The organism is Salibacterium aidingense DSM 18341 (assembly GCF_000429685.1).
Lineage (GTDB): Bacteria > Bacillota > Bacilli > Bacillales > Marinococcaceae > Salibacterium > Salibacterium aidingense.
This window is the reverse complement of the sequence record NZ_AUCI01000013.1, coordinates 1-57,671: the sequence shown is the minus strand read 5'-3', so window position 1 is coordinate 57,671 and position 57,671 is coordinate 1. Positions and strand designations below refer to the sequence as shown.

The following is a 57,671-nucleotide window of genomic DNA, read 5'->3' as shown; positions in this document are numbered from 1 at the left end:
GGCTGCCGCGGTGGACAACGGTATTTCCAAAGCTTCCCCTAATTCATGAATATTCATCGTCCGCTGATTTAATAGATGAATCATTTTAAGACGGATTTCAGAAGATAAAGCGTGAGATACTGATTTTAATTGATCCAGATTATTGATGGAAAGCTCGAGCACAAGGGATCACCTCTATTATGTTATCTGTAAAAACTATCAACAATTGTCCCTATTATAACAGTTTTTCTTGGAGATTCTGTTATTAAAACAAAAAACCTGCAGTAAAATACAAATCATCCATACTAAGGACCCAAGTGTTCTCCTATGTTTGTACAAGTGATACTCAAACCATACATAAATTTGGCTGCAGACGTAAAGAATATTGTTGATAACAAGGTCGGCAAAAGATAGATCTTGGAGTAAATAATAAAGGAGAATGACTAATGAATGCACAACGAGCACAAGAAATTTCATCTTCCCCGGAAATGGCTAACGTAGTATATGACGGGGAGCCTGTTTATATTGAACATGTGGATCAACAAGTTGGGGTAGCTACTATACATTCCCTTGATAATCCCGACAGCATTAAAAGTGTTTCCGTGACCAGCTTGGAAGAACAATAGAACAAAGAGAGCTTCTTCGCTGCGGCTTTGCCGAAAGAAGCTTTCCAAAAGGGAAGGGGCTAACTTAATTACTTCCTGCACGATCGAGTAAGTGCCAGACCGCTTCGACCACTTCGTCTGGACTATCTGTGTGGATCGTGGTATGCCCGGCGCTGGGGAGAATACGATGCTCCCCGTGCGGAACGGAGTCTGCTAATTTTGTGTAAGTTGCGTTTTTAGCAGTATTAAATGGGTTCATCGTGTCACGCAGGAATGATTTACTTGTCATCGGAGTCATGAATGGGTCCACCCCCATCGCTGTGAACACGATCAAAGGAATATCGGGCATATCTCCTCCTTCACGTACTTCGTTATAAAGCTCACTGTTTAAATTTTTCCTTTCCTTCATCGTTTTCATTAATGTCCGGAGATGATATTCAATCAGCGGTTCCCGGATCGAATCCGGCCACTCGGCAAGCATCTGTTCGAATAAATTTCGAAAGGTCCGCTTGTAAGTCAGGAGTGTCCGCAGGATAGGATAAACCTGCTGAAACACGTAGCGTTTCTTTAATTTTGGCATATTGGTGAGCAAGTCTTCGTGGGCCGGTTCCAAAAGAACCATCCCGGCCGCCTCGTCTGGAAATCGCTGGGCGTACCGGCGTGCGTATATTCCACCTAACGAGTGGCCGACGAACAGATAGGGAGCCGGCACCCCGGCGGTTTGCAAGAGATTGCGTAATTCATCCGTAACCTCTGAGGCCCTTCGAGGCAGGTTAACCGGTTCGCTCCAGCCCGTTCCCGCTCGATCATAAATCACTGATGTTGTACGCTGTCTAATTTTATTGTGAATATTCAGATAGTCAAGTCCGACCATACCGGCAGCCGGTAAAAACACTACAGAGGGACTTCCCGAACCAGAACAGTCAAGGAACAAGCGTCGCTCTTCCACGTCGTAGTAACGTCCAATCGGCGGTCCACTGAGCTTATCAGCTTGGTGTTTCTTTGTATTTTCTTTCATTGCGGTATCGATACCTCCCATAACTTTATTTGTAAAAGATTTTCCGGAGTTCATTAAGATAATCATCAAGTTCTGCCACCATCTTGTCCTCATCCAATTCCGTGAATTCTGACGTTCTAATATCGTCTAGTATTTGATTTGAAAAACCGATATTCGACCAAAAAATAATTTGTTTGCTTCTTTCCACGTCCAGCCCTTCTTTAAATTTAGATTCATCCACGAGATCAAACAGTGCCGCATGGCATAGTGGTTGTTTTTCGTTTACTCTTCCTTCCAGTTCTTTATTTATCTCCGTTGACTTAGTGCCAGCCGTCATCTGAATAAATTCAAAAATCCAGGGATGCTTTTGCAATAATTCAATCTGGAGAAGATAGGATTGGCGCATTTTTTCAAAAATATCTTTTTCGTTAAAATTCATGACCTCAAGATATTCTTTATTCATCATCTCCGTACAGTAATCATACAGGAATAGAAAGAGATCTTTTTTACTGTGTACATAGTGGAACATTAACGCCTTTGAATTCCCGGACGCTTTGGCAATCGCATTAGTCGAAGCATCGTCAAATCCCTTTTGGGCAAATTCCTTTAATGCAGCATTTAAAATAGCATCCCTTCTTTTAGGTTCCAGATTCAATATTTTTGGAAGCATGATACCACCCTTATACATATGCACTGTTTACCTGATAGGTTAATTTTATCATACCTTTATTTACCTAAAAGGTCAATTTTCTATAAGTTCGTTTTTTCCCAATAAATCTTACTTTTCTCTCCCCCCTATTACATTCTCCCAAATCAATAAGGCTTTCTCCTGCAAAAAACCGGCTGAATGGAAGCATCCAGCCGGTTTTTTACGTCTCGCTTATTTACTGTTGTTCGTCGACGATACGTCCCTCTATTTCTGGATCCACCGTTCCAAGTTCTGCAACGTGGTCACGCAGGTTCTCCCAGTCGGCGAGTCCTAAATCCGTGACCCGCCCTTCGTCATAGGCTTTGGCGAAGACATCGTAACCATCGCCGCCTTTGGCCGTAAACGCATTTGTCGCGATCACATACTCTTCATTCTCATCAAGAGGGGTATAGTCCCCGTCCTGTTCTATTTCCACCGTCTCTACCCGGTTACCAGGTTCCTTGGAGCTGTCGTATGTGAACTGGATGCCGCTCACATGAAGGAAGCCGCCGTGTTCTTCAGGAGCCTGGCTCACACTGTGCTCGAGAGCCTCTTTCAGTTCCGCTCCCGTTAACTCCATGGTAGCCAGCGTATTTCCAAACGGAAGAACCGTTAAAATTTCTCCAATAGTAATGGGCCCTTCGTCAATGGATGTACGGATGCCTCCCCCGTTTTGGAGCGCAGCCGTCGTTTCTTCATTAAATTCTTTGGCTTTTGCCAGCATACCGTCTGTAATCAGGTTGCCAAGCGCCGTTTCACTGTTTCTTACACTGGTGTCATCCCCGTTGCCGAGGCGCGGATTAGGGAGCGCTTCTGCTGCAGTACCGCCGCTTTCCTGATTTTTCACTTCCTCCACCTGGGAAGCATATTCATCAAGAAGGGCCGCTGCCTTTTCATCCGCTTCCTGTTCCCCGATTTCAATTAATTCACCATGATGTTCTGTTACTATCCCTTCTTCATTAAAGGTTACATTCAAGGTGCCGAGGAATTCGCCATATTGGGAAGCCTGCACAATAACCGTCGGCTCACCGCTCTCGCCTTCCACAACATCCGGTTCTGAAAGGGCCGTGTGGGTGTGACTGCCAACAATGACATCAATGCCCTCTACCTGTTCGGCCAGCTGCAGGTCGTTATCATAATCAGGGTTATCGTCGTAACCGATGTGGGTCAGTGTCACAATTTTGTCAATTCCCTGTGCTTCAAACTGCTCCACCGCTTCCCGCGAGGCTTCAATATAATCTTCAAACACCACATCTGCAGGACTGGAAATCTCGGCGGTCTCCGCTGTTGTCAGACCGAAAATGCCGACCTTTTCTCCGTTCACTTCTTTCACAATGCTATTGTAGATTTCCCCATTTTCCGGCTCTTCTGCCATTTCATCATGAAACAGGCCGCTGAGATTTCCATCATTGGTAACGTCTACGTTGGAGCTGACCAAAGGAAATTCAGCCCCGGTGATGAAATCAGCCAGTGCCTGATGGCCTTCTTCTCTGGAGCCGAGGTCAAATTCATGATTGCCGAAGGTCATCATATCATAATTCATGAGATTCATAAATTCCAAGTCGGCCTGCCCTTCGAACTCGTTGAAATACAACGTCCCGGAAAACACGTCACCCGCACTCAATAATAAGGAATCAGGGTGTTCTTCCCGGAAATTTTCCACCGCTGTCGTTAGTTGAGCGACGTTATCCAGGTGGGCGTGGGTATCATTGGTGTGCATTATCGATAATTCCACGTCTTCTGTGTCCTCGCCCCCCGTGTCCTCATCCTGTTCGTCCAGCTGCTGGGAACGATGCAGAAATGTCGAGAACGCGCCGCGTGCCAGCGATTCCTTCGGCCGGAAATCATCCAGCTGCGTGGTCAGTTCGAGATCGGCCAGGGTTTGTACGTTTTCCTGATGAGAGGCATGCACATTGCTCAGCTGAATGTCAACGTCTTCTTCCGATGTATCATAGTCTTCCAGATTTAACGCTGGTACGAGCACGGAAGCGGTCTGCTCCCGGGTAATAGATTTCCCTGGTTGAAATTCCCCGTTGTTTCCTTTAAAGATTTCGGCCTCTGTCACTGCTGCGATTTCGTCGGCATACATGTGATCCGGACCGACGTCTTCATACCGTTCGAGCACCTCATCTATATGTTCCGGTGTTTCCAAATCAGCCGCTTCTGTCAGCATTACCGCTGCATGCTGACGTTTCACGTCGTCCCAGGGGCGGAATGTGCCATCTTCATACCCCCGAATCACTCCCTGCTCCGTTAGTGAAAGAATAGATTCATAGTGAGTGTCCCCTTCTTCCACATCGGTATACCCATCTGCCGCTGCTGTATTTGCTTCCGGTATTATAATAAAAACTGCTGCGGCAAGAGCAGTAACGGAAAATCCTTTTTGCCAAAAGCTTTTCGTTGAATACATGAATATAAATCCTCCCCATCGATTCATTCTCTGCAGCTGCCTATGTACCATGACCCTTCTCGTTTGTACCGGCATTGTAATAGTATTATTTACTGCCTTCCTAACACCCCCCTGCCTATGGTGAGAGAGCATAAAAGCGATACTATCCTCATTTTACGAAGAGAAATTAAAATAAACAAGAATTTTCTTACAATTTAAACAACCTTTATCTTTTTTACAAAATATCAATAGAATAAATTGTCCCGGCCCCTCTCGACATGAGACAAAGGGGGATCAGGAGATACGAATCTTCCGAAAATAAGTGCTTTTCTGGAGCAGGGAATGTGCTATGTTATCATGATGGGGATAGAATAATCTAAAGGGGTTTTATCAGCGATGACCGTTCCTATTCTTTATGAGGATAATCATTTACTTTTTGTAGAAAAACCGGTGAACATGCCGGTCCAAGAAGACAATTCCAGGGATAAGGACTTACTGAGTTTCCTGAAAGAAGATCTAAAGATTCGCTACCAGAAGCCGGGTAACGTTTACCTGGCCCTTGTCCATCGGCTGGACCGCCCCGTCGGCGGGGTGATGGTGTTTGCAAAAACGTCAAAAGCCGCATCTCGGTTATCTGATGCCATCCGCAGGAATGCCATGCAAAAACATTATTTGGCTGTGGTACGAGGCAAGCCGCCGAAATATCATGATACGCTGGAAGATTACCTGGTCAAGGACCGGCACAAAAATAAAGTGAGTATTGCAGGCTCGACCCATAAACAGGCGAAAAAAGCAGTATTGGAATATGAAACAATTGCCAGCAGCAACAATGTAAGCCTTCTTTCCATCCGGCTTCATACAGGCAGACCTCACCAAATACGCGTCCAGTTTGCTTCACGCGGCTGTCCGCTGTACGGGGATCAAAAGTATGGAACCGACGTTAATCAGCCGGGGCAGCAAATTGCTTTATGGTCTCATACCCTCGCAATCGAGCATCCAACAAAAAAAGAAGAAATAAAAATACATTCCAATCCCCCAAACGACTATCCGTGGAATCTCTGGAAGGGATAGAAGGAATAAAAGAAATCTATAGTACCACGGCCTGCGGGTATGACTGTGCTGCGGTATTCGTTTTTTGACGATAAAAAGAAGATGGAACCCGTGCGCCCTGCCGGGGTTATCTGCAACTTTTTTACGGCTTATGAAGCGCAACCCCCTTCACAAGCAAAGAGAAAATAGCTTAGTATGTGAAGAGCATTTATCATACATAGAAAGGAGTATAACGATGAACGCCGTACAAAAAATCGGTTCGTTTATGAGTAAGTATTTTGCTTTTATTGTTATTCTCGTATCGCTGATAGCTTACGCGGCGCCGGGTGCATTTGTATGGCTGGGAGCCTATGTGACGATTCTTCTCGGCATTGTGATGTTCGGCATGGGCATGACGATGAAACTTCGTGATTTTCGCGTGGTTGCCCAGCAGCCCGCCCCAGTATTCATCGGTCTGCTGGCCCAGTTTCTCATCATGCCGCTGGCCGCTTTTGTCATTGCTACGATAATGGGGCTTCCGCCGGAGCTCGCAGCGGGGCTCGTGCTCGTAGGCGCATGCCCGGGCGGGACCGCCTCCAATGTCATGGTCTACCTGTCAAAAGGGGATGTCCCAGTGTCGGTCGCAATGACGTCAGTGTCCACTATGCTCGCGCCGCTTTTGACACCGCTGATCGTTTACCTGCTTGCCAACCAGTGGCTTCCGGTCGGCGCAGGTGATATGTTCCTCTCAATCGTGCAGGTGATTATTATTCCGATCGCCCTCGGCTTGCTCGCAGCGAAATTTCTCCCTGATTTTACCGAAAAGGGACAGGCTGCTCTGCCGCTCGTTTCTGTTACTGCCATTATTTTAATTGTGGCCGCTGTCGTTGCCGGAAACGTAGAAAATATCGCAACGTCTGGACTCGCTGTGTTTGCTGCGGTTGTATTGCATAACGGCATCGGGCTCGCTCTCGGTTATCTGGCAGCCAGGGTCACCGGTCTCGATGAAACAAAACGCCGCGCCGTGTCGATTGAAACGGGCATGCAGAACTCCGGCCTTGGCGCCGCTCTCGCTACTGCCCATTTCAGCCCGCTCGCTGCTCTGCCAAGCGCCATTTTCTCCGTCTGGCATAACGTTTCCGGCCCGGCGCTTGTATCCTACTGGAGTACACGCGGCGCAAAAAAGGAGAAAGAATAACAATTATCATTCTCCCGGCTCTGCCAGAAGGCGGGGGATGCAATTTTATTTATTACGGAAATGGACAGGGGACGCTATACGAAGAGAGATCTTTTAGGTTTAACGTCACGCTGTCCCACATATCAAAAGCTGGAGATGCCTTTTTTAGAAAGGAAATCCCCAGCTTTTACCCTCATTATTTCAAATTTTTTTTAATATAAGAGGCTGTTTTCCGCATGTCCTTCGCGTCCGGTCGTCCAAACGGACCTGTCTGCTTTTGCTGATAAAGCAGTTTTCCGCTCTCGTCCAGGAGAAATACAGCTGGATCTCCATGTTTTCCTTCGTCTTCATATGGTGCTGTTTCATCGTCGTGCAAATAAACGCCGTATTCTTCCAGCATGGCAAAGTTTTCATCGGAAAGAATGGGAAACGGGAATTTATTTTCTTCCTGCCATTCCTTCAAATTACTAAGTGTATCCGAAGCCACTGCTGTTACGTGTATATCATGGTTGAGAAAATAACTTTCATTCTCTGCAAGATCATCCAGATCTTGTTTGCAGGCTGGTCACCAGGATCCTCGGAAGTAAACAATGAATCTCCAGCCCGGCCTTTGCTGCTGATCCTCGGACAAACGGTACATGTCACCGGAAGCGGAAGCGAGCGCTATTTCCGGAGCTTTTTCCCCTAATGACAGTTCCGGCATGAACAATCACCTCATTTCATAGAATGTTCTTTTTCCTCCTACCCGTTTTTGAATGAAAAAAATCCACTTTTTAACTATCCTGCACTCCACAAGATGCCCATTGTTATTTTAAAAACTGAAACCTTCTTGTTATGCCGATGACTTATTTTCACACCACTATCGTTTATGAAGATTGAAATTAAATTTCATACACTAATTCTTGCAGGTAGAGTATCTAATATAATTGTTGTTTTTAAGTGGATCTTTATTATGGAGACCTATTTTTTCAGCAACTCTCATAGACCCTTTATTTAATTGGTGAATATCCGCCACAACCTCCGTTATTTCAAGGATATCAAAAGCATAACGCAAAATTGCATGTGCAGCTTCAGTGGCATAACCTTTTCCCCAGTATTTACGTTTTAACCTCCACCCGATCTCTATTTTAGGTCCAACCGTATCTATAGGAATCAACATTATCCACCCAATGAAATCTTTATTTTCCCCTTTTGCTTCTATGATCCAGTATCCCATCCCTTTTGGATATTCTGTTTCTATTCTTTCTTTAACAAACTTCCTATGCTCTTCTTGGTTAGCTGATGGTTCGGTTACAAGGTTTGCTATCTCAGGGACATATTTCACAACCTCTGGATCACGATCCATCTCAATACAAGACTCCATGTCTTCCATGGTACGCTCTCGTAAACGCAGCCTATTCGTTTCCACTGTTTTCAACATCCCGAACCCCCGCTATCTAAAGAAATTACAATACGACGAAACAATTCTCTTATTTAAACCTATGCCCAAGCTGAATATAAGAGCTATACAGTTGGATAAAAGGAGATCTTTGTGGGAAATGGAATAAGTATTCATTACATGAATGTGAAAAGCTATCCTAAATAAGGCTAATGGCAGGGAAAAAGACGACGATAAGATTTCAGAACGCAGTTCTTCGAAGCAAATAGAGCCTGAGGAAAATGAACATGCTGTGTTGATTGATGTATAGGAAAGCTTTCTCAGCTTATAATTTATTCGGTAATAGACTCTCAAAATTGTAGATCTAATCGTGAGCGTCAAATAGTAAAATTAGGCTTTAGTTAATTACAATGCACACCATAAAAATCATACTTTAAAAGGCATTGATCCACCTCCACGTACAACAGGGCCCTTAGGTGACTACCTAAACCCAGGTAAGCTTATCCGGGTTCCGTACGACGTAGATTCTGGCAAACTTTCCACGTCGGAATTGTATAAAGATGGCGGCCGCCGTTTCATCCCCCGAACGGAGTACTATACCGGTCTCACCGTTCAGAGGGGCAGGCTCGAGGTGAAGTTTTTCCTGATAAAAGGGCTGCAGCCCCTTTAATGCTCCGGTGATGAATTGGGCCACATGTTCGCGCGTTTGTATCGGACGCGCGGCCGCGATGACTTTTCCGCCTCCGTCGGAAACGAGCACGACGTCTTTGGTCAGCAGGGACAACACATCATCCACGTTCCCATGCTCGAGGGATGTGAGGAACCGGCTGACCCATTCCCATTCGACCTCTTCAGCCGCGACAGTCTCATTCTCTGATAGTTCCATCTTGCTTCTTGCCCGGCTTATCAGCTTTCGGCAATTCGTTTCCCGCCTGTCGAGCAGTTCGGCTATCTCGGAATAACCGAAGGCAAGCGCCTCACGCAGGACGAAAACTGCCCGTTCCGCCGGCGTCAGCCGCTCCAGCAGCACGAGCATGGCATAAGACAGCAGCTCGCGCTGGACAACCGTCTCCTGCGTATCCGTCTCCTGCGTCCGAATCGGTTCGGGAAGCCACGGACCGACGTACACTTCCATCCTTTTCTGCGCCGACTTCTGCAGATCGATGCAGCGGTTGGTTACCATTTTACACAAATACGCTTTCGGCTTATCCAAACGTTCGGGTGGGACATGGTATACCTTAAGAAAAACGTCCTGTACCACATCTTCCGCATCTGACGCAGAGCCTGTCAATTGATAAGCCAGCGTGAACAGCAGCGCTTTATATTGATCGTACAGTTCTTCCATCGCCGTTTCTCCTTTTGTGGAAATATTGCAATCTTCATCTCTTGGTTTTTATCGAAGCATACTGGCGCCATCCCAGGCCAGCTTCTTGAGTTTCCATGCAATCTTTCCTGTTATGATCATATCAAGTCCCCATTTGCGTGACCACAACAATCCTCGGTTTTGCCCCAAACCGATGCTGAAGACGTCTATCAACGATCTGCTGGATTTGTGAATCGGCGCAGGATAGCCCTCCAGATCGGCCATCACGATTTTCCCCAATCGTCCCCCTTGCATGCCACCTTCAAAACACGTCATCTGATCCACCTTTCCGGTTCTCGGATCGACGATTCTTGTACAATCGCCAATGCTGTATACACCCGGCGCCCCTTGAACGCGATAACACTCATCCACCAGTACCTGGCCATCAGAAGTAAGTGGCAAGTCCATACCACCAAGAACCGGATTAGGTATCAGACCAATTGTCCAAATACATAGGCCAACCGTCAGACAATCATCATTGTTCAACGTCACCACCCCTGCTTCTTCCCGCATCACCTTACGATTGTGAAGCACTGTCACTCCACATTCGCTGAGCGCTTGCTCTAACTTCCGTCCAACTTTTTCCGGCCCTTCAGGAAACAGCCGTTCCTTTTCATTCAGCAAATAAACGGAAACGTCGGACGAATCGATCCCCAGCGCCGCTGCTTCCTTCCGCATGGCTAATACCAGCTCGGCGGAGGTCTCGATGCCACTGATGCCTGCTCCCGCCACCGCGATTGTCATCAGCCGCTTCCGTTCTTCAGGATTCGTATCGCCAACAGACTGCCGCATATTAGCACGCCAGCGCTCCCGGATGTCTGCTGCGGCTTGCGGATCGGTCAAGGCGATGCCGCCCTGATCGGAATTCGGCCGCCGAACAATACTGCCAACTGCCACGACTAAAAGATCGTAATGAATTCGGGCATCCTTTCCTTGCGCATCCGTATACCGGATTCGTTTTTCGCTGCTGTCCACAGACTGAACCATACCTTGCACGAATTCGAAATCTTCTAAAGACAAATCCGTCCAGGGAATCTTAATGTCTTCTTCATTCGCGGCCGGCCGAAACAACATCACTTTACGAACATGCCAGGGCTGTCTGTCGAACAGAACAAACCGAATCCGCCGTCCGCCCGCCTTACCCCGGGTCTTTTCCTGTATTGCTTTAAGTGCTGCAAGGCCTGCATGACCGCCTCCGATGATGATGCATGTCAAGTCGTTCATCATGCTTCAGCTCCTTTTTACGTTTTACCCATATAACGATGTAAGGCTCTGATTTGTGACATCGGAAACGAACGAATGAGAAACCGTTTTTGTTACACTACCTACTTTCTTTTTTAACTGATTGTATTCCATTATTCAGGAACATTTCGCCTGGTGTTACTCTTTCTGATCCTACCCCTTCTTTAAAAAAATTAATAGTAATGAACCAGGAATTCCTCAACAATCGCGCCTGATTGTAGATTTTTAAATGTATAACATAACTGTATACACCTCAGCTGAAGAATGGTTTATTTCTTGAGGAAATCTCTTATGCAAAATATATATCCCGTGGAGGCAGACTTCTGAAAATGGGGCGGTCCCTTCAAAATCCAGCCCCTTTTCTTGAAAACCTTTAAAGGACTTTTTATTTTTGGTACAACTTTATTATAAATTTACTAACAATGAGATGATAATAAAAGTTTTGTAGATGAAGTTAATATAAACCTAATGCCAAAGAACCGATTTCCCGGGACCAGGAAATCGGTTCTGATTATCGTTCTGTAACCAGCCAATAGAACCCGCCTTTTTTCCAGCCTAAATATATCTTCTATTGAAAACTCTATACAACATCATCAAATGAAGCATCACACTCTTTCAATGGTATATCACATCCTGTTTCACGCATCTTATCCTTCCTTTCTATAGGTACGCCATTGTACCATGCCATTCCCCTTTTAAATTAGAAAAACAATCGCACCCGATCGTATTGCGGAATAACATGGTTCATGGCCAGACAGATTATTTAGCCCTGTTTTTAAAAAACTCATACAGTTCTTCAACCTTATTAGTTTTAAAGACAAGTTCTTCCCTGTTAAAAACAAGAATAACAGGAAACTTTTCAACATTTAATTCTTCTTTATAATCTACAACATAATCTTTTTGATATGGTCTCCACGTCATAACCGTTTCCTGCTCTACCTTCTCCATTAACTGCTCATCCATTTGGGACGGAGGCGTTTCCCCTTCTTCATACATAACAGCAATATTTAATGTATCCTCTAAATGCGATAGAAGCCCTTTATATTTTTCTTCATACGTCATGTCTAACAGGATAAATGATCCGGTTAAATATGTTTATTGTGAATACTACACTTAGTTGGACAGATTCGTTAAGTTTATATAGACTTAAATTAAATAAACGCTGAGGACCAAACGAACAAGAAGAAGCTTTACGAAAGAATTAAAGAACAAATCGTCCAGCTACACACTTCAGACAAACCCAGAGCCGAAGTTATCAAAGAATACGAGCTGACGCCTTCTGCCTTTGATAAATGGGTTAGCCCATCCCGGACCAGTAAGTCCTTTGAAGGGAAAGGACAACCGCACTCCTGAGCAGGAAGAAATACGAACTTGACCTTGAACTATTTGATGACGTTCATTGGTTCAATCATATTCGTATTCATGGCCCACTAGAGTACTTAACACCGGCTGAATACAAGTCTAAGCACCTTTAAATATTTGTCGAGTTGAGTGTTGACATGCCAATATACTGAAATTGTATGGAGAAGAAAGAAGTCTACAAAACAAAGGAAGGAAGGAAGGAGGAGTTTAAGTGACATTGCAGCAATTGAGATATGTGATTGAAGTGGCGAAGCAACGATCGATTAGTAAAGCTGCGCATCGATTGTTTATTAGTCAGCCGAGTCTGTCGAATGCGATTAAAGAATTGGAGAATGAACTGGGGATTGCGATTTTTTCTCGTACGAATAAGGGGATTATTCTTACGTCAGAGGGTTCGGAGTTTTTAGGTTACGCCAGGCAGGTAATGGAACAGACAGACTTGCTTGAAAACCGCTATGCCAATGCTGCTCAACCCCCGCAGCAGCATTTCTCTGTATCCGGCCAGCATTATGCCTTTGCGGTCAGTGCGTTTGTGAAGCTGTTGAAAAATTATAATCGGGATGAATATGAGTTTACGTTACGAGAGACGAGGACGTATGAAATCATTGATGATGTAAAAAACCTTCGTAGTGAAATTGGGATTTTGTATGTAAATGATTTTAACGAACAGGTCATTCGGAAGTTTCTGAGAGAAGGAAATTTAACGTTTCATGAGCTGTTTCAGGCTAGACCGCATGTGTTCATCAGTTCAACGAACCCACTCGCGGCCCAGAAGTATGTTACCTTAGCTGATTTGGATCCTTATCCGTATTTGTCATTTGAACAAGGGGACTATAATTCGTTTCATTTCTCCGAGGAGATATTAAGCACCATCTCAAGGCGCAAAAATATTCGTGTCAGTGACCGGGCCACGTTGTTTAACTTGCTGATAGGATTGAATGGATACACAATTTCCACAGGGATAATCAGTTATGACATCAACGACGATGATATTGTGGCGGTGCCGCTTAAGGTGGATGAGAGCATTACAGTCGGGTATATTCAACATAAGAATGTGGCGAACAGCCCGCTGGCAACGATTTATATCAATTTCTTAAAGGAAACGATTGCCGAAGTTGCTATAGGTTGAAGTTATGACAAAGCATAGAATTTACGTGTTATACTATACCATTATTCAATGCTACACTGACCCTAAATTACTAAAGGAGAGGGTTAGCAGTGGGGAAAAGAAGTTTAGAACAAAGATTAAACGAAGGCACAGTCGTTGTAGCCGAAGGATATTTATTTGAAATGGAGCGCAGAGGTTATTTACAGGCAGGATCATTTGTACCAAAAGTAGCGCTGGAGCATCCGGAGGTTTTAAAGCAAGTATATCGAGATTACATGAATGCCGGTTCAGATGTGGTTTTAGCTTTCACCTATAATGCCCACCGTGAAAAAATGAGAATTATAGGTGAAGAACATTTACATGAGCCGTTAAACCGGAGTGCGATTCGTTTGGCGAAGGAAGTGGCGAAAGAACATCCTACAGAAGAAGCGTTAGTTGCAGGCAACATTTCGAATACAAATATTTTTGATCCGGAAGAGGCTGATTCCAGGGAAGAAGTAAGAAGTATATTTGCAGAAATGGCCACGTGGTGCAAAGAAGAAGGCGTCGATTTTATAAACGGAGAAACTTTTTATTACCATGAAGAGGCCGTCATTGCGCTGGAGGAAATTCAAAAGCAGGGTCTGCCGGCAGTCGTTACATTAGGGCTGATGGGCGAAAATATACTGCGGGATGGTTATACCGTTGAAGAATCCTGTAAAATTCTTTCTGAAAAAGGTGCGTTAGTGGTTGGGATGAACTGTTTCCGCGGACCAACTACGATGCAGCCATACCTGAAGGGAATTAGAAATGAGGTAGAAGGATATGTCGGTGGATTGCCCATTCCATATCGCACGACAGAAGAACACCCGACGTTCTTCAACTTGCCCGATGGAGGATGCAGTTGTTCCCTGCCGACCGAAACCACGTTCCCGACATCCTTAGACCCGCTTTATCACAATCGGTACGAAATAGCGGAGTGGGCGAAAGAAGCAAAAGATATTGGTATTAATTATATTGGTCTTTGCTGCGGGGCTTCACCTGCGATGATCAGAGCAATAGCAGAAGCGATAGGATACGAAACCATTAATTCCAAATATTCACCGGATATGGAGAAACACTTCTTATTCGGGAAAGATGAAACGCTGAAGGGTCATAATCTAAACTACAGTAAAAAAGCATAAGCCATAACGTGATCATTGAAAGAGGGGAAGCAGGAAAGCGAGTTGCCTTTATTGATTTCTAACATACTTTCTCCCTTATCATTACTGTTGTCAATTAGAATTCATATAGGTGTTTTAACGAAGTTTTTTCTCTTTAATATATTCTTTCACCGATTTGATGACTTCTTTTTCCGCAGCATTTATTTAGAAAAAAGATCTGTGATCGCAGGTCTTTTTTTTCCTTCTTTTTGCCATTTATCTAAACAGGAGTGATAAACAATGACATGAAAAGTTTTCTTATTCAGGTACGTACATTTTTTTCAGAGGTAATAACGCCTTTGTTTCATGCGGCATATTTTCATACCATTCTACAATGAGTTTTACCAGCTGCTCGAGATTAATTAGTTTAACTGAATATTGGTTAGCGACCTTGAGGGCACTGGATGAAAAACCTCCTGTAGAGATAAAAAGACAGTTTGCATCCATTGGATGCGCTCCTAATAATTGTTGAACCTCTTTTGAACCTGCTTTGTCTTTACGGTGCTTTACTTGAGTCTTTATGATTGGCTTTTGAAAACCAAATGCATCTTTATAGGCAAGCACGTCTATACCTCCATCCGGTCCTTTCCCACTTTCTTCAGCATAATACCCCATTGCAACTAATAATCCCGCTATTAGTTTTTGCATTTCCCATGGATCCAAATGATCAATTTTGTCTTCAATCATTCCCAAGGCAATTCCCATAATATCTTTAATTGCATCCTCTTCCGCTGTTTCTTCGTCACTGTCACTTTGAGAAGATGCTGCAGGATTGTTTAACAACTGTTCAAATGTTTCACCCCATTCATCCACTCTAAAAACCGTCAGGGTAGATCCCAGGCTGTTCTTTGCACCTTGAGGCAATATATCTCTTGCTATTCTATTATCTTCCCAATTTACACGGATGTGATTGGGATAATGAAAGTCACCCACTGTTTTGTCATAAAAATGATCCTCTGATACCGTTCCTATCATATATTCTCTTTTTTCCTTTGAATATGTAATTACTCGATCCCCTTGTCCTATTTTATGACTAAAACGCCATACCTGATTTACCCAGCTAGAACGAGAACGTGGATTCTTTTCTTCAAATACTTCATCAGCTTTTTTCTTTAAATCATCAACAGACCGATATTCCTTAGGATTACCGAGTGACGGCCAGCCTATCGACGCTATACCTTCCTTCTCCCAAACAGGCAGCAACTCATTATTATCACCAGCCCGAATCATCCACCATTTCGTTATAAGATCATCTCCTTTAAATCTTTGCAATTTGTTAATAGCTATTCAAGTATATTGTTTCACTGTTTCCACCTTTAAGTATTATCTCTATTATATATAACAATTAGCAGGAAGAAGAAGGGGTTAAAGAAATTAGTTACTCTTGTTCTTGGAAAGTACAATCATCAAAAAAAATTTCAAGTATACACATAAGAAATCTCCGATAGAATGAAAAAGAGGGTAAACCAACTTAAAGAAAAAATATTTCTAAGAAAGTAGTGTTCTAAACATGTGTGGTCGTTTTACATTAACGTTACCTCTGCAACACATTGAGCAGCGGTTCCATATCGATTCGACGGCAATTCAGGATTACCACCCTGGTTACAATATCGCCCCTGGTCAGGATATTGCTGTTGTTATTTCAGATGGCCGGCGTCGGCGGCTTGGTAAACTAAAATGGGGACTGGTGCCATTTTGGGCGGACGATCCCAAGATTGGCTACAAGATGATCAACGCCCGGTCCGAAACCGCTCCAACAAAAAACAGTTTTAAGCGTCCGCTCCAGCGGCAGCGTTGTATCATCCCGGCTGACAGCTTTTATGAATGGGCCAAAGAGGATGGAAAAAAGCAACCGTACCGCATTTACCTGCAGGATCAAAACGTGATGGGGTTAGCAGGACTGTGGGAGAAATAAGAAAACGACAGCACCACCTTATATACCTGCACCATTTTAACCACCGCTGCCAATACCTTTATGAAAGATCTGCATGACCGCATGCCGGTGGTCCTGACAGAAGAACAGGAATCGGTTTGGCTGGACCCGGCTATCCAGGACACCGAACGCATTCAGTCCTGTATGACGGTTGTTGATGGGGAGCGGATGACAGCCTATCCGGTCAGCACGGACGTGAACAGTCCAAAAAATCAAGGAGCGGCGTTGATTGAACCGCTTCCATAATGTCTTGCCGGTACTGCTATCTATTCATTATTATAACTTAACGATTAACAAACGATTGCTTCCCGAATTTGGCGACAAAAAGCTAAGTAATATAAAAACCATTCACGTTGTTAACTATCTAAATGAACTTAGAGAACCAGGAAATTACCGATGGAAACTCACACCCCTTTCAATCCGTACCCAAAACCCCTATACTACTAAAAAGCCTTAAACTGTACCAATTTAAGACATAATAAAAACCCCTCTATATCAAGGAGTGTCGCATTTCTATTATGGAGCTTCCTACCGGACTCGAACCGGTGACCTCATCCTTACCATGGATGCGCTCTACCAACTGAGCTAAGGAAGCTTATGTATCTGCGTCATGACTATATGTTTCGCCTATAGTTGAAGCCGTACCCATCTTCTTTCACGGTATTTACATCTAATAGTAATGCAGTCGCAGAAAACAATCAAGTGGTTGCCTAAAATTCCACCTTCAGTTTTATAAAACTGAAGCAGAGCCATGTATAAGGCCCTGCCCTGTTGTTAAACTATTATTCCGAGTCTCTAAGATCAAACCAAGCTTCATTGTATTTAGCTAAAGGCTTGTTATCATCTTTATCAACGACAAATGCTACCCATCCTTCTGTTTCTCCACCGTTATACAAGTCAGATCCAAAGTTTGGTTCTAAACCAGCTACAGATACAAAATCTTCATAGGAAGAGCCACCTTCACTAATTACATCAAACTGTTGACCGTTTACATTAAAAGGCGCATCAGTTACTTCATGAAGTTTGACTTTGAATTTAGCCAATATATATTCTTTATTTGCTTCGGTAGTACTGTTGTAAGGATTAGCTTCCATTACCATATCTTCTGCGTCTTCTCCACTAACAGATTCAATCAATGTCATACTATAGTGAACTTTTCCACTTAAAAGATCAGTATCTTGTATCTCAGCTGTCTGTCCATGTGATAAAGGATTGTTACGTGTGCCTATATCTTCATTGTTGTTATTCTCGTCATTATTTTCAGTTTCATTTGTTTCTTCTGCCATTTCCTCTTGAACATTTTCTTCATCAGTTGTTGACTCATCTTCCGTTCCTTCATCTCTTATTACCGTCAATCCGCTATCTTCTAGGTTAGAGAAAAACACAGCTGCCTGCGCACGAGTCAATGTTTCACTTACTCCATAGGCTTCATATGTTTGTTCTCCGTCTCTACCGCTAGAAATGTTATTTTCGTACATAAAATCTACTGCTGAATGAATATCATCATCATGATCTTGTGTTGCAGCAATCACTCTCGCTAATGTACCCCTATTAATAGCACTGTTTTTCTCTGAATCATTAGTATATCCCTGCAACGGTAAATCATGATTACCCAAAGAATCATAGATACCTTGCGCCCAGTGATTTCCATCTGATGGTGTTTCTTCACTCATATCAAAGTATTCCATTAAAATGGATGCAAATTGAGCTTCTGTGAAAGTTTCATTTGGCTCAAACGTTCCATCCTCATAACCATTTATAATACCTTCACTATTGGCCCATTCAATGCTCTCATAAGCCCAAAAGTCTTCTTCAACATCTGAAAAAACCTGTGCATTAGCAACTCCAACAGGCAGTGATAGTATAAAAACTAAAACTACTAAAAAATTAATTCTTTTTCCTGACATGATAATCCTCCTATTATATAATATAATACAAGTTTACCATTTTTAGGATTATATGCGAGTTAAAAGACTTAGTTTTGCAGACATTATTGACTCAATAAGCTTCTGCTCGACTTCCTTCGTGTCTTCTTTCTTTTGATCTCAGCAGTTCTTCGCCACATACGTGAAGTTACTTATTTTAACACTAGAATAATTTAACTTATCTATTCATATCATGTACAAATAATATGAATGGAGTGAGTAAGCTAATGGAAAAATTGACTACAATACTAGCAAATATTGAGGGGTTTTACGAAAAGATAGAACATATTATTTATGAGAATAGTTATGATCAAAATACAATTACAAGTGATTGCGTCAATGAAGCCATAAATGAATTGGTAGACCTTTATTCCTCAAACGCAATTAACGATTACATCATTACTAAAACAATAGATATAGTTCAATGTGAAGAAATTCAATCACTTGCTACTTTTAAAGAAATCGAGTTGGAGGAAATTGAAAGTGAGTATATAATTGCACCAGAATTTGATGTTGGTAGTTTAATTGTAGACAGAACACAGGAGGAATATAGCCAATTACTTCTTGCAGGACGTCCACATCTTTTAGAACTAAAGAATAGATTACAACAAATTCTATTTCTGTAATAAACTCCATCATTTGGATTGGACAAGCTCAAATACTAATATAATATTCTGTCTTAAGGGTTAAGTTGAAAAATTAATTTTCTCAGCTACCATTGCTTGCAGTCCTGTTGTATCAAATGGCTGTATTACATTATCAGCCATATCTCTTTTCTCCTCTAACATCTGATGCATTATTTCTTCAACTGTGCCATTGGGAAATAGTTTCTTATCTTGCGTGATAACATAATAGACATAAACATCTTTAGATTGTCCGATACGATAGCATCTATCAGTCGCTTGATTTTCTACTGCTGGATTCCACCATCTTGTATAATGGATAACATGGTTAGCGCTTGTAATTGTCAATCCTACACCCGCTGCTTTTGGTGAGAGAATCATCACACCGAACCCATCACACTCATTAAAATGATTCACTACTGCTGTCCTGTTTTTTGTACTGCCATCTATAATTGGTGCAGAAATACCGAACGTTTTCATGATTTCTTTTTTTAGGATCGAGTGAATTTTTTTAAACTCTGTAAAGATGAGTACTTTCTCGTCTTTCTCCTTAATGTTTTTCAGCAATCTGATTACTTCTAATAGTTTCGGAGCCTCTTCATGAGATATTTCCATTAAGGTATCATTGACGGCCCCAGGGTGTCCATACAACTGTCTCAGTTTCATCAGCATATTGAGTACACCTACTTGGCCACCTTCTTTCGCGGATAACATAGGACGAACAAGGTTTTGTTGGGTTTCGCTGGCGTTAACATAAATAGGGCCTTGTTGATCATATTTTTTAGGTAAACGATTATCTAATATTTCTTTTTTCGTTCGTCTTAAATAATATGGCTGGATAAGTTCTAATAACCTATCACCCTTTTCTTGATCCATAAATGTCTCTCGGAATTGCTTCAAAGATCCCAATTCCCCTGGCTGGACAAAATCCATAATTGCCCACAATTCTTCGAGTGAATTCTCAACAGGAGTACCTGTTAATGCAAGACGGAAGTTGGTCTTTAAAGCACGTAATGCTATCGATCGTTGCGATTGATGACTTTTTACATTTTGAGCTTCATCGCATAACACATGTTTGAAATCTACTTGAGCAAATATTATTTGATCAATTCTTAATGTATCGTAAGTAGTCAGAATGATTGACACTTTTTGGAGACCGTCAGTCGTACTTATACGATTTGACCCTTGATGTATGTATACTAACTCTTTTAGTTCTGGAGCAAAAGATTTCATTTCTTTCACCCAGTTCTCTATGAGTGCTAGAGGCAGGACGATTAACGTAGGTGAAATTCTGTTCTTTTCTTTTTGCCTTTGTAGAAAAGCCAGAACTTGTATCGTTTTTCCTAAGCCCATATCATCTGCTAAAAGTCCACCGCTGCCTTTCTCATACAAGTAACACATCCAATCAAAGCCCTCTTTTTGATGTTCAAATAAATCAGCATAGAAGGACTCCGGCAAAGAAAAGTGTTGAAAAGTTGCCTTTCCTTTTCCTTCCGTGTGGTACTCTAATTCTTCCTCATTTTTTTGAATGTCAAGCTGATAAGGTTTTTGAGATTCATTTTTGTCTGAATTCCGTCCAAGTACTTCATTTCGTAATTGAGGATCCAGGTAAACCCATTTGTCCTTGTCAAATACATATTGTTCATCAGGATGTTTGTTGATTAAATCCTTCAAATAATCTAAATCAGGCATTTCTATGTTGTCATCCGACTCACTAAACCATTCAAATTTACCATCTTCTGTCTTATATTTTTTAACATGCTGTATTGGGATTAGACCTTTCACTCGTTCAGAAAACAATTCTAAATCGAAAATATAATCATGTTCTGGCAAAATAGCCGATGGATTTTCCAATAATAAAGGTACTTCTTCCCCCACTATATGTTGTTTTTGTAACAGTTTATTAGTATCTTCATTAACTTCATTTGATTTTACGTAACGATCACGTTCCATGCCTTTTTGAAAAGAAGTTACCTCTGAAGATCTATTCAATGAAGTCGTCTCCTCTTCATTTTTTCCTTGTAAGGTTAACTCTAAATGTTCAGGGTTATGGACTTTCACATCTACTTCATAGGAGTCCATTACGTGATAATATTCGTTTTCTAAAAATGAATCAAACTGAATCCCCGCTTCTATTGCTAGCTGCTGACAAATCCCTATTTTCTGATAGCCAGAATCATATGTTTCTTCAAGAGCAGTTTTTAACGCCCACACATTTTGTGGTAAGAGTATCCAGTCACCTTGAACATCATGAATGGCACCTGCATCCTTAGACATTCGACTTAAATTACGACCTGATTGGTCATAAAGTTCCACATTCATTTCCGCTTGATCTGGTAGAGAATCAAGGATAAGTTTACCGGAAACATTTTCCGGTTGAATAGGTAAATTTAATTGCTGAAGTATTTCTGCATCTTCTGCGTTTTCTAGTAATTTATAGAACTCAGAATAAGGTAGAACTTGATCAGTTATACAACCGCGATCGTAAAGTTCCTCCCAGGCAACGTATTGGGAGAACCCTTTCAATCGATAATATTCCGTAATTTCCTGTTGAGAAAAAGGCAAAGAAGTAGCTTGTTCCTCCTTACCTTTTTGCAATTTGATTTCAAATTGAATTCCGTGCTTCAACAGGGTCATTCTCCAATTTAAACTGTTCTCTCTCTTTTTTGGCCAAAACATCTTCATTCACCTCCCAGTTTAAGGTCAACATGAAGTAAGAATCAAAGCGTGATTGCCAGGCACCTGAGTGAATAAGTCTTCCCTCTCTTGTGTGCATATCACCATTAGACTGCTTAATTATACCGTCTTGAATAATTAAATCTTTATTCATAAATTTTCTTCTTTCAAGATAATAATAGTTCTGAACATTTTGCAATAATGGCCAGAAATGTTCATCAAAAATATGCCTTGAGTAAATATACACTGCCCCAGTTCCTAGAACTTCCATAACCACTACATCTTTAAAAAACATAAGCATAGTCTTCTTCTCATCAATTATTATTAAATCTTCTAAATTGACCACGAACTTTTTCCAGTAATGGAAGCGCTCATGACTAGTGTTTATTTCTTCAAAGAAATTTTTAATTTCTAATCTTAGTATCCATCGGGCAAACTCTTCTTTTTCCTTTTCTTTTATATCTTTCCAAAGCATTGGATGACGTCGATGTGTTCTTCTATCCGGATAAATAACGTTCCTAGCAAGCTGATATACATTTGATAAGCGACAATTCTGAATTAGAGCTTGAGTCATGAGTTGTTTTGTTTGGTCTGTACTATTTGTATAGAAATCCTCAAATAAACTTTCATTCTCAATGAAAAACGATTCTTCTGCTGACAAAAACATTTTAATTAACACAATATGCCCGACTTTTGTACTTTCTGTTAACCAGTGACGTTTAAAAATAGTTGCATAATCATTATTTTCATTTTTTATAGCATTTACTAACCATGCATTCGGATCACTTGCCTCTAAAAAACTATTCCACTTTTCAACATCTGTATTAATAGTGAACTTTTCATGGAACTCCTGGTGGGAAACGTAACAAGTCTGCACAGCTTCCCATATCCATCTTGTATTATTCGTGTGATAGTAAGCGTTTAACAAATGTCTAAACATTCGTTTATATTTTTTGGCTTGATCTACAATAAAATTTCCTAAATGATGTTTCCACTTTTCCAACATATTTTCTTCGAATAAGGAAGGAAGTACATAAATTTCTCTTCTTTTTAAACCTTGGGCCCATTGCAAAAAAGCAATAAAGTCATCCTTATTAACAAACTCGTGAAATGCTTTTTTTAATCGTTCTATTATTAACATCGTTCTATATCTCTCCGATGGTTGTTGAAAGGTAATAGAATTCTGTTTATTCTGCACGGTTTGTTTAAGTTGAAAAGGCTGATATTCAAATTTCATCGTCGATCAGTTCTCCAATTTGTTCAATTTGATCTTCATCTTTCAACCGAAATAAAAATTCAACTCGTCTAGACCGTTCAGCATCATATTCACCCTCATCGTCGTTTAAAGGTACACTAAAGCTGCGACCATTTCCGGTTACATATTCCTTAGACATTTCTTTTTCTTTGAATTCTATTTCATCATCTGAATAAATAAAATCAACTACTCCAAACGCTCGCTCTTGTGATAAATTCATATTATATAAATATGAACCTTTGCGATCGGTATGCCCTTCAATAATTACCGTCGAAATGTCGTCTCTAAATTTTTCTTGAAGTAATACGGAAAGATACTTAGGAATAAACTCCCGTAAAAATTCTTCACCTTCGTTAGAAATATTTGCTGAATCAGTTTCAAATAAAATATTACCTGGAAAACGTATGGCACCGGTCTGTTCATCAATTTCAATTTCCATTCCTGACTCTTCAAAAGCTTCCATTAGTTCTGTAATTATATTTGTTTTCACATCTACAATTTCTTCAATTTCTTGTTCTTTAGTCTCAAGGACTTGGCGGTAATCTAAAATAATAAATGTTAATAAAAGTGCAAAAATCATTAACATGGCACTCATTAAATCTGCATAAGGCATCCAGTAGTTTACTTCTTGTTTTCTTCTATACCGCCTCATACTATACCCGACCGCCTTCAGTACCAACCTTATCGCTTAGCTCTTCTATACCTTCCACTAAATGATTACTAACCTCTGCAAAACGATTGTAATCATTTTCTAATTGCTGAACAGCAAGGCTTAAAGTTTTATCAAATTGTTCGTATGTTTTCCCTAATCCACTTTCAACATTTTCTTCAAATTCTCCAAGCGCGGAACGAAGACTCTCTTGTAATTGACGGAAATTTTGTTCTGTACTTTCCCATTGATTTTTCATCGTTTGAAGCTGTTCATCCATGGAAGTCATATATTTATTTGCCAGTTGCATTGTTTCCATTGTTTGATCATTTGTTTGATCTTTTAGTTGCTTAAGTTCTGGTAAAATATCTTTTTGCAAAGTTTGTGTTTCTCTTAAAGAGTCTTGAAGAGATTTCGTTTTCATGGCCACATCGTTTAATTCTGGAGCTATAGGGCCAATTTTATCTATCATTTCACCGGTTTTATTCATTAATTCGTTACTATTATTTAATGTTTGAACTTGTGTAGATAATTGTTCTTTAAATTGCTTAGAGAGTGATTCATAGTCTTTCATTATAGCATTTGAAGCTTCCGTTATTTGAGACAATAAAACGTTCTGTTTTTCATCAATTTCTTTACTGTAATTTTGCAAACCATCAGCTAAGTGAGCATATTCTTTTGCGAGTTCCTGATTCGTTTCCTGTACAGCTTTCTGTTGGGGAATTTGTTCTTCCGCATTTTGACGAATAAAATTGATATGTTCCGTTAACTCATTCATCGACTCATGATTTCTTTGGTACCGGGTTTCCATATCAGACATCTGTCCGTTTATGTTTTCAAAATTTTGTACTAACGTGTTTAATGCTTGACTCGATTCATTCTGAAATTGCTTTGACTCCTGAAAACCTTCCATCATTTTTTCCATTGATTGCATCATTTCTGATTGAAGATCTTTTGTTTCTCCAACCATTGTGCTGAATTGAGAAAGCGATTCTTGAGTACCACCAGTTACTTCATTCACTAAACGATCTGCCATGTTAGCCCCTGAAGATTTTTGCATGTCTAATTGCTCATTCATCACGTCTGTTTGACTTTGTATTCTGTCATTCAAAGAAGTTATATTTTGGACAACCGGTTTCATGGCTTGCTCCATTGCATCAGTCAGTAAAGTTTTCAAGTGATCCGCTTGTGTACGCTGAATTTTTTCCATTCTGTTTAAAAATATTTCTTCGTCATCTGTATTTAATAAATAATCCATTCGTTCTGAATGCCAATCAATATTACTCTCAAGTGCAGAGCTTATAATGCGGTCAAAAATAATCCAAGTTATCGACAGTAATACACCGGCAACTGAAGTATAAAAAGCTATCGACATCCCTTCAATAAGACCACCAATTCCACTACGCATTACCTCTGTTCCACTCAGAATATCAATACTTGAAAGGCCAACAGATAGCCCTATAAAAGTACCTAATACACCAATACTAACAAAAAGCCCTGCCCCAATATCCATCCATGAACGATATCCCATTAAATGGTACATTACATCATAACCAAAGAAAGGTTCTACTTGAATTCTTTCGTCTTCTTTCTTCTCCTGTACTCTTTCAAAATATCTCTCCCATAAAACTTTGTACCGAGGCTTGGCAATCCATTTACCTTTTAAACTTGTAAAAGCCTCATTTATTAATATATCAATGCTTCCTGGATCTTTACTATTAGGTGTGACTTGTAACAGTTGTTTTTTCACAGTACGCATTGCTTTCATTTCTCTCATATAAAAAAAGAATAATAATATAAACAAAAAAGCAAAAAATAACAGTTGTATAATTAAATAAACACTTGTGAAAAACTCAAGTCCTCTTCCTTGAATATCCTGAAATCTATCATCAAAAAATCTAAACATACCTTCCACCCTCTAATTCAACGTTGAATATAAATATAAAAAAATTTATAAAATAGTATTTTCAATTTTAAGTATAACAAAAGAAATAGTCTAATAGTTCCATACTTGTAAATTTTGTATTATGTAATCTGATAAACTAAAGTAGTCAGCTATTACTCAATAAGATTGAACCCTTTTATCCAAAGCACCAAAATATAGCGCACCATCCATCATTATGTGCCATCACCTTTATTCTCACTGGCTATATACAAACATTGGTAAACGCCTGTTCATACTTTTATCTTTCTTGACAGAATTGATAAACCTTTTTAACCTTCTGCCCTCAGTTTTAATAACAAACAGTATTTCAGGAAGATCCTATTAGTCTTATTCTTGTTGTACTTTCAAGATGTAACCAGTTATGTTAGAATCTCTCTTATAATAAAATTGGTTACTTTTTACTGTGAAATGGTTATTTAATATATGGAGGTGCTTTATGATAAAGATTGGTGACCGTGTTAGACATTTTGACTATGGAGAAGGTGAAGTAATAACAGAACCAAATGATGCCGGGGAATTAACAGTATTTTTCGAAAAAGAGTTCCAGGTAACTTCAGGAAATATTATAGATACAGGGAATCACTTTGAAGATAACACACGTTTGGAATCAATTAATGCTATTCAAGTAAATGAATCAGAATTAAGCAAGTAACAAGTTTCATTTCAGATCGTAATCCTAATTGTCATTCATGTAAAAAGGGCATATCGTCACGAACACATCAAAAATGTAATATATGCAATGGAATAATCTGCGACTGTGGTTCGTGTTTTTGCAATTTGTGATTATAATCTTAAAAATATTAAAAAAACCGTGCACTACAAAATGATTTTTAAGAAAAGCTTTCTAACCCAGGGACATAATAGTTAGGGGAGACGTGTGATTTCCCCTATATTATGCAAGGAATAAAGTACCTTTCATATTTTCTCCTCACAACTTTTGCTTTTCACTTTAGAATGTAGTCTCGTGCCCACAATGACCTACAGTTCATTTATAGTTCCTTCAATTGATTGTCTTCTCATGAGATAGATGTATACAAGGTCTTTTAAAATGCCAAATGTTTCTAGTAAGTCGTCTGCTTCAAAATCACCGTTCCATCCGCTTTTAAAAGGATGAGCGTAATTATTTCTATGCTCATGACACATTATTGTGTAATCTTTATAACCATCTGGCACATTAAAAGTCTCAATAAGATAGTCAATGACATCAGTGACTTTTATATCTGGACGCTCTTTTTTCAACTCAGCATGGAATAGTTTCAGTATTCCCTCCATTGCAAAAAACAATAACGCAGCCGCTTCTTCTCTAAACTGCCTATGTTGCGATAACATGCACGCCTTTAGCCAGTAGTTCAATGATTTAATCAACGAATCGTTTGTATTATCAATAGCTTTGATCATGACTTGAGGCGGACAAAGATAGTTTTCGTGATTGACCTTTCCTGTTTTATCAAGAGAATTGGGTATACTCCACTCATTATTAGCAAAGGACAGTAATTTTGTAACAGTGTCAGAATCTTTTAAGTCCACCGAGTAAAGATTTGAATCTGATATGTATACAGGTTCATGCCCAGGATAGAAGGAATACCAACCTATACTTGGAGCACAAATACTTAAAGTAGCCAATACACTTATTTCTTCTCTGTGAAGCCAACTTAAATCGTTGTACTCATTGAAGTCAAAAAGCTTCGTTATTAAAACAGGAGTGTCTCCTACTAATATGTACGCATAATTTCTGCTTATAAAATGTTCGTTTGGGTAATTACTTGATAATGGATTTACACTTCGCACACAAATTAACGAGTCATGTTTTCCATACCAAGGCGCTCCATGTTCAACTTTCAAATATACACCTCCTTTAAAAGACCATACTCGTCGTTTACTTATGGCATCTATACCATCAGTCTATTTCTTTCTCCAGTACTCGTACTCACGATATTTATTTTAACCGCCAATGTTCGATTAATTTTTCTATCAATTTGGTTTGTCTTGTATTCAAAGTGTTTTCTGTCCATTCGGTTTCCCTTAGCACTTGGGATGTTAATACAAAGGAGCTTACACCTTTTTTTGAGGTGAAATATTTTTCTTTTTTTCGGTCAAAATCGAAATTTTTCGCTTGACTGTTCTTTTGACTTGATAGTAATACGAGATTACCTAATTTGTGCACATACTTATCTCTTGTTTCTTGTTCGGGGAACCACTTCGTCCATTGACTGTTTTCCTTGGGGTTTTGTGGTAAGACATGTTCAACTGTAATCCTATTATAATTATAGGTAGCCTGACCGTCGGACAATATTGAATCCACTTTTAACAAAACAGGGATGCGTACTTTCTTTTGAAGATATAAATCACCATTTAATTGTTCTATTATTAATCGTTTTTCTTCTTCGGTTAATTGTAAGGCTGATTCTTTTTGCAATAGGTCATTATTGTCCTCGATGTCTATTAGTAGTTGACGATATCGTTCCATACGCTGATTGATATTATATCTTAATATCATCATTCCCATCGCAAGACGCTCTAGGTCTTTAAAAAAGTTTAATAGGTTCAACGAATCATCATCATTATTAGATAAGTAAAGAATTGCAGCGGGCAGCCAATCACGATTATCAACTTTTAATAACCAGAAAAATTTATTATTTATTTCATCTGCATAGTTTGCACTTTTATAATCCATTTCAATAATACTACTGAAAGCATTCGAAAAAGGAACTAGTTTCTTCTCAATAAAATCTCTAGGCTTCTCTGCAGGCTTAACATACTCACGAAACTCTTTTATAATGGTATATCGTAATTTGTATTTCCGATAAATCATTCGGATGTGAGAAAACAATTCATTAAATGATTCACGACCTAAATATTCTTCTGCTTCCTCCCACATATCGTTATATTGATCTTGCTCGTTTTTAGGTAGTTTACCAATAGTTTCAGCTTTTAATATGTCTGATTGAGCTAAATCAAGCCCTCGATCATTCAATACGGAAAAGATTCGATAAGCAGATTCAAAATCCGGTGTACTGACAACAACTAAATAGCACTTCATAATGATAAAACTTGCAAGTTGGTTCCGTTCTTCATTTGAAATCTTCTGAAGACGACGATGTAACAATAAAGCATTGTTAACAATTTGTTTTTGACTATCATTATCAACCTGCATATCTGCTGATAGTTTATCAATACCATTATCAGCCTGAATATACTTTCTGAAAAACTCCTCATCCCGGTCTCTTAACGTTAAACGGTAACGATCCGAAGTACCCATTAGAGAATTTCCTTCTTCATACAAGAAACCCTTGATTGCATCTCGCTTTTCAGGCAATAAATGTTTAAGAATAGCTAACAAGATGGTTAACGTGGTGATCCGTTGTTGTCCATCAAGAACTTGTGAATCAGGGCTTTCTTCTTTGATCAATACAATGCTGCCAAGAAAATAAGGATTCATTTCACTCGGATCATCCGTTGAAGAGTATTTGATAAATTCTAAAAAGTCATCTAACAAAACCTCTGTGTTTTCTTCTGTCCAGGAATAGGGCCTTTGAACATTCGGGATGGAAAAGGCATAATCATCACTAAAAACTTTATTAACTGGGTATTCTTTTGCCGAAAGACTTGTCGACATATTTTCTCACCTCATCTTAATTAATTGCTGTAGTGTATTTTTATTCTGGTACATACATCTTCTGCAACGGCAATAACGCTCTTACATCAGTAGGAATATGTTCATACCATTTCACCAATAAATCGACTAGCTCTTCTAAATCTACTAACCGTACAGCATTATGTTTGGCAACTTTATCGGCTTGTGACGTAAAACCTCCGGTAGATACAAATAAGCTGTTTGCGTCCATTGGATTGGCACCTAATAATTGTTGAATTTCTGGAGCGGTGGCAGATGAGGTGCGATGTTTTACTTGAACTTTGATGATTGGCTTTTCAAACCCAAAAGCATCTTTAGATGCTAATACATCCACGCCACCATCAGGCCCTTTTGGACTGACATGCACATTATAACCCATAGCGTGTAGTAACCCACCAACAAGTTCTTGCATCTGCCACGGATCAAGTTTATCTACTTTATCCTGAACCATCACTGCTGATTTACTGACTAAGTCTTCTATTACTTCGTTTTCTTCATCATTTTCTGTGTCTTCAGGTACTAAAAATGGGTTTACTAAAAATTTCTCAATCTCTCTTCCCCAATTGTCTATTCGGAACACAGTCAATACTGAACCTAAACTATTCTTTGCTGGCTGAGATAGCAAATCTCTCCCTGGTGTAAATTCTTCCCATTCAACCTTTATAGTATTGGGATAAGCAGGGTTGCCAACCGTGGGATCATAAAAATGTGGTTCTGTAACAGTACCGACCATGTATTCTCTGCTCTCTTTTATATATGTAACAATTCGATCATTTTTTTGGATCTCACGACTAAATCGCCATACTTGATTAACCCAACTTTTCCTAGAATTTGGTTTCTCTTCATCAAAAACCTCATCGGCCTTTGCGATTAATTCTTTCTTGTTTTTATAATCTTTTGGATTCCCAAACTGAGGCCATCCAATCGATGCAATATTGTTCTCTTTCCATACTGAAATTAGTTCGTTATTATCTCCAGCACGAATCATCCACCATTTTACCATTTTACAGCCTCCTAAATTAAACAAGTTTTAACATTGACCTTAATTGTATTTCGATATTTCATTGTCACTGCGTTCACATACAAAAATGCGTCTTTAATAGATTAATAATACTTGTAAACAAAATGATCTGCCAGTTCGTGTTGCACACCTGATAGTTACATATCACCCTACACCTAAAGCTTTGAACACGGCATCAATGGGATCTTGGTAAAATATTGGCTGTATTTTAATCATTAAATCGGATGGTACTGTGGCTAAATCACCTACGGATGATGCTGGTACTAATACTTTCTTTGCTCCACTGTCTACACAAACCTGTAAGATATCTGCTAGGTTGTCCACCTTTCCAATGGTTCCTCCTACTGTCATGGATCCAATGACAACTAAACCTTCTTGTACTGGTTTTTCCATAGCTGCGGAGCTTAGTCCTATAAGTTCTGCAATTGCTAAATGACTGGTTAGTCCAATTCCTTGTAGATCTTGGATATCCATAAGATGATCTTTATTTTTTATGCTGATAGTTCCACTAATGTTTTGGCTGTTTGCTGAGAAGTAACGGAATGCGGTGTCTAAACTTTCTTTTGCATCACGGTTAGAGCCCATACCGGACTTATCAAATTTACCGGTACCTGAAAAAACTTGGTTCTCTAACTTAAATACACCGACCATTCCAGTAGCGCCATGACCAACTGTATAGACATGGCCTGGTTTACCAATGCCTTCAGGTATCAGTTTCCCACCGCCTTGCTCAGGTACAGAAATGTACTCTTCTTCTAAAGAATCTAGATGTATGTAGGAGAACATTACATCATAGAATTCCATGCCCCCGATCTTTTTCAATTGTTCCTTCACTCGACGACGACCTTCTAATGCATACTCTAAGACTTCTTGTATATCTTCTTTTGTGTAGTCTTCATGTGGATACATTAACTTGACCAACCCTGAAGTTGTCTTACGAACGGCTATAACATCACGTTGATTTAAGTTATTTCCCAATTTAAAATACTTGTCAATTGCATCTCCAAAGGATCGCTTTCTCATTTCACGAAAATACTCTGCCATGTAATCTACAATAAATCCATAACGTGTTGCAAAAAAGTCAGGCCTCATTTTCGGCACTTCCCAACCAGGAAGATAATAATGCATTCTGTCAAAAAAAGCAGAGTCGTTATTCATCTCTTCCGGGAATGGGGCAAAAAGATGTGAGGTCTTTATTAGAGAATCTACGCTTTGATTAATATTACCGACAAACACCATAGATGCAGTTGCAGCTTTTTCTTCTTTCCCTCGCGAAAATGATCCTGATGCCATATAGTCTTTCATGATTTGAATACCATCTTGATCCTTAAATTTTATACCAGCAACTTCATCAAACGTTACGGTGTCCCACATCCCGACAAGACCTACTTGACGAGTAGACATATTGTAAAACAGATTGGCGACAGTGGTTTGACCGCCAGAAACTAATACAGAGTTAGGCGATAATTCTTTATAAACATGTGATTTCCCTGTACTACGAGGGCCTAGTTCACACATGTTATAATTATTTTCAACCAATGGAACTAAACGCAGTAAGAGGTGCCATTTCACCCGTTCTTCTAACTGTGTTGGCTCCATTCCTGTCGAACGTATTAATACATCTACCCACTCACTTTTGGATAACTGTTTACGTCCTTCTATGATTTCGTTTATATCCATGTTCGGCATTTGAATAGGTTTTACGTGATTGATGCTAAACGGATTACTATCCTTTAATTCTTCGTCGTAATAATAATCCATTTTCAACATACACCAAATTCCACCAGCAAGTAATTTATCAAATTCTTTTACATATCCTGCTGATAATGGCACTCCCTTTAATCCTAAATTGGAAAACTCAGCTTCATACATGTCTTTTTTAGGATTTAATCTTACCGTTATTTTATCAATAATGGAGTACTGGCCAACTTCACGAATACGTGACTTTATTTTTTCCGCTTCGTCAGGTCGAACAAAGTTATCTGAAAGAATCTTTTTAACCCGAGTTACTCCTTCTTGTATGCTCTCTTCATCATCAGTGGCAGCGTACATCCCCAATAGGTATTCCAAGACATAAACAGGGACATTAGCTCCTTCTTTGATTAAAGTGGTTAAATCTTTACGTACGACGCGCCCAGCAAAAACATCATTTAATTTCTCATCCAGTTCTACAGATGTTGAAACGTCATGTTCGGTCATGATTACACCCCTTTATTATCAAAAATCAAATTCATTCGTAATTCCTAGGTTAATGGCGAATCCTATTCTATCTAAAATGATTTCACTTTCCATATCTTTAATAATTAATTCATAAGTCTTGTTCCGATCATACTCCTGTGTTTTTAAAGCAAATTGAAGATTAAACATTCTATCTTCTGGTCTTTCCGTTTGTTTATCTGCAATGACTACTTCTTCATTGGATATTACGTTTTCCTCATCATCCACCATATAGATTCTAACGGTTCTTGGTATAACTTTACCTTCTATCTTTTCTGACTGGAAAAAAGATAATTTAAACAAACTGTTTGTTATTTTGCGGGAAGTATTTGTTAACTTGACATCCACCTGTTCTGTCTCTTTACTATGGGCTTGTCCCCTGCGCGCATTTCGAAACGTAATTAATGGCACCACTACTTCCTGCATACTTGCTCCACCGTGAACAAAATTAACGCCCTGACCTTTCATCTTAAATCGTATCGTTGACTTCGGGACATATACATTCCATTTATCATCATCAGCCACAATATTTTTTAATGGAACACGGAGCAACCCATCAATTTGTTGTCGCTCGTTAGATAACAAATACCTTCTTTTTCGTTCAACAGCAGATAAGTCGTTTTGTTCTAATTTATCACTTTCTTCTAATGGCTTTCTTTGATAAATAAATCCGTGATCTGATGTAATATAAATATTAGTACCGCTTAACTCATCACTAATCATTTTAACGATATCATAAATTTCATTAATGGCTTGTTCCACAGCGTTAATGGTGAACTTCTCTGTCGATGCATTGTCTCCAGTCGCGTCTATTGTATTATGATAAATGTAATTAAGCTTACTTCCCTTGAAATATTCTCTCCGACCGGATTTATTCATTGCTTTTACATCATGATACGAAACAGCCAACGCATTCTCTGCTCGTTTTTGTAAAATTTTTTCACGATTCTCAGTACCTTTTGTTGATTGACCTGCAACAGAAACGTTTGTTTTATCATCTAATTCGATATCTCGATGTGGTAGCAATGCTGCCATGCCTAACTTAGTGACCGAAGGGATGACACTTAGCATCGAAGTGACATCACTGCTTCCCCTAGTCTCTTGTTCTAAACGATCAGCAACCTCTACACCTACATCATAACGAAGAGCATCAGAAATAATAACAAATACCCGCTCTCCTCTAAATACGTGAGAATCAATATACTTCATATAAAACTCTTGTTGGTTTAAAACACCGTCAATTTTCCATTCGTCTGTGATTTCTTCTTGAACAGAAGTTGTCCACTGGGTATTTAATTCAGTCATGAACCAATTGGAATAAAGGTTTTCAATCAAATCTTGCAAACCACTTAACCGGTCATTAGATTCTGCTTGATCAAAGGCAACATAAAACTTTCGATATAAGGTATCGAGTTTATAATATTGATTAACATACTTGGCATGCATATCTTTCATCGCTTCTTTTGAAATGCCCATTGGATACTCTTTTTTAAAGGCAAACATGTCAGCTGCAAGAAATAAACATTCATATTCATATTGATATTTGGTGTAAAAATGTTTTGCGCGTCGAATACGAATTATACTCTTATACGCTTCATAATCCTCATGATTTGCTTCTAATCCGGTATAAATGTACTGAATAATAGCCTCATCCAAATACGGGAAAACATCTACTTTCTTTATTTCATCTATAGTTAAGTGACGTACAATGTCTGCTATTTGAATATCGTTTTGAATACTGTTCGCATATTGATCGTAAATTTCTACATCTTCACTGTGATGCATCCACCGATCAATAAAAACAAAAGAGTTTGAACGATTATGTTTGGCGAGATACGTTTCTATATTTCTCAAATGCTCATCATCTAATGAATGGCTTAAAGCAGTCACCATTAAATGTGTCATTAATTTTTTCAATGTCGGATTGTTTTGTTCAAATCCATAATATTTAGCGGCGTACTTCCAAAAAACATTTTCATCAATAAATTTATGAAACTGCGTGACGTATTGATTTTCGTTGTCCTCTAGTGTATCCATCAGGACAGCTTTCATCACTTCTTCAAATTGAACCATTTTTAATCCACATAAGGCACTCATTAGACCGATTTCCAAAGTTTCTTCATCAAATCGATTAATGGCTAACGTCTTTAGCCTCCGAACTCGTTCCTGATTGGCAAAAAACTTTTTGTATTTCTTTACGATAGAACGTAATGATGAATCGATGCCATGCTCTCTCATGATTAAGGAGATTTTATCGGCGTGAAATACTTTTGAATAAAGATATGTGTCCATTAACCAATTGTCCTCTACATCCATCTCCTCCGTCGTGTAAATTAAATAATTATGATGTCTATCCTCTTGTTCCAATAGATATTGCGTATAAAACTGGTTATTCTTTGTTAATTGATGAACTTTAACATTCTCAACATCTATGCCATCAATGAAATCCGTGAATTCGTTATCTTGATCAAGCCAAAACACAATTCGTCGGTTTTCATAATCGTTTAATGGTTGATTAAATAATGTTTCTAAAGACTGGATGACTTCCGTTTGTTCCATTTTTGCCACCTCATATTCTATATATCAAAACAAGAATATACCAGCCTTAAAACTGGTACATCCTCGTATCTATCATTTCTTTGCGAGAAGATTGTTAAACTTCGCGTAATTCACTTCTACACCATCATCAAGATCAATTTCAATTTGTTGGTCAGCCATACGATGTAAAACTTCATCGTACTCTTTAAGCTCGTTTATTTTCTTATCTAATGTCTGCAGTTCTTTCTTCGCCTTATTAATTTCATTCAATGTAGAATCCCCATCAATTATACTAACTAACGATTCACGCTCCGCATCCATCCGCGTCTGTAATTCATGTAAATAGTCCGTACGAATTCTTGACAACAACGATGGATCATAACGATGCATGTAAACCAAACAATTAAAGGCCTTTTGTTTTCCAGACGTAAACAACCAATAAATCGGTCGCTTCTTATATGTTTGCACGTGATCTTTGAAAAAGTTGTTCAAAAAGTAACGGCGAATCGCTTCTTTTGCCGTTTCGTTTTTCTTCTTCCCTAACGTATCTGCAATGAATTCAAGGTTCTCATCCAATGTTTCATCACCAAATGTAACGCGTACAAACTGTACAAAACGAGAAACAATATCATCTTCAAAATAAGTCCCATCGACAATTGGAAGAATATTATTTTCATCCACTTTGAATATTTTGTAATTGCTTGCATCAAATTGTCCACCTGCGTATATTAGCCCCTCTTCATCTAGTGAATAACGTCCTAACATACATCCTACGGCATAAGTAATAAATGATTTTGTTTCTCTAGTCTTATCAGCTAATCTAATTGTGACATCATTTTCATCGACACCCGATGTTAACTCTCCTTCAAGACCATACATCTCAATGAAAATAGAGTTTAATTTTTCTTCATTCTTTTTAAGGGTGTAGAAATTGTTATAGGTCTCTTGCTCCCATTCTAAAAAGATATCACTAATTAATTGACTTTGTTCCATCTTTTTATTTGCTAAATTATTATTTAAAAATGGATGCTTCTTAAAATTCCATGAAGTCTCATTTGAGTCCCAATCATTTTTTGAAATTTGTACGTTTTCTTCTACAAGATTTTCAACATTCTTTTTACTGTCAATTAATAGAGGAATATCTTTTACATCTTGAACCTGATAATTTAATGTGGGGTTATACAAATTCATGATTTCATTAACACAAACACTGTTGAGAAGACCTAATAAGTAACTTGAGAGTGTATCCTCAGGATGTAAAGTAGGGCCTCCTTTATCGTATATATTTTTTCCGACCTTTCTTACAGAAAATCCCCTGTTAGAAATTCCATTATAAGATAAACCTTCTCTAAACCAATATTTTTTGTTTAAGAGGTTTGCAGTTGTATTATTTTCATAATGATTTCTTGCTTCTTGAGACCAATCAACAACTAATAAAATATTTCCATACCACTTTCTATATTCACCACCTTTGGTGTAAAAAGCCCAACGATTGTTTATTTCATTACTTGAAACTTCCCAGTGGTACCTTAGAAACTTATTGTTATTAGAAGTAATATTTTGTGATCCAGTCATGTCAATACTTTCATCTAGTTTATCGTATTCAAAAATTTGAAGAGAATTTTTGGAAAACCAATAAGCGATACGGTATCCCGTTACATTTCTGAAATCTTTTGTTTTGGCTTGATATCTATAAAGGACGTTATTATTAGTTATTGCTTCTCTTGTCTTCAATGGCTGTAAATCTACCCCCTTAAAATCAGCAAGTTTTATAAATTCACCTGTTATAGGAATTGCTGTATTTCGTAATGTAAAAGTACAAACAGGTACAGTTGCCCCTTCAAATGAATTATATTCCAACTCAACCAAAGAAGAGAATGTGTTATTAAATACCAGTTCTTTTCTGAGTTCTAAGTAATTCTTAATAAACATCCATACATATGGAGTAATCAATCCAATATGTCCGTTTTTCTTAGTACGATTTCTAACAAAGTTAATAAAAGTTGAAAATAAATCATTTTTATGTTCAGGATAATATTCATTTAAATAATCGGAAAGGTTTTTAGGCATATACCTCCCACCCATGTAAGGTGGGTTAGTAATCGTAATATCGTAATTAATACTGGCTATTTTATACTGTTTAATCAACTTTGGAATTATATCAATAAGTAATTCCCTAGAACGATGTGCAAACATATCGTCTGCTGGGGATTCCTGTATAAAACTCATTCTCTCATCAATTAATGATACATCTATTTCATTGGTTTTAATTATTGACCCAAATGTTTTTGCATCCTTATATGAATCAATTAGTTTTTTCGCCTCTGAGAATACTAGACTTTCTTTACTTTCTGCGAAAAAATCGATATCGTTTTCTTCCAAATCATTTGATTCGTAAATTGAAGAAAGATTAAGCGTTAACCCAAATCTTTTTATACTTCGTAAAAATCGATTGTTATATTTCATTGCTTTCATTACTACAGAAAAACAAGCAAGTTGATAAGCTCGTTCATCAATATCTAAACCATATAAATTATTCTCGATTATATTTCTCGGGATTTCTCTCTCTAAGTATCCACATCTAGTGTAAATATCGTAGAGTAGATCGAACATATATACTAGTATATGTCCACTGCCCATCGCTGGATCAAAACACTTAATATCCTCTACTTTTAACTCTTTATTTAGATAGGGTGCGAGCTTCTCTTCAAAATCAACCTCAGGATTAGAATTTTCAATATAAAATTCCCATTTCTTAATTAATCCCCTATCTTCCGGATGGTTTTCTACCCAGTAGCGTCCTAATGTATTTTGTACCATGTACCGAACAATCCAGTCAGGTGTAAATAGTTGAGTAGCAAATGGTATTTCTTCTGTTTTATATTTCTTTTTCGCTTTAATTACACGCTCTTTTTCTTCAGAAATGTAATACTGATACAACCATCCAATAATCTCTACTTGCATCCAATCTTCTTCTGGAATGACTTCTGTATTTATCATTTGACGAAGAAATGAATCCTTGAATAGAAGACCGTCAGGAAACAAAACTTCTGTGTAATCATCAATTTTCTCGAACATAAATGGAAGGTAATCATTTAAATTATTACACTGCTTGATGATGAGATAATGAAACAATTTTTCGTTTTCATTGTTTAATTTCCATTCGTATACTTTTTCCTTATCAATTTCAAAATCTAATGACATGGCTTCTTTAATTATGTCTGGTATCGGATCTCCTGGCGTTGAAGAGGATAATACACGTACCATTGAAGGAAGATACTCATTTACTTCCATAAAGCGCAGCGCTGTAAATCGGTTAAACCACGTGTAAGCGACTTCCTCCATTACTTGTTTATAATCCTTTTCATTAATACGTTGGATCAGTTTTTCCCGTTGAAATTTTTCTTGTTTAGAAAGCTGTCTGCCATCAATAAAGATGGCATCCGAACTTTCAACATTGGCTTTTGTTATTTTGTCTTTTGTTATTCCTATTTTCATTGCTTTTGCTTGGACTTTTTCAAGTAATTCACGACGAGCATTAGTAGCAAACGTCCTCAGTGCTGCTTTATTCAACGATGAAACCTCCTATTTAATCGATAAATTCGATATCCTGGTCTTCTATAATCATTTGCTTTAATTCTTTGGAAAGATTCTCTACAAACGTGTCGATATCTTGTTCATTCTTCAGACGTTTATTTGTGTCGACGATATTTTTAATTCGTACCCTACTTACACTCCTGGTTGCCGGAGGGGCCTCTGTCTCTTTTATTTCTTCCTGTTCTTTTTCTCTTTGGGCAGCCTGAATATTAGCATCAATTTTTCTTTCAAATTGAGTTTTATAATTATTACAGTGCGTGATGGTAGCGTCTACTTTGTAGATATTAGTATATTGATCGATGCTCGATAGTAAATCTTGAAACACTTTCTCCAACCGCTGTTTTGTTTGATCCGTAACACCGTATTGGCTAGCACTTGATTTTAAATTTTCACGAACTTCTTCCACATACGTTTTGGCATGTTGTTTCTTATCCACTAGTGTATGTTCGATGGCTTCATCAATTTTATGTGCTAGCGGTGGAATATCTTTAATTTTGTTATAAGGAATTGGATCTTCTACAATATCTTTTAATTGTTCAACCGCATCTTGAATGTCGTCACTCGTTAGGTAGTGTCGGTTTTCTTGATACTTATCAATAGCTCCCATTCCCTGGTCAAAAATTGACTTTTGATTATCAAAGAAGCTTGTTACATACGTTACGTCTTCTTCCCAATCCAATAAATCCTCTTCTAACTCTTTTAACTTTGTAAAAAATGCTGCATTGTCCATTCGTTCATTAAATTGTTCGAAATACTCGAGACCTTTATCTAGAATACTCTCGCCAGGATATTTTCGTCCTTCATAGCGTTGTTTATAGGCTTTTATTCTTTCTCTTTCCTGTTGGATAAGTCCTTTAATTTCGTGAACTAATCCATCTTCGTCTTCCGATAGATCCGTCTTGTTAAATACTTCTTTCGTTATTCTTCTCGCCGTGCGAAGCAAAGCATCATCTACTTTTACACGCTTGGTGACAATGACCATATCGGTTTCTGATGATTTAATTAAAGCATTTAATGCAGATTGATGCACAGGTTCAATATATTCCCCTTTGTAGCTTAAACGTATATACTGTTCTTTCCATAATTGAGCGATTAGCCCTGCTATATCTAACTCGCGCCACCCATAAGGTTTAGCCTGAAAATGATCAAGTACAGGTTTCACCCTCATTTGTCGTCCGAACTCATGTTGTAAATCAATATGATTTTTCACATCTTTATAGGCAAGTTCATTTGCAGCAGCTGTATTAAATAGTGGAGTTGCCTCATTATCACTTCGTAAAATCGTTAACAAATCATTGTTACTATTGACATGTTCTTTCACATAGTCTAATTTTTCATAAACACTCTCTATTAACAGAACCAGTGAATTAGTAATTTTTTCTTTTGCTGAACCGCCTTTCACATTCACATTTTCCCCATTTATATAGAACTTCGCAGCTCTTAAGCCATCATTCAGTAATTCACGTACTCTTCTACGACGCTCTTTCGCTTCAAATTGCTTGTTTTGAATGATGATCTGCATGTTTTCAGGCATTTGGTGAACATTTTTCCGTTTCTTATATTCTTCAATTTGTAACGCCTGCTCCATCTCATCCTGATAGTACTCATTTCCTTCTAATTTAATCAAAACTTCATCCTTACCATATGTCTCCATCATCAGCTCCCGATCGGATAAGGTATAGTTATCGGATAAAGAAGAAATAATATTTAAACCTAAAGTTGACGTCTGACTTCTATAATGTTTTTCATCCATTATTCGATTAAATGAAAAAGAATGTTCTTTTTTATATCGAACTGCTTTGTTATCAAAGATATCATCAAATATATAGCTCGCTAATTCCCTTTTAATTACTTCTTCTTCAATCTTTGTTTCTTTGATATCTCGATTAATATCCTGCTCATCATCCGTGAGGAAAACATATACCTCGCCGTTTTTCTGTATTAAGTTCTGTGCGGTAAGTTTTCGTAATGATTCTTGTAACTTCTCTTTTAGTTTTAATTTATCTTCATCAATATTCGTTACCATCAATGTTGAAAGATTATCCACATTTGCTGGAATTTCCTCAATATATTTAATCATGAATAAAACTTTCAAAACATCTATGTTAAATGGATCATCATTCAATGCCTGGTTTTGATATGCCCCTTCGATAACCCTGGCCACAGATGGAGATAAAAATTCTCGAATGGTTTCATAAAAAGCATGTAGCGGTATTAACGTACCTTCTTCATAATCTTTAAATTGCAAAGCTGATTCCTGGAAGGCCGACAACATAGAACGCTCGCCTTCAGAAAGATGCTTGCCGGAGCTTCCATGTTTCCTTACTTGTTCAAAAATACTTTGCAGCAATTTAAATTGATAAGGAACAAATGGATAAATTTCTGCAAATTCATTTTCATCATCATAACCACGAAATTCAGCATTCACTTCCCCTTTGAAGGATATTGTATTCTTAAGCTTTGCACTGTTATTGTCTGAAAGATAAAGCTGTTTCAATGTATCCATTACAAAATCTTGTTTTGCTAGAATACGTTCTTTAATTACTTCATCAACAGAAATAGATGATAGCGATAATCGTGTGTTAAAACGCCCCTGAATACGGGAGAAATCATCACCTTTTACTTTCATCAAACTATCAATACTTTCTTGTGCAGTAACGCCAAGCCAAACTTTCCCTTTACAGTATGTTCCGATATTTTCTGTAACCGTTTGAAGATTTAACATTAACTGGCGATTATCGCCGATATATTGACCTATCTCATCAACTAAAAATACTAATTTTTTCCCCTTCTGATCAACATACTCTTTCACATCTTTTGCAAACTTCTCAATGCTGATTTCAAAATTATTCACACCGTTTTCAAACCAATTTCGAGCGGTTTCTTCCGTCATATCGGTTACTTTTGTTAATGCACCAATTACAAAATCAGCGTCGAAATAAAAAGTGTTACGTCGATCTACCCATTCCTCTCCAGCAAGGAGATTAAATTCGCGTTTAAAATCGTCATATAAACCTTGTTGGTCTAAGTATTTTTCCATCTCAGCGACACCTGGAATATCACCATAATATCCACGGTGCTCATAAAATACTTTCATAAACACTTTTAAAATCGCATCTTCTTTTGATTTACCGTCTAGCGAACTCTTTGAATCGATATTAAACAAAATAACTTCTGTTTCAATATCAGCTGTACGCTTCATATTTGCTAACACCATTGGGTCTTGAATCTTATCTTCAAAATAATCAATGGCATTCTTGCCCTTAACTGGATGGTTTTTAAGCAAGTAGGACAAAATTTTCAGAAAGTGTGATTTACCTGATCCAAAGAAACCTGAGATCCATACACCAACATCTTCAAAATCCCCATCGATACCTTTTTGGTAGTTGTCATAAAACTTGGACAAATGCTTTTGAAGCTCTCTTGTGACAACATACTCATCTAGTTCTTGCTCAATACTAGCCTCATCCTCTTGACCTACCTTAATAACTCCGCGCAAATTTCGTTCGATGTTCTTATAAAACATATTTTTTATTTGAATGGGCACCTTAATACTCTCCTTCCAATAATTGATCATCAACTAAACGAAATGCTCTGTAATAATTATCCTTAAACTTTCCAAAAAGCTTTAACGACATGCCATCATATTTACCTGGAAAAAACATAATGACTGGTGTCTTATCAATCACTTCTTGTAAGCTATTTAAAACGGTGTGAGATCTAATAAATGGATAAATTTTCCCTACTCCAGTAATGAACACTACATTATGATCACTTATCTCCCGTTGAATCTTGTCTAAAAACATTTGAGGTTTGGCAAAGTTTTGCATCGCACGTAATAATGCTTCTTCACCTTGCTGTTTTTCAATCTGAAACACACGCTCAAATATATTTTTTTCTTCAAGCGATTCTATCAGCATTTTATATAAATCAAACTCAATGATCTTACGGCCTGAATTTGTGTGGCTAAATTGGTTTTTTACGTGATCAATATGATCTCTGACTAATAGCTCATATTGTGGATCATAATCAAATATGTAGAAACTAATTTCATTCCCTAACCCATAGCCCTCTATAAACTTATCTGAACGAATTTTTGGGATGATTTGATCTAAACGTTCAAGTATATTTGCCATTATTTCATCCTTTCACTTATGCACCCATCGCTTTAATATAATCAGCATCATTTATCGCTTCTAAATGCTCTTTCAAGTCCATATCAATAATCGGAACCGTTAGGGTTCCTTTTTTAATATCCATTAAAATACCCGATTCATGCAGTATTCTTTGGTGCACCGTTTGTAATTTCTTAACTGTCTGTTCTTTAAAAGAGGACACTTTTTCACTTTGTTCCGCTTTGTGATTAAAGAACACATTAATATCCTTTTTCTCTAATAAAAAATCTCCCTCAAAAAGCTTCTGAGAAATCACCTCTGCCATCCATTCAAAAAACAACCGATCTGTCTTCATAATGGCATAAAGATTAATCATTTTTGCCGTTTCTACATTTTCATTTAGTAACATGTTCACTAACACATCATCGAATGCCATTTTTCTCCTTAACAGAGAAGGGATAGCACGTTTTAAGCTGGACACATGTTGATATTCAAATAGATTGTCTTCAATCACCACTTCTTTTATCTCTTTATCTGACAGTCCTTCTAATGACAATTTCACGACTTGCTTTATCTCATAAAATAAAAAAGAAGCTCCTGTCAAAGCAGAACTATATTCAAGGTTATGTGACAACACATCCATCCCCTTCTTTTTAAAAGCTTAATATTTTGGTATCACTTCTACCCAATACTTTACTTACAACTTCCAGTCTTCTCTTCCCGCACTGCTGACGAAGAACCGTTGTATATTGTTCGTCCTTTATAAACTTACTCTCGTTGTTACTATAGAGTTTATGTATTAGTTCTATCATTTTCGATTCACTTATTTCGTCTGCCCAGTATTTATCTATAACAAGATTTATGGATGCTGCAAGGTCTCTCTGTGTTTTTTGAAACAGCTTGACCTCCATTTCAAAACCACCTCGACATTCTTACTTTTTTTATACTCAATTTTTATTCTATACCTAGTTCATAAGTAACACAATACATTAGGGGCGAAAAAATACATAAAAATTTCCAGAACCTCCACAATGACTATATGAAAAGGGGTACCCTTCCGTTTCATGCCCCACCCCTTTTATATAAACCGTTATTTATCCATTTGGATAGATAACGGTTTTTGTTTTACAGAGACGACATGCGTGGTGAGAGGAGCGCACTTCGAAAGGAGGAATTAGAAATGGATCGTTCATTAGTACACATTCTCCTGAAAGCAAAGGCGATCGATAAGTGGGTTCCACTCAAGTATCTAAATCATTATGGGATTCGAGAAGTAGACCTGTTGAACCTTGAGGATGAAGGATTGCTTTTGGTAACAAACCGGAAATCGGACGGTAAGTTATTGAAACTTACGTTGAAAGGTTATCACCATTTTAACAAATGAGGAAAGATGCTGTATCTGGATGTTACTGACAACTTATTAAGAGGAGGCATAGTTATGAAGAAAACTGTAAGACAGGATTATCAAGACGTATCGGAACTACTAAACGGAAAAGATGTACCCATCTCAGAGGTTAAAACTACCTACGAAGATCTATGTGAACAGGAGGAGGTTTTTACAGAAGAGATAATAGAAGCGATTGAATGCAATGATTATGTAAGACTGTCACATTTGCTTACTACCAGAGAACAATTAAGGACTGCCATCGAAACGATTGAATCATTGTATGGAGAAGACCTATTCACTCAACCAACAATGAAAAACCGAATGGGTAATCTCCTTCATCGTAGTGCGGATATCACTGCATCAAAGGGTGAAGATGTACTAGGTAAAGTCACAAACAGTCTAGAAAAAGCAAATCAATCAACACACCACCTTGCAAACAAAACATTGGATGTCTCTACCACAACTATTAGTAGAGGGAATCAGCTAAACCATAAAACAGGGAAGTTCCTAATTAATCAAACAGCGAACGCAATATCCAGACTTGGCAATATGATGAAAAAGAAATCTTAGTTCATTGAAAGGAGGTGAAATTCAAATGACAAGCAATCAACAATCTGTCAGCAACAATGTTTTACATTTTTCTACGGATGGAGCGGCAGGTAAACAATCATTGCCAAACATCGTCGTATCTTCATCTGAATCAAAACAACGAATAGAAGAATTACAAACATTCGTTCAAGACTGCATGGTGAAGGGGGTTGATTATGGATCAGTTGATGGTTTTTCAAAGCCTACTTTACTGAAACCTGGTGCTGAAAAACTCTGCGATGTATTTGGTTTTTCTAAGACAGCCGATGTCGTCAATCGTATCGAACAATGGGAGTCTGGCATTTTTGCTTATGAGGTGAAGATGACGCTTGTACGTAAAGACAATGGAGGTATCGAAGCGGAAGGTTTAGGTTTCTGTAACAGTAAGGAATCATCGTTTCAACAACAAGATCCTTATACGATCGTCAACACAGTATTGAAAATGGCAAAGAAACGAGCGTTGATTGATGCTGTTCTATCCGCAACACGATCGAGTGGTATCTTCACGCAAGACATTGAAGATATTCAGAAGCCAAAGAATAGGAGTAGTGCTGAGGATAAGGCAACAAGAGCCCAGCTCCAGATGATTTTTCGCACTGTTGATGAATTGGACATGTCAACGGATGTAGCGAAAGAGATGATGAAGATGAACTTTAATGTTGAACGTAGTCCAGAGTTAACAAAGAAACAAGCGTCTACCTTTATTAAAGACTTGATCATACTGAAGGAAACGTTGTAGGAGGTGGCATTTATTGAATGAACAACAATATAACGAATAACGAGCTCATGGATTGCAGATGCAGTCGATGAGCTTTTTTATGCACTGAGATGGGCTCATCCACAAATGAACCCATCAGCAACATGCACAACAGTATATAGAATCTCAACTATTCAATCAAATCGGGAGCGGCAATCATTGTCGCTCCTTTTCTATTATAAATACAATTTAGGAGGAATTATTGATGAACAATCTTATCGATAAAATGACGTTTAAAAATTTACTAGCTACAACAACACGGGAAAAGGAAGACAGCTATGTTGTGAACGAACTCTTCAATCGTTACCCTTCCGTACAAGAGGTTCTTGACGTTACAGAAGAAGAACTGATGCAGATCAAAGGCATCGGTAGTGTGAAAGCAAAACAAATAATCGCTGCTCTGCAGCTCGCTCGTACAAATCCATGTCCATCTGAAGATCGTTTTATCATTCGTTCACCTGAAGATGTATAAAAGACATGCAATATTTTGACCGTGAACATTTCGTCGTTCTTGGTTTAAATACGAAAAACGAAATCCTTTTTCGGGAAACAGTATTTATCGGATCATTGAATTCATCCATCGTGCATCCCCGGGAATGTTTTAAGCACTTAATCCGTCGTAGCTGCGCAAGTGCTATCGTAGCGCATAATCATCCTAGCGGAGATGTTACACCAAGCAAAGAAGATGTGAGTGTTACAAAACGTTTAGCAGATGCAGGTGACACAATCGGCATCGAAATCCTCGATCACCTCATCATTGGCCATGAAAAGTATTCAAGCTTGAAGGAACAAGGACACCTATAAAAAATTTTACAGAGAGCTAGTGAATACGCTGGAGTCAGTATCATCACTGGCTCTCCTCCTGTTTCATTCATAAATGGGCTGAAGTTATGCAAACTTACCGTACTATCTCTTAGTGCCACGTGATATTAGACTAAGATCTTGATACAACAGCCTTCTGTAAAATAAGTCAGATCAACCACTTATGTGAAAGTTGATGAAATGACGATCACTCTTATATATACACTTAAAAATCAAAAATTGTAACATTGAACTGAATAATTAGTTATTAAAAATGTCTGTGATATGTATTGATTGAAGTCGTGTTATCTACAACAAGAAACTGCCATGTGAACAAAACCGTCTCATTGATGTATCTAAATTTCGCCCAGGAATTACTGAAAAGTTATGTAGATGAACTACATGTCGATCATATCATTAAGTACCAATGAACAGCCCACAGGTTCCCTTTACGATCTGCTTCTATTAGAAGTGCTGCAGTTGCAAAACAAACTATTGAATCTTCACATCGTAAACACTCATCAGTTGTGACACATGATCGATGAGTGTTTTATTGCACAAAGACGATGTGCAGATGAATCTCACCAATGAATCTACATTAATTATAAATAAAGAGAATCATATGAATTGACCTGGAGGGACGGCCATCGTCTCTCCTTTTTTATTACAAAACACATTTAGGAGGAACATATAATGAACAACACAATCGATAAAATGACATTTAAAAACCTACTGGCCACAACAACCCGTGAAAAAGAAGACAGCTATGTCGTCAATGAAATCTTTACACGTTATCCTTCTGTGAAAGAGTTACTTGATGTAACAGAAGAAGAGCTCCTACAAATTAAGGGCATCGGCACAGTGAAAGCAAAACAAATCGTCGCCGCTCTAAAACTTGCACGTATGAATACATCTGCATCCGACGAGCGATTTATCATTCGGTCTCCTGAAGATGGATATGAATACTTGAAAGATATGCAATATCTTGATCGTGAACATTTCGTTGTACTTGGACTAAACACGAAAAACGAAGTGATGTTTCGTGAAACTGTGTTTGTCGGTTCATTAAATTCATCCATCGTACATCCAAGAGAATGTTTCAAACATTTAATCCGTCGTAGCTGCACTAACGCTGTCGTCGCACATAACCATCCTAGCGGAGACGTCACACCCAGCAAGGAAGATATCAACGTAACGCACCGATTAACAGATGCAGGGAAGATGATCGGCATTGAAATATTAGATCACCTTATTATCGGAGGTGAACAACACGCCTCCTTGAAAGAAAAGGGATATCTTCAAAACACTAAATAGAAAAAGGTTTCGGATGTAAATTGGTTAACATTTACTAGAGAATTACCTCTACTAAAAATCTTATTATAAATATGGTACAGCGTACAATAATTGGTACGTTGTACCATTTCCCAAAATAACATTATAACCATAAAAAGTTCGCTATTATATGTTGTTGTTCTTGCTATACTTATATCACCTGAAGTCCTTGGCATACTGGAGTTTATGGTAGGTATAGTCAATTACATTGTATATCTATCTCAATGCAGCTTTGTATATCAATCGTTTTACATTTTCTAAGACACAGGGTTGTTATATAGTCTTCCTGCACTCCTAAACCTTCTGAAAGGATAGGGTAATAGACTTTAGCCATATTATCAATATCCTTATTAACAATACTTCCTGAAAAATTAATATCTACGGCGTATGTTTTACTTGCCTTGCATTGAATATTATTCTGATGGAGAGCATCTACAATACTGACATAGTAAAAATCATGTTCAGGAAAAAAGTATGTGTGCTCATCAAAATTAAGGACGTGAGGTTTTACTTTAGGCTCGATATTTATATTAACCGATTGAAAGTCTACTAGAAGAATATCTGAGTACATATCAAAGCATTGAACAGTTAAAAAATCATCGGGATTTGTCTTACCAGTCTTCGCCCCGACATATCTATACTGAATATCACATTGATAGATATCATAATCATTGGCAACAACTTCACGATCAAAACTATCGATAACAGATTTCATTACTGGCAATAATGGGAGTTCATCAACCCTACGTGATGTTTCGACCATAATTTCAACTCGATACATACCCTTAGGGAGTGGACATTGTTGTTGATTCTCCTTTAGGTTAGCTCTTAACAACATTGTCACTTTAGATTGAAAGTCCATCATATTAATATCCTGTAGACGGTTGGCACGTCTGTCTGTTTCATGAGGCATTTCTTTTGGTTGATCATGAATACATATATAGGAGCTGTTATTGTGGTCAATATCAACCTCCCGCTTCTTTATATATGTTTTAATTCTACTAAGTGTAGTTTGGTTCATGTAATCATCTTCCTCCCCTCCAGGTATAATTTCTCCACTTTTTTACTACGCAGATAATATGGCCTTAATACAATCCTTTCCTCATCATATTTGTCTTTCGTAACAAGGCCGTAATCTCCTTTATATATTCCCCTTTGATATATACATCGAACCGGCTTTAAAAAGCCATCTTTTATGAATTTGATTATAACTTTAATAACACTATCTAAAGAACTTTTTAAATTATAACTAAACCCTTTGTTAAGGCTGACATAGCCGTTCTGATCAATAGATACCTTATCTGGATCAATCCCTCCGAAAAATTGAAGCCAGCAATGCGCATATAACAATAGCCACGTCTTCATCCTCATTTGACCCCAGTAACGAGATTTATTTATAAGCATTGCATCCTTTATCGCTGTATGTGGCAACATGATATAGCCATGATTATGATTTTTGAGATTACCCAAATCAGACTGTATGTCTTTACAACTATAAAATGTTTGAGTATACGGATCATAGTCTGGCGCAGTTAATATCTTTGTCTGATACATCTGGTGTTTATTAGCATTTGTCCTTTGGATAAAGTAATTTTTATGCAACCAGTCTATGTATTTATCTACGTAATACCTCTTAAAATTCAAATCTTTCATCATTTCGGTTTTTGCCTTTTTCACCTTTTTATATTTAATGTCTACATTCTTGCAAAGATATAAATAGAGCTTGAAGATATAAGGATCCATATCCTTATAAACATCCGAAATAATTTTCCTTTGAACTACAAAATATCCATCTGTTGATATATCAAATGTCTGATTACCGTTATTATTCACAAGGTATGAATGAAAATTAGATATTTGTTTACTCACACTGTCGTCCCCCTTAATTGTCTTATCTTTTATCGTACTGCACCTAAACTGATTACTTAGCTATTATTTATTTTTACATAACTATTCAAATTATAATAAATATAGTGTATAATAAAGACTATAACAAATAATTGGAGGAAATGAAATCTATGGGAGATAACATAGTACTTAATGAATCCGAGTATTTAGAAATGGCTAGTAGAGATATAGGGCCAAGAATTCGTTTTATAAGGGAAATTCTACATAAACATTTTGGTCAGATTTACAGTGGCAATAGTGTAGCTAATCGCGTCAAACTTGTCTCTCAGTCTACTCTTACTATGATTGAACGTGAAAAAACAAAAGATGTCTCTGCTAGAGCCCTTCACGCCATATGCAAAGATTTCAAAGTAAATATAGAGATCTTCTTTGATGATTTTTATTTAAATGAATACAAACCTATTGTCATTAATTTGAGTGCGAACAACAACAAAGAACCTGCTTCCTCCCTTTCAAACATTGATGAGCTATCCGTAAATCCATTTAGTGAAAATGAATACCATTACATTGTTCATGTTGAACAAGAAGCAAGTAATGGTGACAGAAGAAGTATTTATGACGGAAGAACCAAAGAAAAATTAAGTGTTGACAGTGGAAGAAATTTCATTGCAGAAATTATATTTTCTATTGAAAAAATTGATACATTCCTTAACCCGTACTACTTGCCACTAGAAAAAAGTTATTCTCCTTTTGAGCTTGCAGAAAAACATATTCAACTACGTGAAAAAAATCCTCAATACATTGGTTGGATTCCGAAGAATCGGTTACTAACAAGTGCGAAGCAACTTGATCATGTTAGAGATGAATACACTGCTCAATTACTTAAACAGGTGCAACACAAATTTGAAGAAGAATAGGCAATTTTACTTTTCTTAAAATGCTAATTAACTTGAAAGGATAGATAATAATGTATACCATGAACAATTATCCTGCTGCCTTGGATGTTTCACATATTCAATCAATATTAGGCATTGGCAGAAGACAAGCTTATGAATTAGTCAATTCCGGACAATTCCATGTCGTTCATGTGGGGAAAAGAATAAAAATATCACGGGAAGTTTTTTTTAACTGGTTGAACGGAGAAAAGGGCGAGGGATAACTTTCTTTTCCACATTTGCCAAGTGGGAACTTAGAATGCATTATTAGGATTCAGTCCTTAGAGATAGTCTTTAATGAGCTAAAAATTACATTAGTTAATGTGTTTATGATACTTAGTGGGAGGTGTTTTTGATGTATAAGGCTTCAATGGATAATCAAGTTATAAATTTGAAAAGTCGGACATGGGAAAATAAAAGAGATTTTCTCAAGAAACAGAACAAATTAAATAAGTTCACTTGTCACTTCTGCAATCAAAGAGTTTCACTACATTGGGGTTCCATAAGAGTTCCACATTTTAAACATGAGCGTAATGTTGATTGTTTCTTGGAAAATGAATCAAAAGAGCACGAAGAAGGGAAGGTCTTGTTGTTCCATTATTTCGAAAAGTATTACCGAGACGTTGCTGAAGAAATTGACATGGAACATAGAATCGATGAGACTAATCAAGTAGCCGACGTATACCTCCGATTTAAAAATGGGCAAGAATGGGCGATTGAATATCAGCGTTCTTCTATAACAGATGAGGACGTTAAAAAACGTCGAAAATTATACCGAGATGCAGATATTATAGATATATGGATTATAGGAGAAAATTTGCTTCAAAAAGAGAACCTCCTCTATCAAGTAACAGCTATCGGTCAGTCTTTAATGGAGCCGTCTACCTTTGGTGTAAATTCCCTTGTTTCCCTGAATCCTCATACGAAAGAGATAATGATTTTCCGAGAAGGGGAAGCGGTCAATCACCGAATTTTTTCAGGAAAAGATACTAGGTATTTATTAGAAGATATTTGTTTCAATTTAAAAGGGGAATGTTTTGGCGTAGAGGATCTCACACCTTATATAGAAAACAAGAAAAATTACGGAATAGAAAGTATGCAAATAACAATACCCAACACCACGTTAAAAAAATCGCCTTTACCAGGGTATGATTTTAAAGTAGATTTGGATGATTTCAAACAACATATATCGGTGCCACGGTACTTATATCCCTTTGTTCCTAAAACATGCTCTCAAGTAATGGTAGACGGAGAAATAATATTTAATGACCGATTAATTACAGAAGTCGGCCACTTCTATGCCAGCTTGCTTTATCCAGCTTCTTGGGAGAAAGAGATAAATAGAAAGAAGAAACAACAACCTATCATTGATTATCTTACCTGGGGTCACCTGGAATGGTGCTTATACGAATTTCTCTATGATTCAAAAAGTGAACGACATCGCCTACTTGCGGATGGTATGCATATAACTACAGCAAAGAGAAGAAAATTTGAATTGAGAAAACGGGGGATTTTGCCAGAAGATCACGATATAAATGAACCTATCAATATAGGCGAGTTTTTTTCGATTCTGCTAAAAGCTTTCAACTTATTTAATCCGGAAGAAGACTCAACACGAAAAGCTATTAAAGTAGAGCTGGTGAACGAGGAAGAAATTTCTTTTCTGAAAACTGGTCATTTTCCTACCGTTGTAAAATTAGGTGTCAGAATAAAAAATCAGATGCTGACAAACTGCGATAAATTTACGAACAGTTAAAACCGCATTCTTCATTCCTAGAGATAACTGCTTCAAAAAATGTATTTTATTTAACCCCTTTATAACTTTCATAAAAGTCTAATGAGTTCCACTGATTTTTTATCATTTTTTGCAAAGTAGCTATTACAATAGAAAGGCCAAAAGCACAGTTCTCCAAAATTATAGAATCATAGTCAAAAATACTATTATCTAAGACGTTGTTTTTTAAGGGATTTTCTATGTCTAAATCACCATGAACAAAACGGCTTCTCAAATCATAAAAATCCCTAATTTTCTTTTTATATACCTTTTTATTATTTTCGGGAATATTTAAAAATAAAATAATTCTATCCAAAAAAATTCTGTTGATTTGGCCTTTCGGGGTATCGTATAAGGCTTCTAAAGCAAGCGAAATCCAAATCAACTGTGTAGGACTAACTTTTTCTTCACAGCAAAAATGTAAGATAGAAAATAATGCCTTTTCAGTCCTATTCTTTGCTATTTGTCTAGATCCAAATTCTAATGACTCCATCCAAGCCCATACTTTACTTAATTCTAAACTTTCAATCTCTGGCCATCCAAGATTAATGCTATTAATCCAAGCAGTTTCTAACTGAGAGGAAGAATATTTATGTAACTCTAAATTTGTTTTAGCATTTGTTGGATTATAACTATCAAATGAGCCTGGTGCACTTAAATTTAGAGTCAAAAATATCTGAAAGAAAATGTTCTCAATGTAGTACTCAATCACCCGAACAATTTTTTCAATCGAATAATTTGCATTTTTGGTAGTGTCCACTTTCACCAAACAATTAACATCTATACAGTCAGGAAAATTATTATTTTGACCGAATTCCCATAATTGCTCTTCAGTAAATTTTCCCGAAAAGTAGTTTTCTATTGTAAAAAATGAATTAATTGCATTTTTTTCTAAAATTACTGGTATGTGTTCTTCCCAATCAATGTTGAGTATTAGGGAGCCTATTTTTGAGTCCAAATCTATCTTTGATAAAACACCTGGCACTTCTCCCCAAACTTTTGAAAAACTTTTTGTTATTAATTTATAATCTGAAGCACTTCTTTCAAATAGAGGAAATGTCATTTTTATGACTTTATTAATAATATCACTCCCTATTAAACAAATGAACGTGAGGAATCAAGAGAAGTTTGGACATTTTAATTTAGCGAATGAAAGTTAACTTCTCCATGATCTATTATACTAAAATAAATGATTATTATACCGAAAAAATAAACACACCGACATCTACCAATGTTTACTGTAACTCCTACACCTCCTGTAAAGGCTTAACTCTGCTATATACGCCTTCATATAATGAATGAATAGGATGCCCTGACAATCCTTATCTGTTGTTACTAGTGCGCTCTGACAGCTTACTGTGATGTATTCATTGCCATTCCTTACTTGTATGAAATGTTTATCGTCAGACAGGGGGATGTAATAGGTCTCTCCTCCCCACTCATATTCTAACTCAATTGCTCTTGTATTTAAACTAACTGTTCATAAATAATAAAGTTGTTTCATTTAAGCCGCATTTCTCCTATAAATAATGCATCTATATCAAAAAATAGTTGTTTAAAATGACGGGCTTTTCCACCTTTAAAACAGAATACATGATAAAAAAGTTGTTTGAAAAACTTCCACAATCGCACCCGCTTGCTTCACAAAACTGTTACCTAAGTAACTGCCTTAACTCATCAGTCATCTCCTCAACTAACTCGGGTCTACCATGAAACTGAGCAGGTGTATTTTGAAAGAGCTCAACACGCCAATCACCATCCTTTTTCACTGCCACTAGAGTTTGATGAGCGTTTACCGTGGGCTCGATATCTGTCTTTCCAGGTGGAATCATCCCTGCAATAGCGTGTAAAATTGCGGCATCAGTTCCCAAAGGCCGTATATCTTTAACTTTAGTTACAAAAGGAGCAGTAGGATATTGTTCAAAGATAGGCTCGAGGTGCGATAAGATTTCTTCTTGTCCAATTACCTTACTTCCATCAAACCCAATTTGAACTCCCTGTTCTGCGAATTGTTCAGCCATTCCTTGGGCTTGACGTTTATTCCACGCATCTATTAGTTTTAGATAAAGATTTTCGATTTCATCACGGAATGAAGTATTCATGTTCTATGCCTCCTCCTTTCCCAACGTCTTCTTAAGTTTATCACATTCAATTTTTTTGTATTCAAGATAATGACCCTTTAAGCCAAGAAAAAGTGCAATTCTTATTCCGGATTTGCGCCCGTTAATTGCATAAGTAATTATTGCTTTTCAACGTCTAGGTTTTTATAGAAGTCATCAACAATTGGATAAATGTCTGGTTCCGTGTGATAATAATTTCCTTGTACCTTCGTTAATCCAAATTGAACAGTCTTTTCACCATCTTCAAAAAGGGTAATTAAATAATTAAAACCACTTCTATTCTCTTGGTTTTCGTCTGGAATAAACTTAACCTCTTTTATATCACTTAAAAAACTTTCTATGTCTCCATTATATGTAACTGTCTTTTCGAAGCCAGTGTTACCATTCGTAATAACTATTTTAGTTACTTCGCTAAGGTCTTGCTCATAGAATTCGGCAACCGTCTTTGTGTCTAAATTACAACCAACTAGAGGTAATAATATGACAAGGGTAAATAAAAATCTCATAGACATAACCCCTTAACGCTCTTAGTTTGAAATAAATTAAAAACACTATCCTTACTTCAGGATTGCGCCCGTCTGTTTAAACTAGGTAATTCAGATTGGCTTTTTGGAAGATAACAATTTAATAGTTAATCCTGATAAAAATGACAATAATGTGTATAGGGCTGCCCAAACCCAAAATGTATAATTAAATACTGTAAAGAATGCCATAACTGTAATTATCGTACTAATATAGGTGCCATATAGATATTCTTAAAAATGTAATATCCAAGAACACCAATTACAATGGAGATTACCGGATATACAAATATAATTAACGGGATTAAGTTCTGTGCTTGAGTTCCTGATATTCTACTTGTCCAAGGAGAATTATCCTCCGTAGCATGAGTGCTCAGTTAGGCGATTTATTTAGATTACTTATTTGCCCTGTACAATTCAGATTTGCCAAGGTAATTGATTCCATTCTGTTCGCAAAACATTTTTAAGGTGCCATTAAACCATTCTGGTGCAAAGGGATTTAACATAATTGATTTAATAAAATTATCAATATGCCCGTAGTAAATCTGAAAAGTTTTATTCTTTAGATTTAAATTTAATTTTGAGACGATTCTTTCTACTTCAGTAGAAATTTCTTCAATTTCAATATTTTTATATAACCTCGAATCTCCACTTAGCTTTAAATAGTCTTTTATGTATTCTTGAGCGTCTTCGGTTCCATTAAATTTATAATGAGTTACTAGTCTAATTTCACTTTCATGTGAAAACGCTTTTCTTTTGATTCTAATCAAATCATAAAAAGACTCTTTTTCTACTAACTCATAAGGGTCGTCCACATACTCTACTTCTAAAGCTTCAACATTTTCAAGTTTTGAAATGTCATTTAAGTCAATTTCAATACGTACTGAAGTATTATTATTATTATAAATTCTCCATAAAGCATCGCTCTCATTTAGTTTTGTCCAAGATTGGCAATATAACTTATTCGTTATAATTTGATGAAGTATAGTGTCTACAGTACGTTCTGTAGAGATCGAATCATCAGAATCGATGATTTTTTTAAATTTAGATTCAATTAAACTTAACTCATATGGATCATCCCAAAGACTGGGATGCACAAAAGTTAATGATTGTGTCATTATCATATCAACAAAGGACTCAAAACTGACAAATCTATAAATTTTGGACATGACTTCCTCCTGTTTATTACGTACCAATTTATCAAAACGACTTCCCTACAAGATGTTCCTATTCTACATTTCATCACTGTTCCTCTATTCAAATATTCACTTCAAATGAAATAACTACATTTAATAATAACATTTCTTATTCCAATACTGGCCCGATTCTTGAATAGAAGGGGAGTTTAAAACAACTATTTTATCTTTAAATGACTTTATTATTCGTGTTCATTAACGATTAGATATCCGTCAAAACGATCAATCGTTTCTTTTTTAGGCTGTCGGAAAGTGAATCCATGCAAATTACCTCCTTTTAAATATCGATATCATTTAATGGATTGTATTTGTCGTTTTGCTGGGACAGGTCTGTTCCCCAAAGTGCGAGATACCTTTGAACCATATCCATCTTTTCATGCCTGAGGATCTTTTGAAGACTGAACACATCACCTCCTGCAAGCAAGTAGCGGTGCGCAAAGGTATGTCTGAATGTATGAGCCGACAACCGCACATCTCGGAAGTTCATAATCTTTGCCAGTCTTTTAAAAATGTTTTGTACTGCATTCTCTGTTAATCGTTCATTCTTTAAATTCACAAATACATACTCTGATGTTTCATTGAAATAGCGTTCACAAAACATACGGTATTCTGCCATTTCTTTTAATAATTTCTCAGTTACAGGTATAGTACTTATTGTTCGTTTCTTTCCAAAGATGGTGACTTGCTTATGTTCATAATCAATATCTGACCATTTCACATTACACATCTCACCTAAACGTACTCCTGTACCTAGCAAGAAGAATATAAGGGAAAAGTTTCTATAGGAATGAAAGGAATATTCTTTTCTTTTTTGTCGCTTATAGTATCCAAGCATTTTATGAATGTGGTGATCTTTAAAAACATCAATGCGGATATCTTCTTTTTGCTTTTTGATTTTCACTGCTGGATTTTTTTCGATCATTTCAATCTCGATCATATAGTTAAAAAATGCGTTCAAGTTCTTTAGCTTTGTATTAATGGATGCAGGCTTATTCTTTTTCTCCTGTTGTTCGTGTATGAGGAATGCTTTTACCATGTGTGGAGTGATCTCGGTAAGGTCAGTGATATTCTTTTGATGGACACAGAAGTCATGAAATATCTTAAGGGAATACTCGTATGATGAAATGGTTGTTTGAGAAAGGTTATTAAATTTCCGATCATCGAGGAAATCTTGAATTGCAAATTTCAAAAGCATAAAAAACCCACCCTCTTTCTCGTGGAAAGAAGATGGGCTATAGACGTTTTATATAGTTTGTGGTTGACCATATTCTTGTTGAAGCCTTAGAAAATCGTCAAACCTTTGGCGCAGTATGATGGAGCTTCCTACCGGACTCGAACCGGTGACCTCATCCTTACCATGGATGCGCTCTACCAACTGAGCTAAGGAAGCTTATGTATATAAAATAGCCTGGCAGTGTCCTACTTTCACAAAGGGTTGCCCCCTTCATTATCATCGGCGCTGGAGAGCTTAACTTCCGTGTTCGGCATGGGAACGGGTGGAACCTCTCCGCCATCACCACCAGACTTGCCCTGGACGGGCTGGCTTCTGTGTTGCGAACAGGACGTTCGCGATTTTAACAGAAGATCCTTTTATCGCAAGATCATCGATCCTGCTGCTTGAAAGATCGGGAATGGTATTCCCTCAAAACTGCATAACGAAGCATCCAGCCATAGACCACCTTGGTGTTTTGGATAAGCCCTCGACCGATTAGTATCTGTCAGCTCCACGTGTTGCCACGCTTCCACCTCAGACCTATCCACCTGATCATCTCTCAGGGGTCTTACT

The 57,671-nt window shown here is 37.7% G+C and carries 51 protein-coding genes, 2 tRNA genes, 2 rRNA genes and 3 pseudogenes (1 of these 58 running past the window's edge); 21 read left to right on the top strand and 37 right to left on the bottom strand.

What is annotated here, in order from left to right; translation table 11 throughout:
- Positions 1 to 162, bottom strand: the start of a protein-coding gene (locus G475_RS0113565; RefSeq protein WP_026701759.1) for an ArsR/SmtB family transcription factor. 771 nt of this gene lie to the left of the window's left edge; 162 of the gene's 933 nt are visible here — the first part of the coding sequence; the start codon lies at positions 160 to 162; its stop codon lies beyond the left edge, outside the window.
- A 263-nt stretch (positions 163 to 425) separates the two neighbouring features.
- Between G475_RS0113565 and G475_RS0113560 the strand changes: the two genes are divergently transcribed.
- Entirely contained in the window at positions 426 to 605 is a 180-nt protein-coding gene (locus G475_RS0113560; RefSeq protein ID WP_026701758.1) for a small acid-soluble spore protein H, read from the top strand.
- A gap of 64 nt (positions 606 to 669) precedes the next feature.
- Here the strand turns inward: G475_RS0113560 and G475_RS25110 are convergent, their stop codons facing one another.
- The 3 genes from G475_RS25110 to G475_RS0113545 all read right to left on the bottom strand — a co-directional run bounded on the left by G475_RS25110 (position 670) and on the right by G475_RS0113545 (position 4,679).
- Entirely contained in the window at positions 670 to 1,668 is a 999-nt protein-coding gene (locus G475_RS25110) for an alpha/beta fold hydrolase (RefSeq protein ID WP_051302522.1), read from the bottom strand.
- Positions 1,628 to 2,251, bottom strand: a complete 624-nt coding sequence (locus tag G475_RS0113550; protein WP_026701757.1) for a TetR/AcrR family transcriptional regulator — start codon at positions 2,249 to 2,251, stop codon at positions 1,628 to 1,630. Before G475_RS0113550 ends, G475_RS25110 begins: the two co-directional genes overlap by 41 nt.
- Positions 2,252 to 2,465: 214 nt before the next feature.
- The gene (locus tag G475_RS0113545; RefSeq protein ID WP_035711221.1) at positions 2,466 to 4,679 is read right to left on the bottom strand and encodes a 5'-nucleotidase C-terminal domain-containing protein; all 2,214 of its coding nucleotides are present in this window, start codon (positions 4,677 to 4,679) and stop codon (positions 2,466 to 2,468) included.
- A gap of 375 nt (positions 4,680 to 5,054) precedes the next feature.
- On the opposite strand from G475_RS0113545, the gene G475_RS0113540 reads away from it, so the two are divergent.
- Together G475_RS0113540 and G475_RS0113535 are read left to right on the top strand one after the other, a co-directional pair.
- On the top strand, positions 5,055 to 5,729 hold the full coding sequence (locus G475_RS0113540) for an RluA family pseudouridine synthase (protein WP_026701755.1): 675 nt from the start codon (positions 5,055 to 5,057) through the stop codon (positions 5,727 to 5,729).
- 214 nt (positions 5,730 to 5,943) lie between these two features.
- Entirely contained in the window at positions 5,944 to 6,885 is a 942-nt protein-coding gene (locus G475_RS0113535; RefSeq protein ID WP_026701754.1) for a bile acid:sodium symporter family protein, read from the top strand.
- Between the two features lie 175 nt (positions 6,886 to 7,060).
- Here G475_RS0113535 and G475_RS27780 read toward each other — a convergent pair.
- The 6 genes and pseudogenes from G475_RS27780 to G475_RS27250 all read right to left on the bottom strand — a co-directional run.
- Positions 7,061 to 7,417, bottom strand: a pseudogene (locus G475_RS27780) (peroxiredoxin family protein); the annotation flags it as partial.
- 12 nt (positions 7,418 to 7,429) lie between these two features.
- Complete coding sequence (locus tag G475_RS27775; protein ID WP_233275780.1) at positions 7,430 to 7,567, bottom strand: hypothetical protein; 138 nt, start codon at positions 7,565 to 7,567, stop codon at positions 7,430 to 7,432.
- A gap of 192 nt (positions 7,568 to 7,759) precedes the next feature.
- On the bottom strand, positions 7,760 to 8,284 hold the full coding sequence (locus G475_RS0113525; RefSeq protein WP_026701753.1) for a GNAT family N-acetyltransferase: 525 nt from the start codon (positions 8,282 to 8,284) through the stop codon (positions 7,760 to 7,762).
- 442 nt (positions 8,285 to 8,726) lie between these two features.
- Positions 8,727 to 9,587 carry an RNA polymerase sigma factor SigJ gene (sigJ, locus tag G475_RS0113520; RefSeq protein WP_026701752.1) on the bottom strand — a complete coding sequence of 287 codons (861 nt, stop codon included), beginning with the start codon at positions 9,585 to 9,587 and terminating at the stop codon, positions 8,727 to 8,729.
- A 48-nt stretch (positions 9,588 to 9,635) separates the two neighbouring features.
- Positions 9,636 to 10,832 (bottom strand): NAD(P)/FAD-dependent oxidoreductase, encoded by a 1,197-nt coding sequence (locus tag G475_RS0113515; protein ID WP_233275778.1) that lies wholly within the window; start codon positions 10,830 to 10,832, stop codon positions 9,636 to 9,638.
- Positions 10,833 to 11,606: 774 nt separating this feature from the next.
- Entirely contained in the window at positions 11,607 to 11,795 is a 189-nt protein-coding gene (locus G475_RS27250; protein WP_156911701.1) for a hypothetical protein, read from the bottom strand.
- Between the two features lie 214 nt (positions 11,796 to 12,009).
- Here G475_RS27250 and G475_RS27245 point away from each other — a divergent pair.
- From G475_RS27245 to G475_RS0113500, 4 genes and pseudogenes are all read left to right on the top strand, one after another.
- A pseudogene (locus G475_RS27245) lies at positions 12,010 to 12,213 on the top strand (transposase); the annotation flags it as partial.
- Entirely contained in the window at positions 12,197 to 12,322 is a 126-nt protein-coding gene (locus tag G475_RS26840; RefSeq protein WP_084414125.1) for an IS3 family transposase, read from the top strand. The pseudogene G475_RS27245 and the gene G475_RS26840, both read left to right, overlap by 17 nt.
- A 98-nt stretch (positions 12,323 to 12,420) precedes the next feature.
- The gene (locus tag G475_RS0113505; protein WP_026701749.1) at positions 12,421 to 13,338 is read left to right on the top strand and encodes a LysR family transcriptional regulator; all 918 of its coding nucleotides are present in this window, start codon (positions 12,421 to 12,423) and stop codon (positions 13,336 to 13,338) included.
- 89 nt (positions 13,339 to 13,427) lie between these two features.
- Entirely contained in the window at positions 13,428 to 14,480 is a 1,053-nt protein-coding gene (locus tag G475_RS0113500) for a homocysteine S-methyltransferase family protein (protein ID WP_026701748.1), read from the top strand.
- A gap of 276 nt (positions 14,481 to 14,756) precedes the next feature.
- Here the strand turns inward: G475_RS0113500 and G475_RS0113495 are convergent, their stop codons facing one another.
- Complete coding sequence (locus G475_RS0113495) at positions 14,757 to 15,743, bottom strand: restriction endonuclease (RefSeq protein WP_026701747.1); 987 nt, start codon at positions 15,741 to 15,743, stop codon at positions 14,757 to 14,759.
- A 265-nt stretch (positions 15,744 to 16,008) separates the two neighbouring features.
- On the opposite strand from G475_RS0113495, the pseudogene G475_RS25100 reads away from it, so the two are divergent.
- Positions 16,009 to 16,677: pseudogene (locus tag G475_RS25100) on the top strand (SOS response-associated peptidase).
- Positions 16,661 to 16,888 (top strand): tyrosine-type recombinase/integrase, encoded by a 228-nt coding sequence (locus G475_RS28030; RefSeq protein WP_084414118.1) that lies wholly within the window; start codon positions 16,661 to 16,663, stop codon positions 16,886 to 16,888. Before G475_RS25100 ends, G475_RS28030 begins: the two are co-directional and overlap by 17 nt.
- A gap of 62 nt (positions 16,889 to 16,950) precedes the next feature.
- Here the strand turns inward: G475_RS28030 and G475_RS0113485 are convergent.
- Together G475_RS0113485 and G475_RS0113480 are read right to left on the bottom strand one after the other, a co-directional pair.
- Positions 16,951 to 17,026, bottom strand: a tRNA-Thr gene (locus G475_RS0113485).
- 187 nt (positions 17,027 to 17,213) lie between these two features.
- Entirely contained in the window at positions 17,214 to 18,338 is a 1,125-nt protein-coding gene (locus G475_RS0113480; protein ID WP_026701746.1) for an S-layer homology domain-containing protein, read from the bottom strand.
- 245 nt (positions 18,339 to 18,583) lie between these two features.
- Between G475_RS0113480 and G475_RS0113475 the strand changes: the two genes are divergently transcribed.
- Entirely contained in the window at positions 18,584 to 18,982 is a 399-nt protein-coding gene (locus tag G475_RS0113475; RefSeq protein ID WP_026701745.1) for a hypothetical protein, read from the top strand.
- 60 nt (positions 18,983 to 19,042) lie between these two features.
- On the opposite strand, the gene G475_RS0113470 is transcribed toward G475_RS0113475, so the two are convergent.
- From G475_RS0113470 to G475_RS26430, 4 genes are read right to left on the bottom strand one after another with little or no spacing between them, the layout of a single operon-like run.
- Positions 19,043 to 21,658, bottom strand: a complete 2,616-nt coding sequence (locus tag G475_RS0113470) for a DEAD/DEAH box helicase (RefSeq protein WP_026701744.1) — start codon at positions 21,656 to 21,658, stop codon at positions 19,043 to 19,045.
- Positions 21,585 to 22,892: a hypothetical protein gene (locus G475_RS0113465; protein WP_026701743.1), complete on the bottom strand. Its 1,308-nt coding sequence runs from the start codon at positions 22,890 to 22,892 to the stop codon at positions 21,585 to 21,587. The genes G475_RS0113470 and G475_RS0113465 overlap by 74 nt, the downstream gene beginning before the upstream one ends.
- On the bottom strand, positions 22,882 to 23,523 hold the full coding sequence (locus G475_RS0113460; RefSeq protein WP_084414124.1) for an OmpA family protein: 642 nt from the start codon (positions 23,521 to 23,523) through the stop codon (positions 22,882 to 22,884). Before G475_RS0113460 ends, G475_RS0113465 begins: the two co-directional genes overlap by 11 nt.
- A 40-nt stretch (positions 23,524 to 23,563) precedes the next feature.
- Positions 23,564 to 25,465 carry a MotA/TolQ/ExbB proton channel family protein gene (locus G475_RS26430; RefSeq protein WP_026701741.1) on the bottom strand — a complete coding sequence of 634 codons (1,902 nt, stop codon included), beginning with the start codon at positions 25,463 to 25,465 and terminating at the stop codon, positions 23,564 to 23,566.
- A 475-nt stretch (positions 25,466 to 25,940) separates the two neighbouring features.
- Between G475_RS26430 and G475_RS0113450 the strand changes: the two genes are divergently transcribed.
- Positions 25,941 to 26,156, top strand: a complete 216-nt coding sequence (locus G475_RS0113450) for a hypothetical protein (protein WP_026701740.1) — start codon at positions 25,941 to 25,943, stop codon at positions 26,154 to 26,156.
- Positions 26,157 to 26,482: 326 nt separating this feature from the next.
- Here G475_RS0113450 and G475_RS0113445 read toward each other — a convergent pair whose 3' ends face one another.
- From G475_RS0113445 to G475_RS0113400, 10 genes are all read right to left on the bottom strand, one after another.
- Positions 26,483 to 27,346: a hypothetical protein gene (locus G475_RS0113445; protein ID WP_026701739.1), complete on the bottom strand. Its 864-nt coding sequence runs from the start codon at positions 27,344 to 27,346 to the stop codon at positions 26,483 to 26,485.
- Between the two features lie 94 nt (positions 27,347 to 27,440).
- Complete coding sequence (locus tag G475_RS0113440) at positions 27,441 to 29,120, bottom strand: DUF262 domain-containing protein (protein ID WP_026701738.1); 1,680 nt, start codon at positions 29,118 to 29,120, stop codon at positions 27,441 to 27,443.
- A gap of 40 nt (positions 29,121 to 29,160) precedes the next feature.
- Positions 29,161 to 30,141 (bottom strand): restriction endonuclease, encoded by a 981-nt coding sequence (locus G475_RS0113435; protein ID WP_026701737.1) that lies wholly within the window; start codon positions 30,139 to 30,141, stop codon positions 29,161 to 29,163.
- A gap of 162 nt (positions 30,142 to 30,303) precedes the next feature.
- Positions 30,304 to 32,358, bottom strand: a complete 2,055-nt coding sequence (brxL, locus tag G475_RS0113430) for a protease Lon-related BREX system protein BrxL (protein ID WP_026701736.1) — start codon at positions 32,356 to 32,358, stop codon at positions 30,304 to 30,306.
- Positions 32,359 to 32,376: 18 nt separating this feature from the next.
- A complete protein-coding gene (gene pglZ, locus G475_RS0113425; RefSeq protein ID WP_026701735.1) occupies positions 32,377 to 34,935 on the bottom strand; it encodes a BREX-1 system phosphatase PglZ type A in 2,559 nt (852 codons plus the stop codon).
- Positions 34,936 to 35,007: 72 nt separating this feature from the next.
- Positions 35,008 to 38,487, bottom strand: a complete 3,480-nt coding sequence (pglX, locus tag G475_RS0113420) for a BREX-1 system adenine-specific DNA-methyltransferase PglX (RefSeq protein ID WP_026701734.1) — start codon at positions 38,485 to 38,487, stop codon at positions 35,008 to 35,010.
- Between the two features lie 16 nt (positions 38,488 to 38,503).
- On the bottom strand, positions 38,504 to 42,058 hold the full coding sequence (gene brxC / locus G475_RS0113415; RefSeq protein ID WP_233275777.1) for a BREX system P-loop protein BrxC: 3,555 nt from the start codon (positions 42,056 to 42,058) through the stop codon (positions 38,504 to 38,506).
- Position 42,059: 1 nt separating this feature from the next.
- Entirely contained in the window at positions 42,060 to 42,647 is a 588-nt protein-coding gene (locus G475_RS0113410) for a DUF1788 domain-containing protein (protein ID WP_026701732.1), read from the bottom strand.
- 16 nt (positions 42,648 to 42,663) lie between these two features.
- Positions 42,664 to 43,269 (bottom strand): DUF1819 family protein, encoded by a 606-nt coding sequence (locus G475_RS0113405; RefSeq protein ID WP_084414117.1) that lies wholly within the window; start codon positions 43,267 to 43,269, stop codon positions 42,664 to 42,666.
- A gap of 10 nt (positions 43,270 to 43,279) precedes the next feature.
- The gene (locus G475_RS0113400; RefSeq protein ID WP_026701730.1) at positions 43,280 to 43,537 is read right to left on the bottom strand and encodes a TIGR04540 family protein; all 258 of its coding nucleotides are present in this window, start codon (positions 43,535 to 43,537) and stop codon (positions 43,280 to 43,282) included.
- A 269-nt stretch (positions 43,538 to 43,806) separates the two neighbouring features.
- Between G475_RS0113400 and G475_RS0113395 the strand changes: the two genes are divergently transcribed.
- From G475_RS0113395 to radC (G475_RS25080), 7 genes are all read left to right on the top strand, one after another.
- Positions 43,807 to 44,010 carry a hypothetical protein gene (locus G475_RS0113395; protein WP_026701729.1) on the top strand — a complete coding sequence of 68 codons (204 nt, stop codon included), beginning with the start codon at positions 43,807 to 43,809 and terminating at the stop codon, positions 44,008 to 44,010.
- A 54-nt stretch (positions 44,011 to 44,064) separates the two neighbouring features.
- Positions 44,065 to 44,583: a hypothetical protein gene (locus tag G475_RS0113390; protein WP_026701728.1), complete on the top strand. Its 519-nt coding sequence runs from the start codon at positions 44,065 to 44,067 to the stop codon at positions 44,581 to 44,583.
- A 25-nt stretch (positions 44,584 to 44,608) separates the two neighbouring features.
- Positions 44,609 to 45,340 (top strand): hypothetical protein, encoded by a 732-nt coding sequence (locus G475_RS25090; RefSeq protein ID WP_051302520.1) that lies wholly within the window; start codon positions 44,609 to 44,611, stop codon positions 45,338 to 45,340.
- Positions 45,341 to 45,563: 223 nt separating this feature from the next.
- On the top strand, positions 45,564 to 45,830 hold the full coding sequence (locus G475_RS27770) for a helix-hairpin-helix domain-containing protein (RefSeq protein ID WP_233275776.1): 267 nt from the start codon (positions 45,564 to 45,566) through the stop codon (positions 45,828 to 45,830).
- Positions 45,831 to 45,835: 5 nt separating this feature from the next.
- Positions 45,836 to 46,162 (top strand): RadC family protein, encoded by a 327-nt coding sequence (gene radC, locus G475_RS27765; protein WP_233275775.1) that lies wholly within the window; start codon positions 45,836 to 45,838, stop codon positions 46,160 to 46,162.
- Between the two features lie 399 nt (positions 46,163 to 46,561).
- Positions 46,562 to 46,690 (top strand): hypothetical protein, encoded by a 129-nt coding sequence (locus tag G475_RS27905; RefSeq protein WP_267880106.1) that lies wholly within the window; start codon positions 46,562 to 46,564, stop codon positions 46,688 to 46,690.
- Positions 46,691 to 46,852: 162 nt separating this feature from the next.
- Positions 46,853 to 47,473: a RadC family protein gene (gene radC / locus G475_RS25080; RefSeq protein ID WP_084414116.1), complete on the top strand. Its 621-nt coding sequence runs from the start codon at positions 46,853 to 46,855 to the stop codon at positions 47,471 to 47,473.
- 217 nt (positions 47,474 to 47,690) lie between these two features.
- On the opposite strand, the gene G475_RS0113370 is transcribed toward radC (G475_RS25080), so the two are convergent.
- A complete protein-coding gene (locus G475_RS0113370; RefSeq protein ID WP_026701727.1) occupies positions 47,691 to 48,512 on the bottom strand; it encodes a hypothetical protein in 822 nt (273 codons plus the stop codon).
- The gene (locus tag G475_RS0113365; RefSeq protein ID WP_026701726.1) at positions 48,509 to 49,360 is read right to left on the bottom strand and encodes a hypothetical protein; all 852 of its coding nucleotides are present in this window, start codon (positions 49,358 to 49,360) and stop codon (positions 48,509 to 48,511) included. Before G475_RS0113365 ends, G475_RS0113370 begins: the two co-directional genes overlap by 4 nt.
- A gap of 149 nt (positions 49,361 to 49,509) precedes the next feature.
- Here G475_RS0113365 and G475_RS0113360 point away from each other — a divergent pair, with 149 nt between their 5' ends.
- The 3 genes from G475_RS0113360 (at position 49,510) to G475_RS0113350 (ending at position 52,030) form a co-directional block, all read left to right on the top strand.
- On the top strand, positions 49,510 to 50,256 hold the full coding sequence (locus tag G475_RS0113360) for a helix-turn-helix domain-containing protein (protein WP_026701725.1): 747 nt from the start codon (positions 49,510 to 49,512) through the stop codon (positions 50,254 to 50,256).
- A gap of 50 nt (positions 50,257 to 50,306) precedes the next feature.
- Entirely contained in the window at positions 50,307 to 50,498 is a 192-nt protein-coding gene (locus G475_RS0113355) for a helix-turn-helix domain-containing protein (RefSeq protein WP_035711216.1), read from the top strand.
- A gap of 131 nt (positions 50,499 to 50,629) precedes the next feature.
- Positions 50,630 to 52,030, top strand: a complete 1,401-nt coding sequence (locus G475_RS0113350) for a competence protein CoiA (RefSeq protein WP_026701723.1) — start codon at positions 50,630 to 50,632, stop codon at positions 52,028 to 52,030.
- A gap of 46 nt (positions 52,031 to 52,076) precedes the next feature.
- Here the strand turns inward: G475_RS0113350 and G475_RS0113345 are convergent, their stop codons facing one another.
- The 8 genes from G475_RS0113345 to G475_RS0113310 form a co-directional block, all read right to left on the bottom strand.
- Positions 52,077 to 53,111, bottom strand: a complete 1,035-nt coding sequence (locus G475_RS0113345) for a HEPN domain-containing protein (RefSeq protein ID WP_026701722.1) — start codon at positions 53,109 to 53,111, stop codon at positions 52,077 to 52,079.
- Between the two features lie 589 nt (positions 53,112 to 53,700).
- A complete protein-coding gene (locus tag G475_RS0113340; protein ID WP_026701721.1) occupies positions 53,701 to 54,150 on the bottom strand; it encodes an SgcJ/EcaC family oxidoreductase in 450 nt (149 codons plus the stop codon).
- Positions 54,151 to 54,287: 137 nt separating this feature from the next.
- The gene (locus G475_RS0113335) at positions 54,288 to 54,674 is read right to left on the bottom strand and encodes a hypothetical protein (protein ID WP_051302515.1); all 387 of its coding nucleotides are present in this window, start codon (positions 54,672 to 54,674) and stop codon (positions 54,288 to 54,290) included.
- 410 nt (positions 54,675 to 55,084) lie between these two features.
- A complete protein-coding gene (locus G475_RS0113330) occupies positions 55,085 to 55,858 on the bottom strand; it encodes a DUF2971 domain-containing protein (protein ID WP_026701719.1) in 774 nt (257 codons plus the stop codon).
- Between the two features lie 304 nt (positions 55,859 to 56,162).
- A complete protein-coding gene (locus G475_RS0113325) occupies positions 56,163 to 57,080 on the bottom strand; it encodes a tyrosine-type recombinase/integrase (RefSeq protein ID WP_026701718.1) in 918 nt (305 codons plus the stop codon).
- 119 nt (positions 57,081 to 57,199) lie between these two features.
- A tRNA-Thr gene (locus G475_RS0113320) sits at positions 57,200 to 57,275 on the bottom strand.
- A gap of 16 nt (positions 57,276 to 57,291) precedes the next feature.
- A 5S ribosomal RNA gene (gene rrf, locus G475_RS0113315) occupies positions 57,292 to 57,409 on the bottom strand.
- Between the two features lie 164 nt (positions 57,410 to 57,573).
- Positions 57,574 to 57,671 (bottom strand): 23S ribosomal RNA (locus G475_RS0113310); the annotation flags it as partial.

Excerpts from the sequence above, each read along its gene's own strand:
- G475_RS0113560 (WP_026701758.1), top strand. The coding sequence starts at position 426 with ATGAATGCACAACGAGCACAAGAAATTTCATCTTCCCCGGAAATGGCT.
- G475_RS25110 (WP_051302522.1), bottom strand. The coding sequence starts at position 1,668 with ATGATTATCTTAATGAACTCCGGAAAATCTTTTACAAATAAAGTTATG.
- G475_RS0113550 (WP_026701757.1), bottom strand. The coding sequence starts at position 2,251 with ATGCTTCCAAAAATATTGAATCTGGAACCTAAAAGAAGGGATGCTATT.
- G475_RS0113545 (WP_035711221.1), bottom strand. The coding sequence starts at position 4,679 with ATGTATTCAACGAAAAGCTTTTGGCAAAAAGGATTTTCCGTTACTGCT.
- G475_RS0113540 (WP_026701755.1), top strand. The coding sequence starts at position 5,055 with ATGACCGTTCCTATTCTTTATGAGGATAATCATTTACTTTTTGTAGAA.
- G475_RS0113535 (WP_026701754.1), top strand. The coding sequence starts at position 5,944 with ATGAACGCCGTACAAAAAATCGGTTCGTTTATGAGTAAGTATTTTGCT.
- G475_RS27775 (WP_233275780.1), bottom strand. The coding sequence starts at position 7,567 with ATGCCGGAACTGTCATTAGGGGAAAAAGCTCCGGAAATAGCGCTCGCT.
- G475_RS0113525 (WP_026701753.1), bottom strand. The coding sequence starts at position 8,284 with ATGTTGAAAACAGTGGAAACGAATAGGCTGCGTTTACGAGAGCGTACC.
- sigJ (WP_026701752.1), bottom strand. The coding sequence starts at position 9,587 with ATGGAAGAACTGTACGATCAATATAAAGCGCTGCTGTTCACGCTGGCT.
- G475_RS0113515 (WP_233275778.1), bottom strand. The coding sequence starts at position 10,832 with ATGATGAACGACTTGACATGCATCATCATCGGAGGCGGTCATGCAGGC.
- G475_RS27250 (WP_156911701.1), bottom strand. The coding sequence starts at position 11,795 with ATGGAGAAGGTAGAGCAGGAAACGGTTATGACGTGGAGACCATATCAA.
- G475_RS0113480 (WP_026701746.1), bottom strand. The coding sequence starts at position 18,338 with ATGTCAGGAAAAAGAATTAATTTTTTAGTAGTTTTAGTTTTTATACTA.
- G475_RS0113475 (WP_026701745.1), top strand. The coding sequence starts at position 18,584 with ATGGAAAAATTGACTACAATACTAGCAAATATTGAGGGGTTTTACGAA.
- G475_RS0113470 (WP_026701744.1), bottom strand. The coding sequence starts at position 21,658 with ATGTTTTGGCCAAAAAAGAGAGAGAACAGTTTAAATTGGAGAATGACC.
- G475_RS0113465 (WP_026701743.1), bottom strand. The coding sequence starts at position 22,892 with ATGAAATTTGAATATCAGCCTTTTCAACTTAAACAAACCGTGCAGAAT.
- G475_RS0113460 (WP_084414124.1), bottom strand. The coding sequence starts at position 23,523 with ATGCCTTATGCAGATTTAATGAGTGCCATGTTAATGATTTTTGCACTT.
- G475_RS26430 (WP_026701741.1), bottom strand. The coding sequence starts at position 25,465 with ATGTTTAGATTTTTTGATGATAGATTTCAGGATATTCAAGGAAGAGGA.
- G475_RS0113450 (WP_026701740.1), top strand. The coding sequence starts at position 25,941 with ATGATAAAGATTGGTGACCGTGTTAGACATTTTGACTATGGAGAAGGT.
- G475_RS0113440 (WP_026701738.1), bottom strand. The coding sequence starts at position 29,120 with ATGTCGACAAGTCTTTCGGCAAAAGAATACCCAGTTAATAAAGTTTTT.
- G475_RS0113435 (WP_026701737.1), bottom strand. The coding sequence starts at position 30,141 with ATGGTAAAATGGTGGATGATTCGTGCTGGAGATAATAACGAACTAATT.
- brxL (WP_026701736.1), bottom strand. The coding sequence starts at position 32,358 with ATGACCGAACATGACGTTTCAACATCTGTAGAACTGGATGAGAAATTA.
- pglZ (WP_026701735.1), bottom strand. The coding sequence starts at position 34,935 with ATGGAACAAACGGAAGTCATCCAGTCTTTAGAAACATTATTTAATCAA.
- G475_RS0113410 (WP_026701732.1), bottom strand. The coding sequence starts at position 42,647 with ATGGCAAATATACTTGAACGTTTAGATCAAATCATCCCAAAAATTCGT.
- G475_RS0113405 (WP_084414117.1), bottom strand. The coding sequence starts at position 43,269 with ATGGATGTGTTGTCACATAACCTTGAATATAGTTCTGCTTTGACAGGA.
- G475_RS0113400 (WP_026701730.1), bottom strand. The coding sequence starts at position 43,537 with ATGGAGGTCAAGCTGTTTCAAAAAACACAGAGAGACCTTGCAGCATCC.
- G475_RS0113395 (WP_026701729.1), top strand. The coding sequence starts at position 43,807 with ATGGATCGTTCATTAGTACACATTCTCCTGAAAGCAAAGGCGATCGAT.
- G475_RS0113390 (WP_026701728.1), top strand. The coding sequence starts at position 44,065 with ATGAAGAAAACTGTAAGACAGGATTATCAAGACGTATCGGAACTACTA.
- G475_RS25090 (WP_051302520.1), top strand. The coding sequence starts at position 44,609 with ATGACAAGCAATCAACAATCTGTCAGCAACAATGTTTTACATTTTTCT.
- G475_RS27770 (WP_233275776.1), top strand. The coding sequence starts at position 45,564 with ATGAACAATCTTATCGATAAAATGACGTTTAAAAATTTACTAGCTACA.
- radC (WP_233275775.1), top strand. The coding sequence starts at position 45,836 with ATGCAATATTTTGACCGTGAACATTTCGTCGTTCTTGGTTTAAATACG.
- G475_RS27905 (WP_267880106.1), top strand. The coding sequence starts at position 46,562 with ATGTCGATCATATCATTAAGTACCAATGAACAGCCCACAGGTTCCCTT.
- radC (WP_084414116.1), top strand. The coding sequence starts at position 46,853 with ATGAACAACACAATCGATAAAATGACATTTAAAAACCTACTGGCCACA.
- G475_RS0113370 (WP_026701727.1), bottom strand. The coding sequence starts at position 48,512 with ATGAACCAAACTACACTTAGTAGAATTAAAACATATATAAAGAAGCGG.
- G475_RS0113360 (WP_026701725.1), top strand. The coding sequence starts at position 49,510 with ATGGGAGATAACATAGTACTTAATGAATCCGAGTATTTAGAAATGGCT.
- G475_RS0113355 (WP_035711216.1), top strand. The coding sequence starts at position 50,307 with ATGTATACCATGAACAATTATCCTGCTGCCTTGGATGTTTCACATATT.
- G475_RS0113350 (WP_026701723.1), top strand. The coding sequence starts at position 50,630 with ATGTATAAGGCTTCAATGGATAATCAAGTTATAAATTTGAAAAGTCGG.
- G475_RS0113345 (WP_026701722.1), bottom strand. The coding sequence starts at position 53,111 with ATGACATTTCCTCTATTTGAAAGAAGTGCTTCAGATTATAAATTAATA.
- G475_RS0113340 (WP_026701721.1), bottom strand. The coding sequence starts at position 54,150 with ATGAATACTTCATTCCGTGATGAAATCGAAAATCTTTATCTAAAACTA.
- G475_RS0113335 (WP_051302515.1), bottom strand. The coding sequence starts at position 54,674 with ATGAGATTTTTATTTACCCTTGTCATATTATTACCTCTAGTTGGTTGT.
- G475_RS0113330 (WP_026701719.1), bottom strand. The coding sequence starts at position 55,858 with ATGTCCAAAATTTATAGATTTGTCAGTTTTGAGTCCTTTGTTGATATG.
- G475_RS0113325 (WP_026701718.1), bottom strand. The coding sequence starts at position 57,080 with ATGCTTTTGAAATTTGCAATTCAAGATTTCCTCGATGATCGGAAATTT.